The sequence below is a fragment of the Rhizobium sp. CB3090 genome, assembly GCF_029714285.1.
Classification (GTDB): domain Bacteria; phylum Pseudomonadota; class Alphaproteobacteria; order Rhizobiales; family Rhizobiaceae; genus Rhizobium.
This window is the reverse complement of sequence record NZ_CP121663.1, coordinates 807403-861934: the sequence shown is the minus strand read 5'-3', so window position 1 is coordinate 861934 and position 54532 is coordinate 807403. Positions and strand designations below refer to the sequence as shown.

Here is a 54532-nt window from a genome sequence, read left to right as displayed (position 1 = left end):
GTATTCGGCAATTTGCGATGGATCTCTTCGATCACATTCATCGCCAGCACCTTGCCGTCGGGCTTACGGGAGAACTTGTAGGCGCCATGCGAGGTGCCCATGGCGATCGCCAAGGCATCGACCTTCGTTTCCCGTACGAATTTGACCGCCTCCTCGGGGTTGGTCAGAAGCTGGTCGTGCGAGAGCTTGCCTTCGGCGCCATGGCCGTCCTCCGCTTCGCCCATGCCAGTCTCCAGCGAGCCGAGGACCCCGAGCTCTCCCTCCACCGATATGCCACCGAGATGCGCCATATCGGTGACTGTCTTCGTGACGCCGACATTGTATTCCCAATCGGCCGGTGTCTTGGCGTCGGCCTTCAGAGAACCGTCCATCATCACCGAGGTGAAACCGGCCTGAATGGCCGTCATGCAACTGGACGGATCGTTGCCATGGTCCAGATGGATGCAAAGCGGGATGTGAGGATAGATCTCGGCGACGGCATCCATCATATGTTTCAGCATGATGTCGTTGGCATAGGCTCTGGCGCCGCGCGATGCCTGCATGATGACGGGCGCGTTGACAGCATCGGCAGCCTCCATGATGGCGAGCGCCTGTTCCATATTGTTGATATTGAACGCGGGTACGCCATAACCATGTTCTGCTGCGTCATCGAGCAACTGTCTCAATGTGATGCGTGCCATTCAAGCTCTCTCCCTTTAGCATTGCGAGCGACTGCGATCATTTTGATACTTAGCGGGGTGTCATTTCGATTGCATCGGAGGGTGGTTACAAGCGTTGTAGCCGGATGCGTAGATCAAGAATGACAGGAACCTCCCGGAAACGTCATGGAAAGCCCATAACATTCCATCAAAATTCATAACAGCATAAACTAACAAGATCACATGGTTTGTGACGTTTGCTTCGTGCTTATGAGAAATCGCGAGGGAATTCAGCCTTTTCGTCTGCCCTGACACTCAGCCTCATTGGCAGAACCGCGTGGCTTAGCGATCAGCAGCGGTTGAAAGCGACCGGCGGACTGATAGATAGTGGCAGGCTTGTTGGGCGGCGGGGCGTCGCGAAGGTCCGTGCGCCCTGCTTCAGGGTAGGGACCGCCTATTCGCAGATCCCGGCGGAACAGCGGTTCTATCGAAAAAAAGAAGGGATTGGATCGACCGTCTCGGGGGATAGAGCATGATAGACCCGAACCCAAAACAGCGCTTCGCTTGTCCGTTGGCTTCGTTCGGCGATCAGAGCCCGTATCAGCGCTTCCGAGCCGGCCATATCGTGCCAGCTCGTTTTCAATCCACTGGCAGCTTGGCTCACCGCCTCCTCGGCTTCGTCCGTTTGGCCCATCTTGCTTTGGCTCATCTTCCTTCACCTAACGTAAGGATATACGACTGCCTTCGTTAACGTCATTCCCCTCATATGCGGGGATGCTCTTGTTTGTGGAACCAATCTCGCGGTAAGATAGTATGAAATCCAGGTGACGCATCATGCGGGGAACGTCAGACAACCCAAGGTTTGAGCACGCCTTCAATGAGATCAAAGCGGCGCCCAATGTCGACACCGCCATTCGATCTCTGCAGGCGGCATATCACGTCGACTATGTGACTTATCATCTCGCGCAGACGATTATGGATACGATCGACGCGCCGTTCGTTCGTACGACCTATCCCGATGCTTGGGTCTCCCGGTATCTTCTCAATGGTTACGTGAAGATCGACCCCGTTGTGAGGGAAGGCTTTCTGCGGCAACTTCCGTTCGATTGGAGCGAGGTGGAGCCGACGCCAGAAGCTTACACGCTGTTGGTCGATGCGCAGAAACATGGGCTGGGTGGCAACGGTTACTCCATTCCCGTCGTCGACAAGGCCAGACGCCGGTCGTTGCTTTCTATCAATTCAGCTTTGTCAGCCGACAGATGGCAGGAATTGGTCGCGGGTTGTCGGGAGGAATGGACAGAGCTTGCTCATCTCATCCATACCAAAGCTGTGCTGGAACTCTATGGCGAACATGATCCTGTGCCATCCCTGAGCCCAAGGGAAATCGAGTGCCTGCATTGGACGGCGCTTGGCAAGGATTACAAAGACATTGCCCTGATTCTCGACATTTCCGAGCATACGACGCGTGATTATCTAAAGACGGCGCGGTTCAAGCTGGGCTGCGCCACACTCTCGGCTGCCACGACCAAAGCCGTACAGCTCCGCATCATCACGCCCCTCGTAAATCCCCTCAAATGAGGGGCTCCATTTGCGGGATTTCCGACCGCGGCTTTCCGGCCCATTCTTGCCTTACGACAGCAACTGTTGGAGGCGAAAATGTTCATAGTTATTCAGGCACATGAATATCATAAATATGCGAACATCCTCGATCAGATGTTCCGTCTTCGTAAGAAAATCTTCGCGGATACGCTCGGCTGGGACGTAACCGTCGTCGGACCCTACGAGCGCGACAGCTACGATGCTCTCGGCCCCGCTTATCTTGTATGGTGCGACGAGCGGCGTATGCGGCTCTATGGCGGGATGCGGCTCATGCCGACGACAGGGCCGACACTTCTCTACGACGTCTTCAGGGACACGTTTCCGGCCGCAACCGATCTCGTTGCCCCGGGAATCTGGGAAGGAACGCGCATGTGCATCGACGAAGCTGCCATCGCGAACGATTTTCCCGATATCGATGCCGGCCGGGCATTCAGTCTTTTGTTGCTCGCACTTTGCGAATGCGCTCTCGACCATGGCATCCATACCATGATTTCCAATTACGAACCCTATCTCAAGCGGGTGTACAAGCGCGCCGGTGCCGAAGTGGACGAACTTGGCCGCTGCGACGGCTACGGGAAATATCCTGTTTGCTGTGGTGCATTCGAGGTCTCGGAACGTGTTCTGGCGAATATGCGGCGCATGTTGAATGTCTCGGCTCCGCTTTATGTTCGCCCCAAGCCGATACGATCCGTTACAACCCGACTGTTGGAGATCGCGGCGTGAAAAACGTGACCTTCGTGTTTCGAATGAGGAGGCGCCCATGCCCAATGACGATAGTCTGAGAGTGCGTGAATTTGTCAGAATGTTCAGGCTGATTTCCTCGGCAAAGGAGGCGGCCGAAGCGCTACAGCTTCGCAACCTGGTCCACCTGACGAATATGGCGCTGCTGCAGGTGGCACTGGACTGGGATGGTCTGGACCCGGAACATGACCCCGACATCGATCTGGGAGGGCTCGTCCGCGAGAAAGCGCGGATTGCGATGAAGAACGGCAGAGAGAACCTGCTCGTTCTACCCCATTCGTGAACTGCGAAGCTTGCCGCCGGCCCATTCAATGTATTCCATTTGGCCGGGTGGGACGTCTTCGTCGACCTGATCCGATCGAGAGCAGTACGGAGGAAGCCAGAAGGGTGTCGCGCTGCTTGGAAGATGGCGGCATCCGAACCGGTGCGAAATCGAAAAAGGCCCCGCAGAATGATCTGTTTACGCAGCGGGGCCATTACACGACCTGTCAGTGCCAGGTCTGTCGGTTATACCAGGTATCAATGTCACGCCGGACGCGATCTCTTTGCAAACCATAGCGTTCCTGGATTTTGCCTTCGAGCTGATCTAAACGCCCGTCGATCTGATTGAGGTCGTCATCCGTGAGCTTACCCCACTGCTCTTTTACCTTGCCTTTAACCTGCTTCCAGTTTCCTTCGACTCTGTTCCAATCCATGATCTGCTCCTGCTATCTTGGTGTGGATAGTGAGATAACGCAGTTTAGCTATCTTTGTTCGGCAGGGAGACTTGCTGCGCGCAATGGAAATAATAGGTCAGGTAGACTTATGAAAATCCGCGGAGGTGTGCCGCGAGTTAATTAGCTTCGGGCACGCAACGCATAAAAGTTGCCGTTAGATGGGCTTAAAATCAATCTTAAGGCGCGTCTGTCGCCGACTCTGGCTTGTTCATCCCTATTGAGCCATCATTTTTTAGGCCCGCCGCGAAGCTGGGCAAGCAAGCGACGGGCCAGGGCACCACTGCTTGGTTCATGCGATGCCCGGTGGCGCCCCTGCCACCCGCTTTCGAACCAACATGAGGTGGGAAAGTTCCCGCGCATTTTCGGAAAGCTCGGTTAAAGAAATGCGCCTTTTATACAGGCCGCATTTCTTAACCGAGCTACTATTTAAAGACGTCTTTCCTACTTCTATGGCCGCCGCACGACCCGCATAACAAGCGAGACGATAAACAGAACCAAGAAGACAAAGAATAGAAACTGGGCGATCGAAGCAGAGGCACCTGCGATTCCTCCAAATCCGAGAACACCGGCAATCAGCGCCACAACAAAAAATACCAGAGCATAGTAAAGCATCGTGGTCTCCTTTCGATTGATGTAGGAGATAACGGAGCGCTTCGGTATTGGTTCCGAGACACCATGCCCTGGCCAATCTGATCTTTCGAGTTTGGCTAGATCCCCATCATTCGGGTCAGGCAACGGGATGCTGGCGATGAACAGGGCCAAGCCCTCCAATTCGTCGGCTATCCAAATTCGAATGCATGCTGAAATGATCTGTCGCCCTCATCGGGTTCCGGCGGTTCCGCTGCCTGAAGATAGAATTTGACAGGCGCCGTCAGAACGAACCAAATGGTTGCTCCGAACAAAAAGCACGCGCCCACAGAGTCACCAGAGCCGATGAAAAACGGGAGGCTGGCGGACATGAACAAGACAGTCATTCTCACGGACCATTCTGCTTCTCGCCTTGCGACTGCATGTGTCCTGAGGCGCGCATATTCCCGCCGGCCATAGGTATCGGCTTTTCGCATCGAGCAAAGTAGCTTCCAAAGGGAGGGAAAGGCCAGCATGATGAGAGCTGAAACGCTGACGAGAAGCCCTATGCCGTGTAGAAAATGTCCAGCAGCAATCAAAAGAAGCAGGAGCACGGCCAGGTGCCAGGTCGGCTCGAGCCGCTCTGGAGGCTGACCGGAATAAATATGCCAGGTTCGAAGCCAATTGGCTGCGCCATCGAGCAGCGGCTGATCGATGTAACGATTGATCCATTCCATTGTAAGTGGTCCCATTGCCGGAGGAGAAGGGAACACCACGCAAATCAGTCATCATCGTGGCAATGCTATTCACAACCAGCGAATGGCTACCACGGCAGGCGCCTTACGGTGGCCGGAACTTCATGAATAGCCTCCCGTTTATAGCCATCTCTTATGGACGGACGGCATGCAATTCACCGATACAGGCACCGCGTTCAATGACGCGGCCGCGCCAATCGAATTCAACGGCAAAGGAGTCGAACCTTGAACACTGCCAATCTTCAACTCGAAGGTCTTCTCACGGCGGTCGCTTCGATCAATGCCCTTCTGGTCGACAGCGGCATCGTTTCTCGTAGCGATATGCAGCAGGCGTTGGAACGTGCACAGCACGGTGTCAACGGCGAGGCTCGTGGTCTTTCAGAAGCCAATCGAAAGGCCATGCTCTTCCCCATCCGCTTGCTGTTGCTCGCCAACGAAGACTCGGGTCCGGGGAAATCCAGAACTTTCGCCGAATATGCAGAGGCGGTCGGCAAATCATCCTGAAGGATGGCCTACGCCCGAGACATGGCCGAAGAGAGTGCCGCCGCGCCGAGAGAGTTTGCGGCAAGTTGGATGAGGCTCTGATGAGCGAGCCATGACGCGCGGTGAGCTACAGATGGCCGCGGGGTGTCGTCCTTCTAAGGCTGCTCCCGGGTGCCTGGCGCAGCCGTTCGTTCGTCCGCATCTTCAAGATCGCTTTTTACCAGAAACGCGTCGGTATGTTCGCTGACTGCTTCTCGCAGCGCGTCCAACTTCGGCACGTCGTCACTCTCGATCTCGGTCTTATCGAGATGAAATTCGCCGCTTATCTGTCTTTCCGCACGTTCCCAATGTTCGAGATGTCGACCTTCCGGTCTGCCTTCGTTTTCCCAGATGGCGTAGGCTCGCTCTCGGATTTCCTTTTCGACGTCTCTTGTTGCCGGTCCCCGCGCTTGCGATTGATCGGCTGTTGGCGAATTGGTTGGTCTGTCATCTGCCATCGATCATCTCCTTTTCGCCTTATCAATCGACGCGAGGAGAGTATGTTCCGTGACCAGGCTTGCCTTTTTGCCCATTCAACGCAAATTATCGACGCAGTTGTTGTCGGCTGATGCAAGCCGCTCTTAGCGATCTATTTGAGCATGATGCCTTTATCGGTAAGACCTCGTCTCAGCCGGTCGATTACAGCATGCCGTGTCTCCGACCATTCTCTGGTTTTTGCCCAATACTCGATCATCAACACCGTCTTCTCGGCAGTAAGATCGTCCGAATAGACGCGAGCAGGCGGATCCTTTCGCACTCGTTCGTCCGATCTGACGAGTTCGAGGATCGTCTGCATCACCATGTCGAGATCGACATCATTGCCGACAGCGACCGACAGTCGCTGGCGCCGGCTGACCTCACGACTGTGATTTTTGATCGGCGTATTCCAGAGCGTGGAATTTGGAGCCATCAGATAGAGGCCGTCGGCCGTCTTCATCTCGGTTGCGAACAAGCCTATTTCGAGAATACGTCCTTCGATGTTGGTCGTCTCGATATATTCACCAACGCGCAGCGGCCGGAGCACCAGAAGCATGATGCCGGCTGCAATGTTTTGAAGTGTGCCTTGCAACGCCAAGCCGATTGCCAGGCCTGCCGCGCCGAGAGCTGCAACGATTGATGCGGTCTGAATGCCGAATTGCGCCAGCACGGCGACAAAGACAAAGATGAGAATGCCGTAGTACAGGACGTTTTCGAAAAAGCGGGCGAGCGTCTCATCGATCCCATGTATTCTCGACAGACCTTGATAGGCCCACCGGCTGAAGATCCCGGAAAGAAACCAGCCGACAATGAGAAGAATGACGGCGCCGAGGATGGAGAAGCTATATTGTACAACCAGTGCCGCTGCTTGGCTGAAGGCGGCGCGCGCGGCAAGAATAAGGTTGACCGGCTGATTTTCCATAAGAAAAGCATCCTTTAAAGATAGTGGCGACTATGATTTGACCTGAAATAGTTCGTTGCAGCCGTTTTCAACCGAGATGTTGTTGTTTCTGCCGAGGCGAAGCTTACGCCCCGGCTGGTATCAAGACGGCGTGTCACGGCCGCGTTCTGATGAGATCTTCTTCCTCATCACGCTGCCTTCCGCCAAGGGCGGCTGCGGCAGAGGCGATAAACGCACCAACGATCAGCGACAAGGAGCCCAGCAAGGTCGTTGTAACCGCTGCCTTGCGAGCTTGATCTGCGGCCTTTTGTGCCGCCACCTTCGCATCGTTGATCCTCTTCAATACGGCATCAACGCGCGCTTTGGCATCTGCATCGGATAGACCCGTTCGTGATACGACGATAGTTGCCAGATAATTCTTGTCATCATCAGAAACCTGGCCTTGAGCTGCGCCATTGAGCAATATGCGTGAAATCTCCGCGGCCGAAGCGTTTTCGTCGGCCGGATTTCGCGTGCGATTTTGCTCGGCTCGAAGCAGCACATCGGTGAAATATGAGGTAGATAGGTTGTTCGCCGGCGCACCCGAAGAGACGGCGGCTGCCGTTCCGGAGACGCCTGCCATGGTCGCGGCGGTGCTGACGGACTGCGCACCGGCTCCCGCCAGAGAGGTGAGCGATGAGGCCAAAAAACCAGCGACGAAGATTGTTGCCAAAGCCCAGCTTATAAAGCCATGCGCTGTATCGCGAAAGAAGACCTCGTCGGTATGAACGGCGGTCCATTTTGTGCGAAGCCGGCCGGTGAGATAGCCGCCGAAGGCTGACGACAGCCATTGGACGACCACTAACCAGATCGCTGCGGTAATGCCTATCGAACCTGCCGACGCGCTTTGAGCCGACCAGGGAGAAACCATAGTAAGGCCAACGCCGGAGCCGAGCAGGAGTAGGATGAGACTAATTCCCGTGGCCGAAACAGCACCGCCGATAATAGGCCCCCAGGAAATTGCAGAATTGGAGGATTCGACCGGAGCCACGGAGGCTTCGGACTTGTTCAAGGAGACGGACATCATTGCCTCCTATCGCATGAAGAGGACAAGAAGGATGACGATCGGCAGAGGGATGCCAAGAAGCCAAAGAAGAATACCGCGACCCATGATGAGACCTCCGTATCGAATGACTGCTTTGATACTGCAGCTTTGAACGCAGCCTGCGGACCCATTGTTCCGTAACCAAAGAAATTCGATGGGAAAGCAACGGATTACATGAAAATCGCAATTTTTGCATTGAGGAGTTCACGCTCGTGAGCCGAACATGAAGAGTTCAAAACAGAAGGGCCCCGCCGGTCTTACGGGCAGCATCTGCGCAATGCTCTATTTTCGCAGGCGTGAGCAGGCAGACCAGCGACAGGAAAATCAAGGTCTTCTGACGATCGCCCTTTGTATTGCATAAGCGATGCACATATGAAAAAGAACTCGCAGCCCTCTGGCGGATAGCGGCGAGTTCTCTTCATTCAGTCCGCCGCAACGCAGTCATCTGTCCGCATTGCGGCTGCGCGAAATTCTTCGACTCAGCACCGCCCCGAATTCCACTAAATAATTGCCACATGCCGAGGCATCCCAATAGTCGCTAATATGTATTAGCGCTTTCGGTTCAATCGAATGGACCGGCGAACAAATCCGTTTAGCGCGGAGCTCACGCAGATTGCCGAAGGAGCAAAATTCGCTCTCTCTTTCATGGCCCCGCATCGCACCGCCGCTCGATCCATGAGGCGGTTCGAGAACAGATTTCCCCATTTCCTGGCAAGGAAAGATGGTCTTTCCTTTTTATCTATCGTTTTTATAGAGAATATTGGGCGGCCTCGGATGCTCGATAAGCTGGCAGCTCCGGCCTTTGCGTGACGAGGCGTGGATCAACGAGATGGAGGATCGCATGAAATTCGATTTCATCAGCCGCCTGAAGATGGTCTTCAGCCGTCTTGCGCTTCATCCAGCGGCCGAGCCGGGCGCGTTCAGGACTCCTGTCGAAAGAACGATCGCGTTGGATGATGGCCGTTATCCATCGGCGCGCGATTACGAGTTCTATTATTGGTGCTCTACGCCAGCACCCTGGTATTGAGAGGAAACACGCTATGGCACTGGCCTTCGATCTGCGGCGACCGGTCGCGAGACGGTTTCCGAGCGGCATTCGATCCCGGTTCATTTACGGTATCGAAGTTTGCTCCATTGTCTCGTCCTTCTTGTTTTTGTTCGCCTTCGTAGCGGGAGTATTCTGATGCTCCTTCCCCTGTATTTCAGATACCTTGCACGGGGCGGGTACACCTTCTACCGATTTCCTCAAAGTAAGATGATGGGCGTGCGATGAGCAGGGTGTTGATCTTGCCGGGTCTGTTCGGATCCGGGGAGGGGCATTGGCAGCGCTACTGGCTGCAGGATCAGCCGGACGGACGCCTGGTGGATCAGGACGATTGGGATCATCCGAATCTTCCCGATTGGATGGCAAGGCTTGACGCAGCATTGGAAGAGGCGGGGGAGGCTTACATCGTTGCCCACAGCCTCGGATGCTTGTTGGCCGCGCGGCTGGCGGGCCGACCGACAGCGCGACGGGTCAAGGGCGCGCTGCTCGTTGCGCCCTGTGATCTTCCGGCTACCGAGGCACTTCATGCGGGGCATATTTCGTTCGGAACTATGCCCACCGAGACCTTGCCTTTTCCCAGCATGACGATCGGCAGCCTGAACGACATATATATGTCTCTTGACCGCCTTACGATGTTCGGGCACCTCTGGAATTCCGATATCCGGAATATCGGCCTTGCGGGTCATATCAATGTCGCGAGCGGCTTCGGGCGCTGGCCGAGCGGATATGGTCTGCTGGAGATGCTGAAGGCGCGGGCTAAACACCGGAGACCGCGAAGGTCGATATCCGCGGCCGCCGCCACCGCCTAAAAGGAGGACTTTTCTTCGGATGCATTAGGCGGCATCCTGCGGTAGATTTTAACCCGACGTTCGTCGCCAACAACTTTGCCAAAAACGACGAGCCGCTATTTGGAGGACCCACTATGAGCCTGCGTATCAATGATATCGCTCCCGACTTTACCGCCGACACGACCCGCGGACCGATCCGGTTTCATGATTGGATTGGCGATGGCTGGGCGGTACTGTTTTCACATCCCAAGAATTTCACGCCGGTTTGCACGACCGAACTTGGGGCAATGGCGGGCCTTGAGCAGGAATTCGCCAAGCGCGGCGTCAAGATTATCGGGATTTCCGTCGATCCTGTTGAAAGCCATAGCAAGTGGAAGAGCGACATCAAGACGGCGACGGGCTTTGATGTCGAATATCCGCTGATCGGTGACAAGGATCTCAATGTCGCCAAGCTCTATGACATGCTGCCCGCTGGCGCCGGCGAAAGCTCGGAAGGCCGCACGCCCGCCGACAATGCCACCGTGCGCTCGGTCTTCGTCATCGGGCCCGACAAAAAGATCAAGCTGATCCTCACCTATCCGATGACGACGGGCCGCAACTTCAACGAAATCCTGCGCGCCATCGACTCCATTCAATTGACGGCGAAGCATCAGGTCGCCACGCCGGCGAACTGGCAGCAGGGCGAGGATGTCATCATTACAGCCGCCGTATCCAACGAGGACGCGATCACACGCTTCGGCTCGTTCGATACGGTTCTGCCCTATCTTCGCAAAACAAAGCAGCCGTCGGCCTAATCGGGCCGCTTCGGGAAACGCTGACTCGGAGCTGAGCCGCGTTCCCTTTTCCGCCACGTGATCGCTGACACGGGCTCATCTTGCATTCAGCGCGCTGGAGACAGTCAGCGCTGAATGTGTTTATCCCTGTCGGCAGGAGGCCCCGCCAAGTCAATCCGGCGGCTGTTTAAAGTTATTGTTTAACAATAATATATTTATGTATTTGATTGTTATCAAAGTACTTTTGTGACATCTTACGCGATGTGAAACCAGCGCCTTCCCGAAATATTGCGATTTCGGGTCAAGGCATTAGAAGCGATTGCGGACTCACCGATTTATGTCAGATGGGAGGGTGCCCCGGGCGGACGCTGTCCCTTTCGCCCGCCGAATCGCATCCAAAGCGATCATCGTCAACAAGGTCGCAGCCAGAATGAGAAGGTAGCCGCCGACGGCGCGATAAATGAGGACGCCTAGAATGCCGCCGGTCAGGAAGGCGACAATTGTGTAGAAATGCAGCCGGAGCTTGCTCAGATTGTGTCGCGCCTCTGCCTCGGGCTCGTGTCCACGTAGAATGTCGAAGGCGATTCCGAGTTCGATTCCGAGATCGGTGGCCATGCCGGATACATGCGTGGTGCGCACGCGGGCATCGGAGATGCGGGTAACGACGGCATTCTGCACGCCCATCAGGAATGCAAGGCCGAGAACGAGAACCGGCACACGCCAGGCGGCCAGCAACCAGAGATCCGCACAGCCGAGAAGGGCAAGCAGCGCTGCTTCGGTTAGGATACTGTAGGCGTAAATGGCATGGACGCTACGGCGACGGCCTTCATTGACGATCAGCGTCGACACCGCCGAGCCAAGTATGAACGCCACTACGATGCCGCTATAGAACAGCGCAGAGAGCCACTGGCCAACGGCCAGATGATCGGAGAGCGTGGAAACGTTGCCCGTCATGTTGGCGGAGAAGAAGCCGACGGCATAGAAAGCCGATGCGTTCAGAGCGCCGGCGATGGCAGCAAGCGAGGCCGCAAGGCCGCGATCGATCTTTTCGTTACGGTGAGTACCCTGTCTTACGAGCATATGATGCGAGCTATTGGCGTGACGGCATCGGAAGCGCCGAGAGGGGTGGGTTATGGTTCAGATGTTTTTCGTTGCTTTGCGGAAATAACTTTTTGACTTGATGACGGTGAGGCATTCTCTTGCAGCCGCGCTTGGGCGGCCTCGTTCGTCATCCTGAGCGGTAACTCCATATGATGAGCTCGTCGGCCACGAATGATTCCTTGGTGCATGAAATGACCTCAACTTACTCCGAGGCCTTGCGTCTTTACAAGCGGTGGTTTCTGTCCGTGCGCGAAAGTCTGCAAAGGGCGCGCTTATGAGGCCCTTGGAAGACCCGGTCCCTCCAAATGGCATAGGCTCTCCCTTGAACCTGCGAAGGACTAGCCAATATTCACAGTCGAGAGCGATGTGGGATGGCATTCGACTGGAGGAAGAAAATGTTGAACAACAATGTTTCCTGGATACGGCCAGTCACCATTCGATTGCAATGCGGTCTGGAGCGCAGTTTCTCCGGTGCGTACGATGCACTGGATTTCCTCGAAAATGAGTGGCCCGTCCGGCACGGAAAGCAATATGAGCGCGCAGGTAAAACTTGCCGAGGAGCGTTGAATGGGGTGATCCCCTCGATCGTCGCGCGTGAGGCGTTTCTTGCCGCCTGCCTGGAGGCAGATATGCCGGCGCTGACTTCGCCTCGCAAGGCAGTGCCGCAGCCGGCTTCCGGATTTCCCCGGGCAACGCGCTACATTGGAATTTGAGCCGGACGGCTCCGCCTGAGAGCGGAGCCCCTGGCTGCGGGTACAGGTGTCACTCTCAAACGCCCAACGAACAGAGCAAATCTCTCCGGTTGGCGATGTCCGATATCATCAACGTTACAGGTTGGAGAAGACAATGCCTCCCGAAGAGATGAACGATGTGCTGACCAAGCTGCCACTTCGGATCGGCGCCTATGTGCCCGAGGACTTGCTTGAAGATTGGTTTGCTCCGGGGACCGGGATGAACCCGGTCAGCAAGGCCGCCCTCGACAATGCCGAAGCCTATGGCCGGCGCTTCGAATGCGAATTCAAATATTATCCGGAACGCTATGAGGGCGTGTTTTGGAAGTTCGTACCGGCCATGTAGTGCCGGATCGGATGGTTCAAAATACGAGGTGTGGCGATGCAAACCAACATAATACTGGTGACTGCAACGATAATAATCGGATGCCTGATGGCCTCCTCGGCGATGGCAAAAAGTGACAAGCAATTTCTAAGTGACGCAATCAAAGGCGATAATGCGGAAATCGCACTTGGCCAGTTGGCTGCTCAAAAGGGCGGGAGCGACGGCGTGCGCTCGTTCGGCCAGACCTTGGTCGCCGATCATCGCCAAGCGAAAGACGAAGCTGCCACCCTCGCAGCGAGCCTTGAAGTGAATGTTTCCGAAGGTATCGCCGAAGAGGCGCAACAAGAACTCGGCAAGCTGCAACATTTGGCCGGCTCCGAGTTCGACAAGGAGTTCGTGAGCTTCATGGTGACGGAGCATGAGAAGGCTATCTCCGACTTTAAGGAGAAGGCCGGCGAGGGCAATAGGCAGGTCCCGGAACTTGCGGCGAAAACTTTGCCGACGCTACAGAAGCATCTGCAACTCGCGCAGTCCCTGTCAGGGCATTGAATACGCCGCTCAACGCGTAGTACCCGACTGCGGCCGGTGAACTTGCAGCTGATCCTTGACGGCGGCTATCGCTCTCCGTGGAGCATCTCGCGCAGTTCCCGGACTTGCCGATTCAATGCGTCCAACTGAGCAGGCGTCATGCCTGAGCGTTCCATCAAGGTCTCGCCAAGACAACGGCTGTGGGCGAACAAGGCGCGGCCGGCTTCCGTCAGCCAAACATGAACCTGGCGTTCGTCGACCTTGCTGCGTCGGCGTTCGACATGGCCCGCTTGTTCCAGGCGCTGCACCGGTGGCGTAATCGTGCTCGATTCCAGTGCGAGCCGATCAGCGATCGCGCCGACCGTCAGCCCATCGTTCTCACCCAACGTACATAAGACCAGGTATTGCGGATAGGTGATGCCCATTGAATCCAGCATTGGTTTGTACGTGCGGTTGATAGCAATGCTAGCCGCATACAGCGAAAAACAAAGCTGGTCGTCCAAGGGGACGGGTTTGGGTTCCGACATGGGCATATTTCCAATTGCACTCGTCATTCCTTTATCACAAAAAAGGATATCGCGATAATTTTTGTATACAGCGGCTCGAAACTGCTCTATGCGTATATATATCGCGATAATAAATAGTGCGATATTAAATTAATGGAGATTGAAATGAGCCAGTCGATCAATCAAGCTACGCGCCGAGGTGTCATGACGGCCGGACTCGGCCTGGCCGCTACGGCGGCTGTCATGCCCTTCGCTCAAACCGCACAAGCCTCTCCTGTAAAACAGTCTTCGAAAGGTAAGGACACCATGAGCAGCAGCACGATTACGACCAAGGACGGAACGCAGATCTTCTACAAGGACTGGGGCACAGGTCAGCCCATCGTCTTTCATCACGGCTGGCCGCTGAGCGCCGACGATTGGGACGCACAGATGCTGTTTTTCCTGAATCAGGGCTTCCGCGTCATCGCCCATGATCGTCGTGGCCATGGTCGGTCGAGCCAGACGGCGACCGGCAATGAGATGGACACCTATGCCGCCGATGTCGCAGCGCTTGCGGCTCACCTCGATCTGAAGGACGCCATTCATGTCGGTCACTCGACCGGCGGTGGTGAAGTTGCCCGCTATGTGGCCCAATACGGCGGTAGCGGCAGGGTCTCCAAGGCAGTGCTGATCGGTGCAGTCCCGCCGATCATGGTCAAGTCCGAGAAAAATCCTGGTGGTTTGCCGATCGAAGTGTTCGATGGTTTCCGTGCCGCGCTTGCGGCGAACCGCGCCCAGTTCTTCCACGATATTCCGGCCGGCCCCTTCTATGGCTTCAATCGTCCGGGTGCGACCGTCTCTGAAGGCATCATCGACAATTGGTGGCGCCAAGGCATGATGGGCGGCGCCAAGGCTCACTACGATTGCATCAAGGCTTTCTCGGAAACCGATTTCACCGAGGACCTGAAGAAGATCGAGGTGCCCGTACTGGTGATGCATGGCGATGATGACCAGATCGTGCCGATCGCAGATTCGGCACTTCTGTCTTCCAAGCTGCTCAAGAATGCGACATTGAAGATCTACAAGGGCTTCCCGCACGGCATGGCGACTACCCATGCGGACGTCATCAATGCCGACCTGCTTGCCTTCTTCAAGGCGTAACGTTCTTAAGAAAAATAGAGCGCTCGCCGCGACGCGAGCGCTCTACGGGCAATTGGCAACCTGTCCATACAATTCCGCGTAGCCTGCGAAAACGGCCGCCGCCGGGGCGTGAGGAACCACAGCCATTCATGTCGCCGCGACCAGGTAGGTTTGCAAAAATAAGCTGCACTGCTCCTATTGGGATCAATCAAAAATCTCAGGTCTTCGTGCCAGCAGGGAGTCGATGGTGCGGAAGACCTGCTGAAGATGTTTGGCCATATGCTTTTTGGCAGCCGACGAGTTGCCGGCTTCTATCGCCGCCACGATTGCCAGATGCTGCTCATAGAGCTCAGCCAGGTGGCCGGGCTCGGGGAGACTTAGGACGCGAACGCGATCGAGCTGGCCTTTGACATTCTGGATGACCTTCCAGGCCCTTGTCAGATTGACGGACACGGACAGGATGAAATGGAAATTTTCATCCTCCGCCAAGAATCCCTCCGGATCGCTGTTGTCGACCGCGCGCTTCTGCCGCGCCAGGCTCTCATGCAGACGCGCGATGACGGCAGGGTCGGAGATTTCGGCCACGCGTGCCACCACGGATACTTCGAGCGCTTCGCGAATGAACTGCGCCTCCAGGACTTCCGAAACACGGATCGGCGCAACGAATGTGCCGCGCTGAGGAAAGATATCGACCAGCCCATCCTCGGCGAGCTTGATCAGCGCTTCGCGAACCGGCGTGCGGCTGACGCCGAGCATGAGAGCGAGTTCTTTCTCGCTCAGGGCCTGTTTGGGCGTGAGGCGGAGATTGAGGATCGACTGGCGAATATTGCCATAGATCTGCGGCCCCATCGGCAGCTTGGGATCGATGGCAAGCAGGGATGTCGACTGTCTATCGGTCAGTGACAATGATGTCCTCCGGTATAGCGTAGAGCGCTTTTATCACAGGCGAATGGCTGCGCCCATCGCCTCGCTTAATTGACATATTACCATGGTAGTGTATTTGAATCGAGCATAATATGCCTGGTTCAATGGCGTCGGTTTTCAAAGGAAAAGTCAGGATGAGACATACGTGGAGATGGTTTGGACCGATCGACAAAGTCAGCGTCAGGGATGCCGTTCAGGCAGGCGCCGACGGCATCGTCAGCTCCCTCCACCACATTCCGACCGGCGTGGCCTGGCCGTTGGAGGAAATTCGCAAGCGGCAAGATGAGGTCCGGCAGGGTGGATTGGAATGGGAATTGGTCGAAAGCATTCCCGTTTCCGAAAGCATCAAGACCATGTCCGGGGATTGGAAAGAGCATGTGAAAGCGTGGGCGGAGACGCTTCGCCGTTTGGCTGCGGCTGGAATTTCCACGGTCTGCTACAATTTCATGCCCGTTCTCGATTGGACCCGTACGGACTTGCGCTGGACGACTCCAAGTGGAGCGAAGGCAATGCGCTTCGATTTCATCGATTTCATCGCGTTCGATCTGCATATGCTGCAGCGGCCAGATGCTGCTGCCGATTATTCCGCAGAATTGGTGGAGGCTGCCGCTCAGCGTTTTGCCGAGATGCCGGAAGAAAGACGTCAGGAGCTTTCGCGCAGCGTCGGCGCTGGACTTCCGGGGCAGGCGGAAGCCTATACCTTGCCGGAATTGCGTGCGGAACTGGCGCGCTACAGCGCCATTGATGCGGAGCGCCTTCGCGGCAATCTGGTTGATTTTCTGTCCGAGGTCGTGCCGGTCGCAGAGGAATTGGGCATGCGGCTCTGCGCCCATGGAGATGATCCGCCATGGCCGCTTCTCGGCCTGCCGCGCATTCTCTCGACGGAGGCGGACTATGTGCGCATTCTTAAAGCGGTCGACAGCCCCGCCAACGGCGTCACCTTCTGCACGGGTTCACTTGGCGCGCGAGGTGACAACGACCTGCCGGCGATGATTTCGCGGCTGGCCTCCCGCATCCATTTCGTTCACCTGCGCAATGTGCGTCGCGAAACGACGGCACAGCAGGGTTCCTTCTTCGAGGACGAACATCTCGAGGGGAATGCCGATATGGTCGCAGTGATCGCAGCGATCCTTTCGGAAGAGCGGCGGCGGAGGAATGAGGGGCGGGCGGATCATACGATCTTCATGCGGCCCGATCACGGCCAGGAAATCCTGGATGACTTGGCGCGCGGAGCCCAGCCGGGCTATCCTGCCATCGGTCGCTTGAAAGGCCTCGCAGAACTGCGTGGCATCGAGCGTGCCTTGTTGCACCCCCAATATGGATTGGCCCGCTGATGGAACGATTGACTGCCCGCACGCAATTGCAGGATTCGATTCACTCTCCTGCTTATGACAGGCAGGCGCTGAAGCCGGGGATCGTCCATATCGGTCTTGGCGCCTTCCATCGTGCGCATCAGGCGGTCTACACCGATGCGGCGCTGGCGCATGCATATGGAGACTGGGGCATTGTCGGCGTCAGCTTGCGGTCGACGGAGATCGCCTCTGACATGCGGGCGCAGGATTGCCTGTATAGCGTTGTCGCGCGTGACAGCTCCGGTGATAGCGTCAGGGTAGTCGGCTCGATCGTGGAAGCGCTCGCGGCCAGCGCAGACGGGGAGGCCGTCCTTGCGAGGCTCGCCGACCCTTCCGTGCATGTCGTTACGCTGACTGTCAGCGAAAAGGCTTACGGTATCGGTCCCGTCAACGGCGGGCTTGATCGCGCCCATCCCGCAATCGCCAAGGATCTGAAATCGCCGACCCAACCGACGGGCGTGATCGGTTATTTGACCGAAGGACTTGCGCGGCGGCGGGATATGGGTTTGCCGCCATTCACTGTCCTTTGCTGCGACAACCTGCCGAGCAATGGCCGCATCGTCCGGCGTCTTGTGACGGAGATGGCCGAAATGAGGGATACCGCGCTAGCCGCCTGGATTGCCGAAAACGTGTCCTTTCCGTGCAGTATGGTGGACCGCATCGTTCCGGCCGCAACGGCGGAAACCCGCGCCCGTGCCGAAAGGCTGCTCGGAGTGGAGGACAGGCTGTCGATCGAGGCGGAGACTTTCTCGCAATGGGTGATCGAGGATGATTTCGTTTCCGATCGCCCCGCCTGGGAAGCGGGCGGCGCACTCTTTGTTAGAGATGTCGAGCCCTATGAGAAAATGAAACTGCGGCTGCTGAACGGTTCGCATTCGCTGATCGCCTATCTCGGGCAATTGCAGAAGCTCGAATTCGTTCGCGACGTCATGGGCGTGCCGGAGAATGTCGCGCTGGTCCGACGGCACATGCAGGCGGCGGTTCGCACGCTTGATCCCGTGCCCGGTATCGACCTTGCTCACTATATGGATCAGCTTGTGGAGCGGTTCGCCAACCCGGCCATCGCGCATCGCACCCTGCAGATCGCCATGGACGGCTCGCAGAAGCTGCCGCAGCGCCTCTTCCAGCCCGCCGTCGACGCCCTTTCATTGGGAAGCGACGGAGCGGAATTCGCCTTCGCAACGGCTGTCTGGATAGCCTTTGTCAGGCAGGCCGATACCTTGGACGATCCACGCTCCGGGGAACTGTTGAAGGCTGCGGCTGACGCAAACCAGCCAGATGACGAAACGGCTTCTTTCTTTGCCGTGCCCGGGCTTTTCCCCAGGGAATTGCAGGCAAACCGGGCCTGGAGAAATCGAGTGAATTGGCTGCTGAAATCCCTTTGCTGAGGCAAGAAGCAGTTTATCGAAGGTATCTTAAAATCGGCCTTGCGCCTCCTGGCATTCTTGGATACAAGTATGCAAGCTTCACTTTCGCCGCTTCTTTAGAGGCGCGCGCGTCTGTCGGAGCAGGGAGGGTACATGGTTGCGATAGCGGTACGCGCGCCTCATCGGCTGGCGTTGGAGGACGACAATTCATCTCTCGAATTGGCACCGGGCGAAGTTTCGATCCGGGTTGGCCGTGCCGGCATCTGCGGTTCGGATATCCATATCCTGCACGGCTCGAACCCTTTCGTCGTCTATCCCCGCATCATTGGCCATGAATTTGCCGGCACGGTGGAAGCGATCGGTGCGGGCGTTTCGCGCCTGTCGGTCGGGGATCATGTGGTTGCCGATCCCGTCATTTCCTGCGGAAAGTGCCATCCCTGCCGTATCGGCCGGTCGAATGTCTGCGCCAATCTCCAGGTGATCGGTGTACATCGCGATGGCGGCTTCCGGTCAGTGGCCGTCGTTCCCGAGGAAAATGCGGTAAAGGTTTCGCCATCCCTTGGCCTCGATATCGCTGCTCTTGCCGAGCCGCTGGCGGTTGCCGCAAACGTGTTGTCGCGTACCGGCTGCAGTCCCGAAGACGTGGTGTTGATCTACGGTGCGGGCACGGTCGGTCTGACTGTGCTGCAGGTCGCAAAGATGAAGGGCGCGCGCTGCATCGTCGCCGATATCGATGATAGGAGGCTCGAGCGTGCCCGCGAATTCGGCGCCGATGTCATATTCAATTCTCTGGAAAAGTCTGTTCCGGACATGGTTGCCGGCGAGCTGGACGGGCTCGGCCCATCGGTCGTCGTTGATGGTGCGGGAATTCCGTCCTTGCTGGAAGAGGCCTGCCGCGTGGCGGCGCCGGCCGGCAGGATCGGACTGCTTGGTTTTTCCTCCGCGCCTTGCAATGTCAGCCAGCAAGAGATCGTGCGAAAGGAACTGAGCCTCGTCGGTTCTCGTCTCAATCGCCGCTTCATTCCAGAGGTGATCGGCTGGCTGGAAAGCGGCGCTCTCAAGCCGGATGCGATGATCACGCAGACCTTTGCCGCCACTGACGCCGCGGCCGCCTTCGATCTCATCGAACGGCACCCCGAGCAGACGCTCAAGGTGCAGCTCGCCTTCGATGCCTAATCACCGCCGCGCCGTTTAGCGGAAGCATTCAACCTTATGACCTTGGGAGGGTATATCCATGTTTTTGAGACGCGCATTTTTGAGTCTTGTTGGCGGTCTGGCGATCGCCGCAGCCGTTTCGGTCCCGGCCTTTGCAGAATCCGGCAGTGTTCTTCAGTCGGTTCTTTCCAACGGCAAGCTTCGTGTCGCCGTGCTGGGCAGCTTGCCGCCCTATGCTACTGTCGGTGCTGACGGCGTGCCCGTCGGCTACGACATCGAAATCGCGAAAAAACTGGCGGCATCATTGAAGGTCGATCCGGAATTCGTTGTCACCGATATTCCGAGCCGCGTCACGTCTTTGCAGACCGGCAAGGTTGACGTGACGATCGCCGATTTCACCCGCAATGTCGAGCGCTCCACATCGGTTGCTTTTTCGAACCCCTATGTGGTGACCAATATGCGGCTGCTCGTGGCGGAAAGCGCGCCCTACAAGACGATCGATGAGGCCAATGCCGCCAAGATCCGCGTCGCCATTTCGCGCGGCGGCACGGCGGAGCGCGCTGTGCCCGCCCATATGCCCAATGCCCAGCTCGTCCGTTTCAACACCCAGGCTGACGAGCTCAGCGCTCTGCTGTCCGGACAGGTCGACGCGATGGCGGAAGACGATTTCTACAACCGCAAGGCCATCAGCGACAACGCGGGCAAGCTTCGCCAGGTCGACGGCTCGCTGGCGCGTGCCGAAATTGCCATCGGTGTTCCGGCTAGTGATGCCGATTGGCTGCGGGTCGTCAACCTGTTTGTTGATCAGTTCAACGCGTCCGGCGACAACAAGGCGCTTTTCAAAACCTGGTTCGGCTTCGACCAGCCTTCGCTGCAGGCACAATATTGATCCAAGGGGAGCGGCGTAAGCCGCTCCACCGTCCCGCGGAGAGAACCTGGCGGAGGGGACCATGCACTACACGCTCCAGTTTCGCAGCATTCGCGAATATCTGCCGCTGCTCTGGGATGCCGCACAGACCACGTTGAACCTTTCGGTTCTTGCCATCATTCTCAGCGTGATCATCGGCTGCGGATTGGCAATCATGCGCCGCAGCCAAAGCCGGCTCGCCCGCATTTTGGCGATCGCCTATATCGAGGTCATGCGGAACACGCCGCTTCTGGTCATTCTCTATATCGTCTATTTCGCGCTTCCCGCGATGGGATTGCGTTTCTCCTCCTTCACCGCCGCCTTGATCGGGCTGACGCTCAACAGCGCCGGCTACATGGCCGAGATCATTCGCGCCGGGCTTGTGGCGATCGCGCATGGCCAATTCGAAGCGGCGCGAGCGCAGGGTTTCAACCCCGCCCAGACCTATCGCCATATCATTCTGCCGCAGGTCTTTCGTGTCATTTATGCCCCGCTCGGCAATCAGGTCATCGCAGTCATCCTGGCGTCGTCGCTCGCTTCGGCGGTCGCCGTGGAGGATGTGGCCTCGTGGATGCAGACGGTCGGTTCCACCTCCTTCCGCTTCTTCGAAACTTTCCTGGTGGCTGCGGGTGTTTATCTGGTTCTCTGCCAGGCGGTGAACCTCATGCGCCTTGCGATCGGCCGCATGCTCTTCAAGGATAATGGTGTGCGCCGATGAACCACGATCTGGTTTCCTTTCTGCCGCTCTTTCTGAAGGCGGCCGCGCTGACGGTTTGGCTGTCGTGGCTCGCTCTGATGATCGGCGCCGTCGCCGGCGGCTTCGTGGCGCTGGCACGGACCTCCCGTTGGCTGCCGCTACGAGTGCTAGCGCTGCTTTTCGTTGAATTCTTTCGGTCCATTCCGATCCTGATCGTGCTGTTCTTCGCCTATTTCGGTCTGCCGGTCATGTTCAAGATCGATATCTCGACCTTTACTGCGGCGACGTTAGCGTTAGCGCTCCACGCAACGGCAACAATGTCGGAGGTCATGCGCGCCGGCATCGAGAGTGTCGGGCGCGGCCAATGGGAAGCCGCACAATCCTCCGGAATGACCTTTGCACAAACCATGCGGCATGTGGTCGGCCCGGAGGCTCTGAGGGTCGTCCTGCCGCCTTCGGTCGGTGTCTATGTGGCGACGCTGAAGGAATCGTCGCTGGCCTCAATCATCGGCTATGTCGAATTGACGAAGACCGGTCTTCTGGTCCGCGAAAGCACGGGCGGCGGCTTCGCCCCGCTGCTGATGCTCGGTGTCCTCTATTTTCTCATCAACTATGGAATCTCGCTGGCGGGAGGCGTGCTTGAGCGGCGCTACAACGTCGGAACGAAGCTCATGCTCGCTGGAGGCGGACAATGACGCAGGCAGTTCTTGAATTCGATAATGTCGTGAAGCGTTTTGGAAAGCGCACCATTCTCGATGGTATTTCCATGCAGGTGCGGTCCGGCGAGATCGTCTGCTTCATCGGCCCTTCCGGTACGGGCAAATCGACGCTGCTGCGCTGTGTCAACGGATTGGAAGATGTCCAGGGCGGCGAGATCCGTTTCGAGGGGCGGCCGGTGCTCGCGCATGAGCGCGGAGCCATAACAGCCGTCCGCCGTCGGATCGGCATGATCTTTCAGCACTTCAATCTCTATCCGCATCTGACGGCGCTTGAAAATGTCGTCCTCGCTTCGGTTGTCGTGCACAAGCAGGACCGGAAGACGGTGGAAGCCCGCGCAAAAGCCTTGTTCGAAAGAGTGCGCCTGTCGCACCGGATGAATGCCTATCCGGCGCAGATGTCGGGCGGCGAGCAGCAGCGCGTGGCGATCGCCCGTGCGCTTTGCGCCGAGCCGCATATTCTGCTGTTCGATGAGCCGACCTCCGCGCTCGATCCCGAAACCGTCGGCGAGGTTCTCGGCGTTATGCGCGACCTTGCCCGTGAGGGTCGCACAATGCTAGTCGTCACGCACGAAATTCGTTTCGCTGCCGATGTCGGCACACGGATGATCTTCATGGACGAGGGAAAAATCGTGGAAGACAGGGAGCCTCGTGCACTGATCGCAAATCCGAACAGTGAGCGAGCGCGGCGTTTCCTGAGCACCATTACAGCAGAGGCGCATTGAACCGATGGCCGTATCACCAATCCGCCCACGGTTGAGCATCAAGGATCTCTATGATGTTCTCTATATGCGCATTCTGACCGGCGAACTTCGTCCAGGTGCGGCCATTTCGGAAACACGGATCGCCGATGAGGTCGGTCTGAGCCGAACGCCGGTTCGACAGGTGTTTCAAAAGCTGGCCGATGCGGGTTTTCTTGTGGTCGTGCCACAGGTCGGCACCTATGTCGCGCCCATCGAGATCAGCGCGGTTCGTGACGCGCAATTCGTCCGCGAAATGCTGGAATGCAGTGCTGTCGCAGAAGCCGCCACGTCGTCCGTCGCGGATAAGGAAGCGCGGCTGCATCGGTTTCTGGAGGATCAACGCTGGCTGATCGGCAAGGGCGATCATATCGGCTTTTTCCTGTCTGATGAGGCGATGCACCGCGCGCTGATGGAAATCGCCGGGCATCCTCACGTCTGGGGCATGATCGCCTCGGCAAAGGTTTCCCTGGATCGTCTCCGGTATCTTTCGCTCGAGCGGATCGATTGGCTGGAGATGATCTTTCGTCAACACGAGGATTTGGTCGATCGCGTGGTGAAGGGCGATCCGGATGGGGCAACCAAAGTCATGCAAGCCCATCTGCGCACCGCTTTTGCCGCGATCGAGCGCATCGCGGCTGAAAATGCGGATTTCTTCGCGGAGTAGCGTTCAGGTGCACGAAAGGGGTTCGTTGCGAAAGTAAGGTGCATGACGTAAAGACCGTTCACCCCGAATCTCCGCTCGCCGATTCTGACCATCTTCCGCCCATGGACCAAATTCCCACACTCCGAATGCTGGCCTGGGCGCGCAATTCGACGATCTACCGTCTTGAACGCAAGATGATGACTGAGAAGCAGTTGTTCGACGCCATTGCGAGAAAAGCGAAACAGAAGTTCGAAGGCATCAGCGATGTGCAGATCAAGGCCGTCGCTGACTTCGCCGTCAAGTTCGCTTACGACCAGAACGCCCTTAACGACATCACCTATGCGGAGATCAGCACGCGGTCTGCGGTGCGCTCCGGCAAGTCAAAGAAGGCCATTGCCTATAAGCTCGCTTCGAAAGGCATAGAGAGCGATACGGTGGTGGCGGCTTTGGATGCCACGAATGATTTGTTTGCTGCGATCATCTTTGCTCGTAAACGTGGCTTCGGCCCCTTTCGCAGGGGTGAACTCGATGAAAAGCGAAAGACGAAAGAACTGTCCGCATTCGCCCGCAATGGATTCGGTTTAGAGATCGGCAAGGCGATTTTCCATATGAGCCGACAGGAGGCTGAAGACCTCCTACATTCGTCATCGGCTTTCTGATCGAAACAAGTCCGTTCGAATTCCTATGGCCCGATTGAAAGCGGAACTTGCACCCGGTAGTTTGGCCGCACGGAGCATGGTTTGCGGGGATTTGCATGAAGGCAGGCGTTCGATTTTGTTTGCTGGCGGTCGGTTTTGCATCATTGCCGGTAGTTGCACATGCCCAATGGCAGGCGGTCGAGAAGGTCCAAACCTATGCTGTCGCTGGGAAATCGGGCGCAGAGCTTTACGACTCGATCGGCGAGCGAGGACCGGAGATTGGCGGCAAAGCGCGCGCCATCGCGCATACGAGCTTTACGCTGACATGGACCAGGAAATACGAACCGCGGGGGGATGCCTGCGTATTGGCCTCAGCGCAGCCGAAGCTGACCATCACTTACATGCTGCCTAAGCCCTCGGCGCAACTGTCAGCTTCCACCAGAAGAAGCTGGGACACATTCATCGCCGGCGTGCACAAACATGAGCTCGTGCATGGCGATATGATCAAGGACATGGTGAAGGAAATCGAGGCGGCGAGCATCGGCCTGACTGCTGCCAACGACCCCGATTGCCGCAAGATCAGGAGCGATCTGACGAAGCGCTTGTCCGAGATTTCGAACAAGCAGCGGCAGCGAGCCCGGGATTTCGACAAAACCGAACTCAGCGATGGGGGCAATCTCCAGCAGCTCGTCCTCAAATTGGTGAGGGAGCAGTAGACCACGGCGCGATCCTATTGTGCCGCGGCCAAATGACTGTTGCCGATCGAAAGGCCTTCGGCGGTACGGACGAGTTCTGTGCCCAGAGCCGTCTTATGATCCTCTGAAACGTCGATTGGCAGGACGAAACAGATAGTCGCTTCGACAATGCCGTCCGAGTTCCAGATGGGCGCGGCCATGCATTGCGTGAAGCTATTGATCAGTCCCGTCGTGACGATCAGTTTCTTTTTCTTGGCTTCGCTGCATTCGCGAGCGAAATCCTCAAGCTCGACCGCACGTCCGTCGGGAAGGGTCAAATCGCCTTCCTCCAGCAATCTGCCGATTTCGTCCTGAGACAGGTGTGACAGCAGCAGCCGTCCCGATGCCGTCCAAGGGATCGGCACCTGCGATCCGATCTCCGAGCTGATGCGCAGCGGACGGGAGCCTGGGGCGGCATGGACGATCGCTTGCTTGTTTCTGTGGCGCACGCAGAGCTCGCTCGTCTCGCCGGTCTGTTTCGACAGCCGCTCGACGGCCTCCCTGCCGCGAATGATGATGTCGTTTTCCTGCAGATAGCGCGTGCCGTAGAGATAGAGCAGCTTGCCGAAATAGACCCGATTGTCGCTGCCATTGGTCTCCAGAATACCCGCGTCTGAAAGAATACCGACAAGATCGTAGATGGTCGATCGCGGGGCGTCGATCGCTTTCGGCAGGTCGGCGAGCCGCACGGCTTGTCCAGCCTTGTTCAGATAAGCGAGCAATTTCAAGACTCTATCGATGCCGCGTTCGCGAGGGCCGTGGGCCTCACGAGTCTTTCGCGCGCCTTCGTCATTCGAAACCATGGCAAAAATGCTCCATTGCTGCCGCTCTGGCATTGCGCCAGCGCTAAAATCGGTATATCGTCCTAAATATAAGAAACGTGTCTTATATACAAGACAAAGGCTTGGGAAACAAGCTTGATAACGGGAACTCTATCTCAAACGCGGAGGCTAACATGAACGATATTTCGCAGCGTCGTGATTTTTTGAAGCTGGGCCTGGGTGGCCTGGCGGTCGGTACAGCGGTTGGCCTGATGGCCAGCAGCGAAGAGGCGGCAGCTCAGGCTGCCAGCGATAGTTTGTTGCGCACGGTCCTGGATCGCGGCCATCTGATTGTCGGCACCGGCAGCACCAATGCTCCCTGGCATTTCGAGAATGACGCCGGCGAACTGGTCGGTATGGACATCACCATGGGTCGGATTCTTGCCAAGGGCCTGTTCGACGACGAGACCAAGGTCGAATTCGTCAAGCAGGATGCGCAGCAGCGCATTCCGAACATCGTCACCGGCAAGGTCGACATTACCATCCAGTTCATGACGATGACGGCGCAGCGCGCGCAACTCATCAACTTCTCTCGGCCCTATTATGTCGAAGGTGTAGCTCTGCTGACCCGTCCGGACGCCGACAACAAGACTTTTGACAAGCTCCTGGCCGGCGGCAGCAACACGCGGATTTCCATCCTCCAGAACGTGGATGCGGAAAAGACCGTTCACCTCGTTCTGCCGGATGCGCAGGTCATGCAGATCGACACGCAGGCGAACGTCATTCAGGCATTGGAAGCCAAGCGTGTCGACGCGGCCGCAGTCGATCTGTCGACGGTACGCTGGCTGGCATCGCGTACGCCCGATCGGTATTTCGACGCCGGCAAGCAATGGAATGCCATGCTTTACGGCGCTGCCCTCCGTCAGGGCGATCTCGACTGGCTGTGTTTCGTCAATACGACGTTCAACACGGCGATGTTCGGGCATGAATCGGCGCTCTACGATGCCGCCTTCAAGCAATATTTCGGCCTGGATGCGCCGGTGCGCAAGCCGGGTTTCCCGACCATCTGATCTGAACGGAGCCAGCGCGGCCTCGCCTGCGCTGGCTCGGCAGCAGACATCGATCGCATAGCAGGAGACGGCGGCCGGTATGGGCTATCACCTGAATTTCAATCTTATCTGGCGACATATCGACAAGCTGTGGGGCGGGCTTCTACTCAGTCTTGAGCTTGCTGTTATTTCCATCGCTATCGGCGCCCTGATAGGGTTGGTCCTCGCCATTTGGTATGTATCGGCGGGCAAAGTCGCTCGCAGCTTCATCGCTGCCTACGTCGAGTTCATCCGCAACGTGCCGCTGATCCTGCTCGTCTATCTCGTCTTCTATGGACTTCCGACAGCAGTGAACATTGCCTACAGCGCCACAACGTCGTTCGTCATCACCCTGTCGGTCTATGCCGGCGCTTACCTGGTCGAGGTCTTCCGGTCCGGCCTGGAGGCCGTGCCGCGTGGCCAGATCGATGCCGGCAAGGCGATCGGGCTGACGCCGCTGCAGCGGCTCCTCTACGTCCGTCTGCCGACGATGACGCGCATTACCCTGCCGGCGCTTTCCAACACCTTCATCTCCTTGTTCAAGGATACGTCGGTCGCCTCGGTCATCGCCGTTCCCGAGCTCACATACGGGGCGCAATGGATCAATTTCAATACGTTCCGCATCGTCGAGGTCTACATCATCGCGACCCTGATGTATCTCGTCACGGGCTATCTCATCCTGTTCGGCCTGCGGCGGCTGGAAGGTCATTTCCGGGTGGAGCGATAGAATGGCTGCGATCCTCTATGCTCTGCCGTTCCTCCTGAAAGGCCTGCTGATAACGCTTTGGGTCTCCGCGATCGTCGTCGCGCTTTCGCTTGGCATCGGCATCGTCTTTGGCGTCGGGCTGATCTATGGCCCTTGGCCAGTCAAGCTCCTCGTACGCTTTTTCAGCGATTGCATCCGCGGCATTCCGATCCTCGTTCTCATCTTCATCGTCTATTACGGGTTTCCGGCGATCGGTCTGCATATCGTCGCCTTTTGGGCCGGTGTCGTCGCCTTGACATTGTTCAAATCGGCGCAGGTGGTCGAATATGTACGCGGCGCCGTCCTCTCCATCCCGAGGGGACAGATGGAAGCCGGCATGTCCATCGGCCTGACCTTTGTACAGCGGCTGCGCTATGTCATCTTTCCGCAGGCGACCCGCCGTTTTCTGCCGCCATGGATCAATGGCGTGACCGACGCGGTGAAAGGAAGCGCTCTGATCTCGCTGCTCGGCATCGTCGATCTTATGCAGTCGATCAACGAAGTGATCGGCCGGACCTATGAGGCCATGCCGCTCTATCTCCTCGGGGCCTTCATCTATTTCGCGATCAACTACAGTCTCTCCAGCCTGAGCCGGAGAATGGAGCGCCGCTACTCCTACATCAGGGATTGACCGTCATGAACAATACGCAATCAACCACGCCGCTCCTCAGAATACGCAATGTCGCCAAGGCGTTCGGACCCGTCCAGGTTCTGCATTCCATCGATATGGATGTCGTGAAAGGTGAGGTCGTCTCGGTCATTGGTCCTTCGGGCAGTGGCAAGACCACGCTTTTGCGCTGCGTGAACTTTCTAGAAAGCTACGACAGCGGCTCGATCCAGATCGATGGAGCGGAAGTCGGCTATCGCGACGGTGCCAATCAGCAGCGCCGCGGCGAGAGGGACCTGGCGCGCATGCGCGCCGAAACGGGCATGGTTTTTCAGAGCTTCAATCTCTTTCCGCATCTGACTGCGGCCGAAAATGTGATGCTCGGTCTTCAGAAGGTTCGGGGCAAACCGAAAAAGGAGGCGCGGGAGATCGCCGAACATTGGCTCAATCGCGTGGGCCTCGGACACCGCATCGACAATCTCCCGTCGGAACTGTCTGGTGGTCAGCAGCAGCGCGTCGGCATCGCGCGCGCCGTGGCCATGGACCCCAAGATCCTGCTGCTCGACGAAATCACTTCGGCGCTCGATCCTGAGCTGGTGAATGAAGTTCTCGATGTTGTCAGGCAGTTGGCAGACGAGGGCATGACGATGCTCATGGTCACCCATGAGATTGCCTTTGCCCGGGATGCCAGCGACCGCATCGTCTTCATGGCTGACGGAAAAGTGTCCGCCCAAGGCGCGCCGAAGGATCTTCCGGCGCTGGTAGCCGAGAATGAACGGTTGAAGGCTTTTCTGTCCCGCTTCCATGCGGCGGCCCCGGCTGTCTGAGATCGAACGGGAGTAAGGAGATGACGCCTCATGAGCGGTTAAAGGCTCTCGGCCTGGAGCTCTTCACACCGCCGACGCCAATCGGCAATTTTCGCAATGTCGTCCGCTGCGGTTCGCTGCTGTTCCTGTCGGGGCAGGGACCTTTGGACGCCGATGGTACGCTGCGAACGGGGAAGGTCGGGCAGGATGTGGATGTCGCAACCGCTTATCAGCATGCGCGGCTGACCGGGCTCAATCTCCTATCGGCGCTGTCGGCCAGCATCGGCGATCTCGGTCAGGTCAAGCAGATCGTGAAATTATTGGGCTTCGTGAACGCGACACCGGAATTTACCGAACACCCGAAGGTCATCAACGGCTGTTCGGACCTGTTCGTCGACATCTTCGGCGATATAGGCATGCATGCGCGCTCGGCAATCGGCGTCGGTTCGCTGCCGAATAATATCACCGTCGAAATCGAAGCGATTTTCGAAATTCACAGCTAAAGGTCCGATCCCATGGTTGCGACCACCAAAGGCTAAGGAAAGGCCGTCCGACGCGATGTTGGTGCCGCGGAAATCGACCGCAACGTTCGCAAATGGCCGGACTGACGGGAAGCCTCCCTTAAACGGTATCGGCTCCGATAGCAGCAAGCGCGGCGCGGGCGACTTCGAAATCCTGATCGCCCGTGCCCGATCCCACGCCGATCGCGCCGGCAAGCCGTCCGCCGAAACGGATGGGCAGGCCGCCCGGCAGATGCGTGACGCCGCCCTGCGAGGCAATGCCGGCAGCCGTGGCGGATTCGAAGGAGATGGCGCCGGTCGGCGCATTGATCGAGGCGGCGGTGCGTGCCTTGGCGCGAGCCGTGTGCATGCTCAGATATTTCGCGCCATCCATCCGGATGCTCGCGATGGTTTCGCCGCTGGCATCGACGATGAAGACGCATTGCGGAATAGCCATCTTCTCGGCATGGGCGATCGCCGCCACAAGAGCCTGCATGGCACCGGAATGGGACAGCACCAAAGTTTCGCGTGTGACGGACATGGGCTTATAGCTCCTGTGGAATCGAAGTCTGATGGCAAACATAGGCCGTGAGGCCTGAATAGACCGGGATTCTCATAGTTGGCAACGCCAAGACTGAGGGTTGGTGAAGTGCCGCCGAGTTCCTTTTCGGCTTCGGGCTGGCACGGACGCAAGCAGGGGCGGCCCAAGGCGCGGAATTCAGCCACGGCTGATGAAAGATGTTTCTGGAGCCAGATGAGCTTGTCCGGATAAACTATTAATATTCAATAATTTTTTTGGAAAACTATTCCGTCGCCGTGCTCGGCGACGGGATTTCGGTTTGGCGTATTGGCGAAGACACCGATCAGCGGCCCTTCTGTTTTCGCCACTCGGCGAACTTGACCTTCGGCGCGTCGCTGGTTGCCGGGTAAAGTCCGATGATGGTCGCACCATTCAAGACTTCCTCAGTGACGAAATCCTCGTAAGCAGTCATCTCGACAGTCTCATCGGCGATTTCATTGGCGAGGTGGGCCGGGATGACGATCACCCCCTCGTTGTCGCCGACGAGAACATCGCCGGGGAAAACCGCGACATCGCCGCAGCCGATCGGTCCATTTATTTCTATGGCCTGATGTAGCGTCAGGTTTGTCGGCGCGGACGGGCGATGATGATAGGCGGGGATATCGAGATTGGCGATTTCCGGACTATCGCGAAAGCCGCCATCGGTGACGACGCCGGCGACGCCTCGCACCTGCAGCCGCGATATCAGGATCGAGCCGGCCGAGGCCGCACGCGCATCCTTCCGGCTGTCCATGACGAGGACGGCACCGGGCGGGCACTTTTCGACTGCCGCGCGCTGCGGATGCTCAGGATTGCGGAAAACGTCGAGTGTGTTCAGGTCTTCGCGCGCGGGGATGTAGCGCAACGTGAAAGCCTGACCAACCATGTTCGCCTTCTTCGGCGACAGCGGGCGCACATCTTGGATGAATTGGTTGCGAAGGCCGCGCTTGAAGAGAGCCGTGGCGATCGTCGGCGTGGCAACGCCCATCAGCTTGTTGCGGGTCTCGCTGCTCAGCACGTAATTGCTCATGATATCGTCCTCAATAAATATCGGGTTCGCCCGGTGTGGGGCCAAATCCGGTTTCCAGGAAATCAAAATCGCAGCCCGTGTCTGCCTGCGCCACGTGGCGGGCGAACATCCAGCCATAGCCACGGCCGAATTTTTCGGCAGGCTTGACCCAGGCTTCGCGCCGGCGCTGCAATTCGTCCTCACTCACCAGCATATCGATCCGCCGTGCTTCGAGATCGAGGCGAACAATATCGCCGTTCTTTAACAGCGCCAGCGGGCCGCCGACATGTGACTCCGGAGAGACATGCAGGATGCAGGCACCATAGCTCGTGCCGCTCATGCGGGCGTCGGACAGGCGCAGCATGTCGCGATGACCCTGCTTCAGCAGCGCCTTAGGTATCGGCAGCATGCCCCATTCCGGCATGCCGGGACCGCCCTGCGGGCCGGCGCCGCGCAGCACCATGACGTGGTCGGGTGTGATGGCGAGATTTTCGTCGTCCACCGCCGCTTTCATCTCCGGATAGCTGTCGAACACCAGAGCCGGCCCCTGATGCTTGTGAAAGCGCGGATCGCAGGCGGCCGGCTTGATGACGGCTCCACTGGGCGCGAGATTGCCTTTCACGACCGCGAGGGACCCCTCGTGATAGACGGGATTGTCGAGCGAGCGGATGACGTCGTCATTGTAGCACTTTGCCCCTTCCAGGGTCTCTCCGAGGGTGACGCCTGAAACCGTCAGCGCGGAGAGATCGAGCTTGGAGGCAAGCTTTGCCATCAGTGCCCGCAGGCCGCCGGCATAGTAGAAGTCTTCCATCAGATAAGTCTTCCCGGTCGGCCGGATATTGGCCAGCACCGGCGTCGTGCGTCCAGCCTTGTCGAGATCGTCAAGCGTAAGGTCGACGCCGGCACGTCGCGCCATTGCAATCAAATGCACGACCGCATTGGTGGAGCAGCCGGTCGCCATAGCCACGGCAACGGCGTTGCCGACGGCGGCAGCCGTGACGATCTTCTCGGGGACAAGGTCCGCCCAGACCATCTCGACAATGCGGCGGCCGACAGCCGAGGACATGCGGATGTGGTTGGAATCGGCTGCCGGGATCGAACTTGCTCCAGGTAAGGTCAGGCCCAGCGCTTCGGCGATCGCCGTCATCGTGCTTGCCGTGCCCATCGTCATGCAGTGGCCATAGGAGCGGGCGATGCCGGCTTCGACTTCGACCCATTCCTTCTCCGAAATAGCGCCCACGCGGCGCTCGTCCCAGAACTTCCAGGCATCGGAACCGGAGCCCAGATATTCGCCGCGAAAATTGCCGCGCAGCATCGGGCCGGCGGGCAGGTAGATCATCGGCAGGCCCATGCTGAGCGCACCCATGACAAGGCCGGGTGTGGTCTTGTCGCAGCCGCCCATCAGCACAGCACCATCGACCGGATGTGAGCGCAGCAGTTCCTCCGCCTCCATCGCCAACATGTTGCGGTAGAGCATGGTGGTCGGTTTGACATAGCTTTCAGACAGCGACAGCGCCGGCAGTTCCAGAGGAAAGCCGCCGGCCTGAAGGATGCCGCGTTTCACGTCTTCGACCCGGTGCTTGAAATGCGCGTGGCAGGGATTGGCATCAGACCAGGTATTCAGGATGGCGATGACGGGCTTGCCCGCCCATTCTTCCGGCGCATAGCCCATCTGCATGGTGCGCGAACGATGTCCGGAACTTCTGAGGTCGTCGGGCGCGAACCATCTGGCGCTGCGCAATTCCGCCGATTTCCTTTTGGCATTCATGTCTTAGGACCTTATATTCAACTATTAGAAGAGATGAATTCGCGCAGGATAATCATTCCTTCATGCCCCACTTCTGCAGGGTTCGACGCTCGATCGTTTGGAAAACCAGGTTCTCGACGATAAGGCCGATGACGATGACCGTCAGCAGGCCGGCGAAGACCGACGGGATGTCGAGAAGATTGCGGTTTTCGAAGATGAACCATCCAAGACCGCCTTGGCCGGACGAAACGCCGAAGACGAGTTCGGCGGCGATCAATGTGCGCCAGGAGAAGGCCCAGCCGATCTTCAGACCGGTCAGGATCGATGGAAAGGCAGCAGGGATGAGAATGCGGAACACGTAGGATAGTCCGGTCAGTCCGTAGTTGGCCCCCACCATGCGCAGCGTCCGCGAAACGCCGAGAAAGCCGGCATGTGTGTTGAGGGCGACTGCCCAGAGCACGGAATGCACGAGCACGAAGACGAGGCTTGCCGGGCCCAGACCGAACCAAATGAGCGCCAGCGGCAGCAGCGAGATCGCCGGCAGCGGATTGAACATCGCCGTCATCGTCTCGAGGAAATCGGTGCCAATACGGGTGTTGATGGCGACGACGGTCAGGATGGCGGCGAGCACCGTCCCCGTCACATAGCCTGTGATCAAAATCTTCAGCGTGGTCCAGATGCGTTCGGGCAGCACGCCATCGGCAAAGCGATCATAGAGCGCCGTCAGCGTGTCGCTGAGCGTCGGGAAAAGCAGCGGATTGTCGAGATGTCGCGCATAGGTCTCCCAGACGATGGCAAGGATGACGATCAGCAGCGATTTGCGGAAGAAGCTCGATTGCCAAAGAAGTTCGGCGGCGCCGAGCTTCTGTTCGACAGCAGCGATGTGGCCTGCCGATTCGGCCCTCTCGGCCGCGAGGATGATCTGCGGTGCGCTCATGGCCTATTCCCTATGTCCTGCTTCGGCAAACAGCATGTGATGGATTTCCTGCTCCAGCTCGGCCGCGGCCGCGGCATCGTGGCGGACCGCTTCGACATTGCGGATCTCGGCCTTGACGCGGCCGGGATGCGGTGAAAGCAGCAGGATGCGGTTGGAGATCTTGATCGCCTCGGCGATCGAATGGGTGACGAAGATGACGGTGAAATGCGTATCTTCCCAAAGCTGTAGAAGCTCGTCCTGCATCTGCCGGCGGGTCAGCGCATCGAGTGCCGCAAAAGGTTCGTCCATCAGCAGGATATCGGGCTGCATGGCCATGCCACGGGCGATCGCCACACGCTGCTTCATGCCGCCTGAGAGCATGTGCGGATAGGTATCGACAGCACGCGTGAGCTTGACCTTCTCGATATAGTCGCGGGCGATAGCCTCGGCTTCCGCGCGGGGCAGGCGGCGAGCAGTCGTTAGCGGAAACATGACGTTTTCAAGGACGGTCTTCCAGGGCAGGAGCTGATCGAATTCCTGGAAAACCATCATCCGGTCGGCGCCCGGCTTCTTGACCGGATGTCCCTTGATCTCGATGCGCCCCGCCGTCGGCGTCAGATAGCCGCCGATGGCCTTCAGCAATGTCGATTTTCCGCAACCGGACGGTCCGAGAAGCACGAACCGGTCGGATTGAGCGAGCGAAAAGCTGACCTCTTCGGTGGCGGTGATCAAAAGGTTCGGCGTCTTGTAGCGAAGCGTCACCTTGTCGACGTTCAACAGTGGTTTGGCCACGGCCGTTTCGGTCGGCGGGGCATCGGTTGCAACTTTTGCCTGAAGCATGAGGTCCTCCAAGAGATAGCTAAAGGCGGCATTGGCGCCGCCAACAGGCTTCAATTGCCGTTCAGATCCGCCGCTTCGGGCAGATAGTAATCGGTCCAGGCTTTCGGCATCGTCTTCAAGGTTCCGATCTTATGGAGGTGCGCCGCGAATTTCATGGTTCCCTGCGGATCCATGCGGAATTCCATCATGTGCGGTTGATTGAGGATCGCCAGGAGATCGTCGACGCTGGTCTTGTCGCCGCTGACCGTCTTGTAAGCTTCGACGGCTGTCTTCGGGTCTTTCTTGATCACATCGATGGCGTCGGCCGTTGCTTCGCGGACGGCCTTAATGATCGTGGGGTTGGCGGTGGCGAATTGCGTCGTCGTGAAGAAGGTGCCTTGAGTCAGCTCACCGCCGATGATGTCGCGCGAATTGACGACCTCATGAACACCCGGCTGCTTGAGTTCCAGATATTGGAAAGGCGGGGCAGAGAAATGGCTCTTCACCTCATGGTTCTGGTTGGCAAGCGCTGCCATGGCGTCGGGATGACCAAGCTGCACCGTGTTGGCATCGAACTTGTGGACCTGATCGTCACCATACATGTGGGCAGCGGCCATCTGCAGCAGGATCGCCTGCGTCGAAACGCCGACCGTCGGCACGGCAATCTTGTCGCCCGGCTGGATGTCCTTCAGAGATTTGATGCGCGGATCGCGTGAGACCATGATGACCGGCTGCGCGGAATTGGTGACGATGCCTTTGACCTTGCCTCTGGTGCGGTCCCAGAGCAGCAGCAGATTGCCGGTGCCGGTGTTGACGATGTCGACGCTGCCGGCAAGCAACGCATCGGTTTGCGCGCCGCCGCCGCTAAAAGTGCGCCATTCGACCTTGACGCCCGGCAGGCCGTCAGCCTCTGCGCGTTTCTCGATAAGCTTCTGCGTCTCCATGACATGGCTGACGAGATAAAGAATGCCTGGCTGGCGGGTGATCGAAATATCGGTTTTTTCGGCAGCGCTTGCCGAAAAGGCGCCGGCCAGCATCACGGCGGCCGCGGTCATGCCGCGAAGAAATCCTCTCATTATGTCCTCCCAAATTGCGCAAACCCGTGAAATCGCGTTTACTTAAATGCACTAAAGCACTAATGTATCAGTGCATCAAGTCTTAAATTGTGCTTTATGAACTAACGCTCTCGATCAGGAAGGTTGCCAGTGAAACTAAACCCGAAAGAATTCGCTTTGGACCGATCCCGCCAGGTCGCTCCCCAGATCCTGGAAATCCTGAGATCGCGTATTCTTTCAATGAGTTTGCCGCCGACCACCGTTCTCTCGCGCATCTCGCTTCAGAGCGAATTCAACGTCAGCCAGACGCCGGTTCGCGACGCTTTGATCAGGCTGGAAGAAGAGGGGCTCGTCGAAGTCTACCCGCAGTACGCCACTGTCGTCGCGAGAATAGACATCGGCAATGCGGTCGAAGCGCACTTTCTGAGACTGTCGATCGAGCTGGAGGCCGTCCGGCGGCTGACGGCCGAATCGCCCGAAGAAACGGCGGCTGCCCTGCGGCATGTTCTGGTGCGGCAGGAGCATGTGGCGTCACCTGAGACCTACGATCTCTTCGATGCTCTCGACAAGGATTTCCACCGTGTTCTCTTCGAAAGGGCTGGTATCCTGGGACTTTGGGCGACCGTCCGGCGTCAGAGCGTTCATCTCGATCGCCTTCGCATGCTGAACCTGCCCATGCCGGGCAAACAGCAGCAGGTCATCACCGATCACCATGCCATTGTCGATGCTGTTCAGTCGGGAAAGGCGGAAGAGGCTGTGGCAGCACTTCGCAAGCACCTTTCCGGAACGCTGTCGATCATCGATCTCATTTGCGAAAAATATCCGGATTATGTCAGCCGGTAGGCAGCTATCCAGGTGCGGCTACGGCAAAATCGCGCGCAGCACATGCCCGGAGGCGTGCGTTTCATCCTCTGCGGCAGTCCGTCTCGTGGTTACGAAAATCGAGCGTGGATTGGCTCTGTTCATGATGATCTTCGTCGGGTGCGTCACCGGAAAGGGGATTGGTTCCAGCGCTTCCCCTGATGGTGCGAAGCGGAGAAGCTGTGATCCCTCAACACCGGCAATCCAGTAGATACCGTCCTCATCGATGAACGCGCCGTCGGGCCGGCCGGAGAAATCATGCGTCGTCGCAAAGACGCGGCGATTGCTTGGCGTTCCCGTGGCGAGACCATAGTCGCAGACCCAGATCGTTTGCACGCTCGGATGAGAGTCCGAGAAATACATGCGGTGGCGAACGGGATCGAAGGCAAGCCCGTTGGGCGTCCATAGGCCGTCGAAGACACGGCGATGGCCAAGGTCGGCTTCGACGCAGAAAATGGCTCCCGCAGGTTCGGTCAGATTGAGGTGCATGGTGCCTGCCCAGAAGCGGCCCGCCGGATCGATAGCGCCGTCGTTGAAGCGAACATCGCTCCGGCTTTCCGGCGAGCAGGCGAGGTCGAAACGGCCGTTTGCTGGATCGAAGAGGAAAATGCCGCTGGCGAGGCCTGCCAGCAGCATCACGTCCGGCCGCATGGCAATGCAGCCGACAGCCTCCGGCGCGTCCCAGACTTCGGTTCTGCCAGATGCGGTATCGGTCCGCAGCAGCCGGCAGCCATCGGTATCGACCCACCATAGAGACTTGCCGTCCTCCGACCAGACCGGGCTTTCGCCGAGAAAGCCCCATCGGTCGGAGAATACTTCGAATGCTGAAATCATCTTGCCTCTTATTTACGCGCTGTCGGCGGGCTTTCACCTATTGCCGGATATCGAGCTATCATTTGCGGAATTCAAGTCCTGGCATAGCAGGCGGTTTTGGAGTGTTTGCGATGTCGAGAAATGTGGAGTTGCCGAACGGCTGCATTGGCTTCGGCGGCGCTTCGTGCGAGAAAAGTAAAGCTCGAACAAGATAGGGAATTTCCTTGACCATCGGACTTGCGCACGCCGAACTGATCGCGGTTCTGACGGCCGTCACCGGCAACGATCCTCGGGTCATGACCGTGCGGTCGGGCGATGCCTTGCCGTCGGGACCGTTCGAACTCGGGCACCGTACCTTGCAGAGCGGTCTTCGCGAATGGGTGCGGGAACAGACGGCACACCCCGTCGGCTATCTTGAGCAGCTTTATACCTTTGCCGACCGTGATCGGAACAATGAGATCTTGGGCGGCCGGACGATTTCGATCAGCTATCTCGGCCTGGTACGGGAGCAAGCAGCCCCTGGCGGAGGCCGGCCGGGTTGGCATAGTTGGTACGAATATTTCCCTTGGGAAGACCATCGTCACGGCCGTCCGTCCGTACTGGACGACATCGCCGAGCGGCTGAATAGCTGGATCACGGGCGATCCAGCCAGGCGCGAGCAACGCCGGCGCCGTGCCGATTTCGCCTTTGGTCTGAATGATGCCGCCTGGAATGAGGACCTTGTTCTGCAGCGTTACGAGCTTCTCTATGAGGCCAAGCTTGTCTCGGAGGCGGGCTGCTCTCAGCAGGCCAATTCCGACCGGCCGATGTTTGCCGATCATCGGCGGATTCTTGCGACCGGCATGGCGCGGCTGCGCGCGAAGATCAAATATCGCCCCGTCGTGTTCGAACTGATGCCGGAGAGTTTTACGCTCCTTCAATTGCAGCGCACCGTCGAAGCTCTGGCAGGACTGACGCTGCATAAGCAGAATTTTCGCCGTTTGATCGAGCAGCAGGAGCTGGTGGAAGAAACGGGCGCAACCGAAAGCGAGACGGGCGGCCGCCCGGCCAAGCTCTTCCGCTTCCGTCGTGCCATTCTCGAAGAACGCGAACTCGCCGGAACAAAATTACCGCTCTCTCGCAATTGACATATGCTCACAACGAGAATATCTATTTGCGTATGATATACTCAAATTGAGTATAATAAGGAGCCGGTCATGAACCATCCCGTATCCGCATCCTCCCTTTACGATCGCGTTAGCCGAGTCATCCCCAAAGCCGAATGGCTGACGTTTCAGAATGATGTCGAGGCGATCCTCGAGCTGAAACGCCGCCGCAACGCCGTCATCCTCGCGCATAACTATCAGACGCCGGAGATTTTCCACGGCGTCGCCGATATCGTTGGCGACAGCCTAGCGCTCGCCCGCAAGGCGATCGATGTGGACGCCGATATCATCGTGCTTGCCGGCGTACATTTCATGGCCGAGACCGCCAAGCTGCTCAATCCGGAAAAGACTGTGCTGATCCCCGATATGGCCGCCGGTTGCTCGCTAGCGGAATCGATTACGCCGGAAGACATCGCGCTGCTGCGGCAGGCGCATCCTGGGGTTCCCATTGTCACCTATGTCAATACTTCCGCCGCGGTGAAGGCGGCATCCGATATCTGCTGCACATCGGGCAATGCCAAGCAGGTGGTGGAATCGCTCGGCGTTCCCAAGGTGCTCATGATCCCCGACGAGTATCTGGCGCAAAATGTTGCGCGCGAAACCAATGTAGAAATCATCGCCTGGCATGGGCATTGCGAAGTGCATGAGCTTTTCACCGCCGATGATGTGCGCCAGCTTCGCGAAAATTATTCCGGTGTGACCGTGCTCGCGCATCCGGAGTGCCCGCCTGAGGTCGTCAGGGAAGCGGATTTTGCCGGCTCCACCGCCGTTATGTCCGATTATGTCGGCAAGAAACGGCCGGCGCGTGTCGTACTGCTGACCGAATGTTCGATGAGCGACAATGTTGCCGTTCATCATCCGGATGTCGAGTTCATCCGGCCCTGTAATCTCTGCCCGCATATGAAGCGCATAACGCTCGGCAACATCCGCAAGGCACTGGAGGAAAACCAGCATGAAGTAACGATTGATCCGGCCATTGCCGTTGCCGCGCGCCGCGCGGTGGAAAGGATGCTGGCGATATGACCGAGGTTCTTCACGATCTTGCCGGCCATGTCGCCATCGTCGGCAGCGGTCTCGCCGGCCTGATGGCAGCAGTGATGCTGGCTCCGCAGCCGACCGTCATCCTTACCCGCGCAACGCTCGGCGCCGAGACATCGAGCGCCTGGGCACAGGGCGGCATCGCCGCCAGCATGGGGGCGGATGACAGCGCGGAGTTGCATCTTGCCGACACGCTTGCTGCCGGCGATGGGCTCTGCGACCCCGTGGTGGCCGCAAGCATCATTGCCGAAGCGCCGGCGGCAATTGCCGCCTTGGAGCGAGCGGGCGTACGCTTTGATCGGAATGGCGCCGGTGCCCTGTCGCTCGGCCTCGAAGCTGCCCATTCGCGCCGTCGCATCGTTCATGCCGAAGGCGACGGCTCCGGGGCTGCGATCGTCCGCGCCCTGGTGCGGGCCGTCGTCAATACGCCGTCCATTACGGTGCTTGAAGGGTATGAAGCGCGGCGGTTGCTCCTGGATGGCGAACGGATCAGCGGCCTTTTATGCGCAACAGCAAAGGGAATGGCCGTTCTGCCCACCTCCCGCGTCCTGCTTGCGACCGGTGGCATCGGCGGTCTCTTCGATGCGACGACCAATCCCATCGGCAATTTCGGCCAGGGCGTGGCACTTGCCGCGAGAGCTGGGGCGCTTCTGGCCGATATGGAGTTCGTGCAATTCCATCCGACAGCCCTCGATTCCCGCCGCCGGCCGCTGGCGCTGGTCAGTGAAGCTGTGCGCGGCGAAGGTGCATTGCTCGTCAACGAGAGAGGCGAGCGTTTCATGTCGGAGGTTTCCGGCGCGGAACTCGCCCCGCGCGATGTCGTCGCGCGGGCGATCAGCGCGGAAATCGCGCGCGGCGGCGGCGTCTTTCTCGATGCGCGCGAAGCGCTCGGCAATCGCTTTGCTGCGCGCTTCCCCGTGATCGATGCGCTCTGCCGGGAGGCGGGTTTCGATCCCGCGCGCGAGCTTATCCCGGTGCGTCCCGCCGTTCACTATCACATGGGCGGTGTGGCGACCGATGTGAGCGGCCGCAGCTCCGTCTCCGGCCTCTGGGTGGCAGGGGAGGCGGCATCATCAGGCCTTCACGGCGCCAATCGGCTCGCCAGCAACTCTTTGCTGGAGGCTGCCGTCATGGGCATGCGCGCCGCACGCGATATGGCCGACCTCTCTTGGCGCGTTGCGAACCCGCCGTCGGACCATGGGCGCTCGATAGCACCGGATTCCTCGCTTGTGCGGCCGATCGTCTCGCGTCATCTCGGCGTGCTTCGCAATGCCGGCGCCATTCACGGAGCGATTGCTGCGCTTCTGCCGCTGGTCGAAAGTGAAGGTCCGGCCGCGGATCCCGCCATCGTGGCACTGCTGATCGCCGTCTTCGCCAGCCTACGGACGGAATCGCGCGGCGCTCATGCACGCACGGATTTTCCGTTGAAACTGAAGAACGCCCAGCGCCGGTCGATGCGCCTCACTGACGCCTTGGACATCGCCCGATCCGTCATTCCCTATTCCTTCGCCCGGAGTGCCTGACATGACCCTCGTTCCCCTTCCGCGCCTCATCATCGAGCCGTTGGTGCGCAATGCCCTGCTGGAAGATCTCGGCCTTGCCGGCGATATCACGTCCGCCGCCGTTATTCCGGAAGATCATCGCTCCACCGTTGCCATGGTAGCCCGGCAACCGGGTGTAGTCGCCGGGCTCGACGCCTCGGAACTTGCCTTCCAGCTTGTCGATCCCAGAATCACCATGACGCGGCATCTTCACGACTGCGCAAAGGTTACCGCCGGCGATGTAATCGCAACGATCGAAGGTTCCTCACGTGGTTTGTTGACGGCCGAGCGCACGGCATTGAATTTCCTCGGTCACCTCTCCGGTATCGCGACCGTGACGGCCGGCATCGTCGAGGCGATCAGCGGTACGAAGGCATCAATCGTCTGCACCCGCAAGACGACGCCGGGACTGCGTGCGCTGGAGAAATATGCGGTCAAGGCCGGCGGCGGCATGAACCATCGTTTTGCGCTCTACGACGCGGTATTGATCAAGGACAATCATGTCGCAATCGCCGGCGGAGTCGCGGAAGCCATCCGCCGCGCTAAGACCGGCGTCGGCCACATGGTCAAGATCGAGGTCGAAGTGGACACGCTCGATCAGCTTCGCGAAGCCATGGCAGAGGGCGTCGATGCCGTGCTGCTCGACAATATGACACCTGATCAGTTGCGCGAAGCGGTAGGCATCGTTGCCGGGCAGGCAATCACGGAGGCGTCGGGCCGTGTTACTCCGTCAACTGCCGCGGCAATAGCGGCTTCCGGCGTCGATCTGATCTCTGTCGGCTGGGTAACGCATAGCGCGCCAACGCTCGACATTGGGCTCGATTGGAAAGCGGCAGCATAAAGCGGGGCTTGAGCGGTCGTTTCAAGCCGTGACCGGAAACGACGCTGGCCGCGCCGCGATATGCTTATGGAAATTGCGTCGCAGCATCCGGTTGGCGCTTGCACATCTCTCGCCTTGCTGATCAAAATCTGCAGGTTTCGGCATGCCAGAAAGGCGAGAGGCATTTGAGCAATCCTTGGTCCGCGGGCCAGACAATCGATGTCGCCATCATCGGCGCTGGCGCCGCAGGTGTCGCAGCGGCGCGGCGGCTGCAGTCTCTCCGTCCTGATATTTCCGTGTTGCTTCTTGAGGCGAAGGACCGCCTGGGAGGCCGCGCCTGGACGGTTCGGTTGCCGTCGTTCGAGAATGAGCCTGTCGATCTCGGCTGCGGATGGCTCCATGGCGCGAGGACGAATCGATGGACCGATATCGCCCGCCAGATCGGGCTGACGGTGGAAACGACGCCTGCCCCCTGGAGCGAGGGCGGACGGACGGTCGAGGGGGCAGGAGGCAGATCGGCTATCAACACCTTTTTTGCGCGCGCAGAACAATGGGGGGATTCTGGCGAAGACGGATCGCTTGACAACCTGCTGGAACCCGGAAACCCCTGGAACGGGCGCATCGAAGCAATCGGGACGTTTCTAAACGGTGTCGAACTCGCAGCCGCCTCCATTCACGATTATGTCCATTATGATCCCGGGCCAGGCCCGGACTGGCGCGTTCGCGAGGGTTATGGAACGCTGATTTCGGCCTATGCGCAGCCGGTCCCCACGATGCTTTCGACGGCGGTTAAAACCATCGATCATCGTGGCGCGGGGACTATCCTTTTGCAGACGGAACGCGGAACGCTGCATGCACGCATGGTCTTGGTAACGGTCGCGACAAATGTGATCGCAGAGGACCGGATCAAATTCGATCCGCCGCTGCCGAGAAAGCGGGAGGCAGCCGGTCGTTTGCCGCTGGGGCTTGCCAATAAACTGTTCCTGAGCGTGACGTCGCCGGACGATCTGCCGATCGACACAAGGCTCACGGGCTCCTTGGATCAGGTCCGTACGGGTTCCTACCAGCTACGGCCCTTCGGCACCGCCCTGATCGAGGCCTATTATGGTGGTTCGCTGGCGCGGGATTTGGAGGCTGCCGGGGAGCAGGCTGCTCTTGCATTCGCAAGAGAAGAGCTGACGCAGCATTTCGGAACCGCTTTCGCTCGTCGCATCGATGCCGTGGCCATGTCGGCCTGGGACAGCGAGCCGCATATTGGTGGATCCTATTCCTATGCCCAGCCCGGTGCCTCTGCCGAACGCATCGTACTTGGTGAAACCGTCGACGGCAGGCTCTTCTTTGCCGGCGAAGCCTGTTCGCCGACCCGTTTTTCGACAGCACATGGCGCTCTCGAAACCGGCTTAGCTGCCGCCGAAGCGATCGCCGCGGCTTTGAAATCCAAGAGCTGACGATGGACCATTCTTCTCCGTCATCGTGGGGCGATCTTCTGTCGGAGAGGGATGAAGGATAGCTGCTCTTGTATTGCGTTTCGCATTACATTGGCCTATCTTCCTTTCAAATTTGAGGACTATACGATGGCAGCGCCTGCACAAAAAAAAGAGACGCCCGTATCGATGCGGTTGCGCAATGACGATCTTGCCATCATCGACCGTGGTGCCGAACTGCTCGGCTTGTCACGCACAGAGTTCATGCGCCGGGCCGCAGTTCACGAGGCGCAAACCGCGATCTTGAACGAGACGGTCATTCGTCTTTCGCCGGGTGCTTTCGATGACTTCCTGCAGACCATCGGCGCAACACCGGCGGCTCCGCCGGCAAAGGTGAGGGAGCGGCTGCAGCGCAAGGCGCCGTGGAAACAATAGGCCATGGCGCTTTCAGGCATCGCGCTTCTATCCGATCATCATCGGTTCGACGGTTTTAACTGCGGGAAACCCGCGCTGGATGATTGGCTGGCAAATTTTGCGCGATCCAATCAGACCCGCGGATTCACCCGTGTCCTCGTCGCGCTCGACGACGATCTCGCCGTTGGCTACTACGGCCTTGCTCCGTCTGTCATCGAGCCCAATGCCACCCCACGCAAGATTCGCACCGGCCGTCCACCTGATCCCATCCCTTGCTTGCTGATCGGTCAGATCGCGGTTGACCGTCGTTACGCCGGTCGTGGTATTGGCTCGACACTGGTGAAGGACGCATTGACGCGCTGCGTCGCCGGCGCGGATATAGTGGCAGGGCGTGCCGTGGTGGTTCGTGCGATAGACACGGAGGCGGAGACGTTCTGGCAGAGCTGGGGTTTTATTCCCGCTCGTGACAACCCCTCGATCCTGATGCGCTCATTGGACGATATCAGACATTGGCTTGCAGAAAGTGCTTGATAGGCCCGGCTACGACAGTTGCTTCGCTTTCAGCACAGAGACGGCCGCTTCGCTGTTGTGAACATAATCGTTCGCATCTGGCTGCCTTTGCACGAGCAGGATGAACAGCAGATCGGTGAGCATCAGTTGCGCGTCCCGCGCGGTGATCGCCGAGGAGCGGACGCGGTCTTCATCGCCGACGGTATAAAGGCGGATATCGGCGACATGGGCGAGCGGATTGTCCTGCAGGCCGGTGACGGCAATGACGATCGCATTTCGCTGGCTGGCGAGTTCGGCGATCCTGAGGGTTTCGATGCTGGTGCCCGAATAGGAGAGGGCGAACAGCAGGTCGTCGGAACCGAGTGTAGAGGCGTTGGCCATCTGCACATGGCTGTCGCTGTCATGCAGGACATTGCGTCCGAGCTTCATCAGCTTGTAGGAAAAGTCGCGGGCGACCAGCGAGGACGCGCCGACGCCGGCAAGATGAATACGACGGGCTTCGTAGAGCGCTTTCAGCGCCTTGCCGATATCCAGTTCATTGTTGACGGCGATCGTCTGCTGCATCGCCTGCAGCTTGCTGCCAAGCAATTTTTGCAGGATGGTCAGATAGCCGTCATCGACTTCGATGGTCCCATGGATCATGCCGGCTGGGGCCTGCCACTCCTGCGCCTTAGCCTCGCTGACGGCGAGCTTCAGTTCCTGATAGCCGGCATAGCCGAGTTTCTGGCTGAACTTCACGACGCTCGACTGGCTCCGGCCGGTCTCGGCTGCGAGGGCGGCGGATGAGAGCCGCAGCATCTGGTCGGGATTTTCGACGATGAATTGCCCGATCTGGCGATCGGCTGGCGCCATGCCTTCGAGCTTTGCGCTGATTTTCTTTAAAATAGACATCCGCCCCTTTAAGGCCGTGGAGGCCGGTTCATGCGTCGACACAATCGAGCCACAGGATATCATTCGACCGATAGCGGGCAACCACGCTTTCGGCCGGTCAGCGCCGACCTTATCACAAAGAGATTGGAATAAAAAATTCCAATCTACATTGACAGGACGGAATGAACGAATAGTTTTGAGTCAAAGGCAGACGAAATAACGTCTGCTCTTTCGCCCCTCTCTTTGACGGGTTTCATATCATGGACAGACTGCGGATATCAGGCGGGAACAGGTTGCAGGGCGCTGTGACGATTTCTGGCGCCAAGAATGCCGCCTTGCCGCAGATCGCGGCGGCGCTGCTCAGTCCCCATCCGCTGGAATTGACGAACCTGCCGGCCGTGACCGATGTCGAGAACATGCTCGGCGTCGTCGCCCTTCATGGTGCGGTTGTGACCCGCGCGGCGCATGGGACCACGATTGATGCCAGCGCAATCGTCTCGAAGGAAACCTCCTACGACACTGTGCGGCGCATGCGGGCGACGGTGCTGGTACTTGCGCCGCTGCTGGCACGCTTCGGGCATGCCCGTGTCTCTCTGCCCGGCGGCTGCGCGATCGGCGCCCGGCCGGTCGACATGCACATCAAGGCGCTGGCGACGCTTGGAGCCGATATCGCGATCGAGAACGGTCTGATCGTCGCTTCGGCCCCTGGTGGGTTGAAGGGCGCGCGTATCGTCCTGAGTTCCCCATCCGTCGGTGCGACCGAGACGGCGATGATGGCGGCATGTGCCGCCAAGGGCGAGACGGAGATCTTGAATGCGGCGCGCGAGCCGGAGGTGGCCGATCTCGCCGTCTGCCTTAGTGCCATGGGCGCGCGAATCGAGGGCGCGGGTACGCATCGTATCCTGATCGAGGGCGGCACGAACTGGCAGCCTGCCAGGCATCACGGCATATCCGACCGGATCGAGGCCGGCACCTATGCCGTTGCCGCCGCCATCACTGGCGGGCAGCTTGAGCTGATCCACGCCCGGCTGGAGAATCTCGCTTCCGTCGTGCAGGCATTGGAAGCCATGGGCGTCAGCATCTGGCCCAGCGATCGGGGCCTGGTCGTTTCGAGGGACGGTCCGCTCAAGGGCGCCGACATCACCACGGAACCCTATCCTGGCTTTCCGACGGACCTGCAGGCCCAGTTCATGGCGCTTGCCTGCTGCGCGGAAGGCGCCTCGCTGATCCGTGAGGCGGTGTTCGAAAATCGCTTTATGCATGTGCCAGAATTGATGCGCCTCGGCGCCAACATCACGCTGCAGGGCACCACGGCACTGGTTCGCGGCGGGGCACCTCTTCGAGGGGCCCAGGTTATGGCGACTGATCTGCGCGCCTCGGTCTCGCTGGTATTGGCGGCGCTGGTGTCGAAAGGCGAAACGATCGTCAACCGCGTTTATCACCTCGATCGCGGTTACGAGCAGTTGGATCGCAAGCTCTGCCTTTGTGGTGCCGATATCGAGCGACTGATGTCATGAACGGCGAAACGGACAGCGCATGCTATTTTCTCGGCATCGATGGCGGCGGCACCGGCTGTCGCGCCAGGATCGAGGATGCCGCCGGCACCGTATTCGGCCAGGGACTATCCGGTCCCGCGACCACGCGGCTCGGCATTGACGAAGCCTGGGCATCCATTGCCAGGGCCTTCGGTCCGGCGATTGAAGAGGCAGGCCTCGACCCTTCCGAAATCGCGCACGTCCATACGGGTGTCGGCCTTGCCGGAATCGGGCGGAAGGGCGCCCTTGAGGCATTGCGCGCCATAAAGCATCCCTTTGCCAGCATCGATTTCGTCAGCGACGGCGAGGGCGCCTGCCTTGGCGCCCATTCCGGCCGCGACGGTGCGATCGTCATTGCCGGAACAGGATCGATCGGCCTCGGTTTCGTCGAGGGTCGCCACTTGCGGGTCGGAGGATACGGATTCCCGATCTCGGATGAAGGCAGCGGCGCGGATCTCGGGCTGAAAGCCGTGCAGCTTGCGCTGCGCGCGCATGACGGCCGCTATGAGAAGACCGCGCTGTTAGTCGAGATTTTGCAGCGGTTTCAAAACGATCCCATGGAGGCGGTCGCCTGGATGGATCGCGCCTCGGCAACCGACTATGCCGCTCTCGCGCCGATGGTGATGCGCCATGCGGATCAGGGAGATGCCGCCGGGCGACGCATCGTCCAGAGCGCGGCCGAACATATAGATACGTTGATTCGCTCGCTGTTTGATAAAGGTGCTCCGCGCGTCTCCTTGCTCGGTGGCCTTTCCAGCCCGCTTGAGCCATGGCTTGCGCCGGATGTCCGCCGCCGCCTCAAACCCATCGACGGCGATGCCGTTTCCGGCGCCATCATTCTTGCCAGAAAGTCAGCCTGCGGCCGTTGAAACGACCGCTCGATAACTCCCTCATTTTGCGCGCCAATATTGGAATATTTTATTCCTTATGTGATTGACGATCGGAATAAATGGACATAATGTTAACGAAGGTAAACAGGGAAACGGCGGCGAACGAAGCCATAAAGGCCGGCTGCTTATGCTATGATTAGCTTTCTGTTGCGTTGAAAATCTAAGGCTGCTGTTGCGGCTCGCCCGATCCTTGCCGATCGAGCCCGCCATCTCTGATCCGTTGATATCGAAGAGCATTCTTTCGAGAGCTGGCACATGACAGAACAAAGATTGATATCCGAACTGGAACAGTTGGTTTCCGAGGGTCGCAATCCGAACACGATGCATATCGATCTGTTGTCGACCTTCGATATCCTGCGCGAAATCAATTACGAGGACCAAACCGTCCCCGCTGCAGTCGAAAAGGTCATTCCCGCGATCGCAGCGGCGGTAAACCAGATCGTTGCGGCTTTCCAGAAGGGCGGGCGGCTGATCTACATGGGTGCCGGCACCAGCGGCCGGCTTGGCGTTCTCGACGCATCCGAATGTCCGCCGACTTTCAGCGTGCCGCAGAGCATGGTGATCGGTCTGATCGCCGGCGGCCCCGACGCGCTGCAACGCTCGATCGAAGGCGCCGAGGACGATCCTGAGCAGGGGCGGCAAGCCTTGCGGGACATCGGCCTGACCGCGGCAGACGTCGTCGTCGGCATCGCCGTCAGCGGCCGCACGCCCTACGTCATCGGCGGGCTGAACTACGCAAAGAGCGTCGGCGCGGCCACTGTCGCCCTGTCCTGCAATCCCAATTCCGTCATTGCCGGCATTGCCGATCTCGCTATTTCTCCTGTGGTCGGTCCGGAAATCCTGACCGGATCGACCCGGCTGAAGTCGGGAACGGCACAGAAGCTCATTCTCAACATGCTGACGACGGCGAGCATGATCCGGATCGGCAAGAGCTATCAGAACCTGATGGTCGACGTGAATGCGAGCAACAAGAAGCTGGTCGCTCGCGCCTCCCGCATCGTCATGCAGGCGACCGGCTGCACCCAGGAGGAAGCCCGCCGCGTGCTCGACCAGACTGGCAATGATGTCAAACTCGCCATTCTCATGGAAATTACGGGAATGGGCATTGAAGAAGCCCGTGTGGCATTGCAAAACGCTGGTGGATTCCTGCGAAAGGCCATCAGCGCGAAGACAGTATGAACTGAAATCGCAGCAGCGGTAGCCTTTAACGAAGTGGCCAAAATCGGCTGGGAGCGAAAAAAACGCTCAGAGGGAGAACAGAATGAAAAGACATTTTGCAAGGAAGCTGATTTCGTGCGTCGCCGTTGCGGCAGCTCTTGGTATGGCGGCAGTTTCGACCGAAGCGCATGCGGCGACGCTGCGCATGGCATGGTCGCAGGATGCGACCGGCCTTGACCCGCACAAACAAACCGCCTTTTCCTCGATCCGCCTGCTGGAGCTGATCTATGAGCCGCTCGTCCGGCTCGACAGCAATCTGCAGATCGTTCCCGCCATTGCCGAAAGCTGGCAGTTTTCGTCCGACGGCAAGGAGTTGACCTTCAAGCTCAATCCGAATTCGAAGTTCCAGAACGGCGCTGCCGTCACGTCGGCTGACGTGAAGGCGTCGTTCCAGCGCATTCTCGATCAGGCGACAGGTGCGGCCGCCCGCGCGAATTTCCTGTCGATCGCCAGCATCGATACCCCGGATGCGACGACCGTCATTTTCCACCTGTCGCAGCCCGATGTTCCAATTCTGACCTCGATGACCAGCCTCAACGCCGCCGTCGTTCCGGCAAGCGAAATCGCCGCCGGCTCCGTCGGCACCAAGGCGATCGGTTCCGGCCCCTTCAAGCTCGAAAATTGGGTTCCGAATTCCAAGGAAGTCCTGAGCGCCAACAAGGCCTGGGCCGGCGGCACGGTCGGCGTCGACGGCATCGATATCAGCGTCCTTCCCGATGAGACGGCTATCCTGGCATCGCTTCGCACGGGCCAGATCGATTTTGCGCTTCTAAACGATCCGCTGGTCGCGACGCTCGTTCCCAAGGAGCCGAAGCTGCAACTGACCCGCACGCCGGTACTTTCCTACAACGTCCTGCAGCTCACCCCCTCACACAAGCCTATGGATCAATTGGCCGTGCGCCAGGCGATCTCCTGCGCGATCGACCGGAAGGATGTGCTCGATACCGCAGCGCTTGGCGAAGGCAAGGTGACGGGACCGTTGACCATGCCTCTCTATGCAACCGATCCGAGCCAGCTCTTCTGCTACAAGCGCGATGTCGAAAAGGCGAAGAAGCTGATGGCCGATGCGGGCCTCGCCAACGGCTTCTCCGCGACCGTGATCGCCGCCACCGGCGAGCCACCGACGGCCACCGCCGAAGCCCAGGTCATCCAATCGCAGCTCGCCGAAATCGGCATCAAGCTCGACATCAAGGTGATGGAACTCAACGTCTATGTCGATGCCTGGCTGAAGGGCAATTTCGACATGGCGGTTGCGCTGAACGGCGGCAGTGCCGATCCCTATTCGATGTATAATCGTTACTGGACGAAGACCGGCAATCTGCAGAAGGTCGCGAACTATATCGATGATACGCTGGATAGCCTGATGCAGAAGGGCCGTATCGAAACCGATCCGGCCAAGCGTAAAGTAATTTTCGGCGACTTCGAAAAGCACATCGCCGAAGTCTCGCCCTGGATCTGGCTCTATACATCCAACGGCTACACGGCCGAGCAAAAGAACGTTCAGGGTTTCGTGCCGACGCCGACGGGTTCTCTCTTCGGTCTCAGCAAGGTATCCATCAAATGATGGATACCGGGTTCTAGAGCGGTTCAGCGCTTCACGGAATCGCTTCCCCGCTCTATCCCTTTGTTTTACGCATTCCGGACGGAAAACCGCTTCGCACTTTTCCTGGAATTGCTCTGGAGGACGTTCCATGGGCTACCTGACGCGCCGGCTGATGACATTCCCGCTGATCATGTTGGGAGTGTCCATGCTCGTGTTCGTCGCCATCCGACTGGTGCCGGGCGACGCGATCACGGCGATGCTCGGAACCAATGCCGGTCTGCTGACGCCCGAGCAGCGGCAGGCCCTGGCGGCTTATTTCGGCATCGACCAATCATGGTTCGTGCAGTACTGGCATTGGCTGTTCGGCGTACTGCAGGGCAACCTCGGCATATCCGTCACCTACGGAAAACCCGTGCTCGACATCATCCTTGAACGGTTTCCGCTGACGCTCGAGCTTGCGCTGCTGTCCATGCTGATCGCGCTGCTGATCGGCCTGCCGGCGGGCGTCTTCGCGGCGACGCGAAACGAAAAACTATCCGATCTCACGGTCCGCATCGTTGCCATGGTCGGGCAGTCCACCCCGAATTTCGTTCTCGGCCTTCTTATCATCTATGCGCTTTCGGCCGGCTTCGGTGTCCTGCCGGCCATGGGTGCGTTCACGCCGTTCTGGCAGGATCCGCTTGGCAATCTCGGCCAGATGATTCTGCCGGCGCTGACGCTCGGCTTTGCCTTTGCCGCCTCGGTCACGCGCGTCGTGCGCTCCGCCATGCTCGACGTTCTGAGTGACGATTATGTTCGCACCGCCCGCAGCCGCGGCGTGCCGGCCAGGGGTGTCATCTGGCGTCATGCGCTGCCCAATGCGCTCATTCCAGTGGTGACGCTGAGCGGCGTGGAATTCGGCTATCTCCTCGGCGGCGCCGTGCTTGTCGAGCAGATTTACGCGCTGCCCGGCCTGGGGCGGTTGGTGCTCGATGCCATCCAGCAACGTGATTACGCGCTTGTGCAAGGCTGCGTCCTGTTCATTGCCTTCAACTTCATGATCGTCAATCTGCTTGTCGACCTTGCCTATGTCGCGCTCGATCCACGTGTTCGCCTGGGAGAAGGCTGATGCGTTTTATCAAAGCCATTTTTGGGCACACGAGCGGCCGCATCGGCGGCACCATTGTCTTCGTCTATCTCATCCTCGCCATTTTCGGCACGCTGGGGCTCACCCCCTATGATCCGGTGACGCGGAGCCCGTTGAATCGGCTGCATGCTCCAAGTGGCGCCTTTTGGATGGGGACGGACCTGCTCGGGCGCGACGTGGCTAGCCGACTGATGGATGGCATTGGCGAGTCCTTCACAGTCGCCTTCCTCTCGGTCGCGCTTGCAAGCCTGATCGGCACTGTGCTCGGCCTGACCGCCGCCTGGTTCGGCAAGCGCTGGGACGGGGTAATCATGCGCACGATGGATGTGCTGCTGGCATTTCCGGCCATCCTCCTCGCGCTGCTGATCATCGCCATTGTAGGCCCCGGCACCTGGACCAGCGTCGCAGCGATCGCCATCGTCTATACGCCGATCTTCACCCGCGTTGTGCGCGGGCCGGCGCTCTCACTGAAATCGCGCGATTTCGTCGATGCCGCCCGCACCTTCGGCAGCAGCAAACCCTATATACTGACGCGGCATCTGCTCTTGAACCTCGTCGCGCCGTTGACGGTGCAAATCACGCTGGCGCTCGCATGGTCGCTCCTGACTGAAGCCGGCTTGAGTTTCCTCGGCCTCGGTACACAGCCACCTGCCTCTTCTCTCGGATTGATGCTGAGCGACAGCCGCAAACTGATGGAAACGGCACCCTGGCTGCTGATCTTCCCCGGCCTCACCATCATGATCAGCATCCTCGGCTTCAATCTGCTTGGCGATGCCTTGCGTGATATTCTTGATCCGAAAATGCGGAGGTCCGCTCCGTGAGTCCTCTGCTTTCCGTCTCCGATCTGCAAGTGGGCTTTGGTCGGACTCCCGAGGCGAACAAGATCGTCCGCGGCGTCAGCTTCGATATCGCAGCCGGTGAGACGCTGGCGATTGTCGGCGAGAGTGGGTCGGGAAAATCCGTGACTGCACTCTCGATCAATCGTCTGGTCGATTTCGGCGGTGGCCGCATCATCGGCGGCTCGATCAAGTTGACGCGGCCCGACAACAGCATTCTCGACCTGACGACGGCGACGGAGGCCGAACTCACAAAAATCCGCGGCGCCGAGATCGGCATGATCTTCCAGGAGCCGATGACCTCGCTCAATCCCGTGCTGACCATCGGCACGCAGATCGAAGAGTCTTTTCGTCTGCATCGCGGCTTGACCGGTCGCCAGGCAACCGCCGCCGCAAAGGATGCGCTGGACCGCGTCCGCATCCCCGATGCTGCCCGGCGGCTGAAATATTGCCCGAACCAGCTCTCCGGCGGCATGCTGCAGCGTGTGATGATCGCAACGGCGCTCGCCTGCAATCCGCGCCTCCTAATTGCCGACGAGCCGACGACGGCGCTGGACGTGACAGTGCAGGCGCAGATCATGGCGCTCCTCGCCGAACTGAAGCGCGAGACCGGCTTGGCGATGATCTTCATCACCCATGATATCGGCCTCGTTGCCGGCATCGCCGACAAGGTGATGGTGATGCAGGCTGGCCAGGCGGTCGAACAGGGCGAGTTGAACCAGATCCTCGACAAACCCAGCCATCCCTATACACAGCATCTTCTTCATTCCGTGCCGCATTTTTCGGCCGGCCGTGCGACCCGGTCGGATTTCAGCCGTGACGCCGCCGCAAAAGCTCCGCCGGCGTTAAAGGTGGATGGGCTGACGGTTCGCTTTCCAGTATCGAGCAGCTTCTTTCGCCGTCCGACCGGCGCTGTGCACGCGGTCGAAGGCGTTGGTTTCGACCTGCTGCCCGGCGAAACGCTGGCGATCGTCGGCGAAAGCGGTTCGGGCAAATCCACCACGGCGCGGGCAATCCTCGGTTTGGTGAAGTCGACGCGGGGCACATTCGCGACGACTGCCGGCAAGGTGGCAGATCGGACGAGTGCCGTGCAGATGGTGTTTCAAAATCCCTATGCCTCGCTCAACCCAAGGCTTCGCGTCGATAGCATCCTGGCCGAACCCGTTATTGCCGCCGGTGGCCGTGCCTCGGGGGAAACGCGCAACAGGATGGTTACGCTGCTGAAGCGGGTCGGCCTGCCCGAAAACAGTCTCGAACGCTATCCGCATGAATTTTCGGGCGGGCAGCGCCAGAGATTGTGTATCGCCCGGGCGCTTATGTTGAACCCTTCGGTTCTGGTGCTGGACGAGGCCGTCTCGGCTTTGGATGTGTCCGTCCAGGCGCAGGTTCTGAACCTGTTGATCGAATTGCAGCGCGAGTATGGCCTTGCCTACCTTTTCATCTCGCACGACATGGCAGTCGTCGAGCGGATCGCGCACAGGATCGCGGTGATCTATGCCGGCCAGATCGTCGAGATCGGGGATGCCGTATCGGTGCTGTCGCAGCCGAAGCATTCCTATACCAAGCGGCTGATCTCGGCAGTTCCTGCTGTCGACCGCCGGCGGGAGAATTTTGCGCTGGATACGCGCCAAGTCCCCTCGCTGGTGCGCCCGCTCGGTTTCGAGCCGGCTGCACCCGAATGGCGACAGTTCGCTCCGGATCATATAGCACAGGCAGAAGCCTGACGGAGAGGCGAGGGGCGGCGTGACGGCAACAGGGAATACGGAACTTGCGCAGCGCTTCGATCGGGCATTCCAGCCCGTTGAAGCCGCCGTTGCTGCCGGGCGCATTCCTGGAGGTGTGCTCGGCATTGTCGATCGCGACGGCAATAGGATGGTCCGCGCAGTCGGCTCCGCGCAGAAGATTCCCGTCACGCGGCCGATGTTTGCCGATACCTGGTTCGATCTGGCCTCGCTGACCAAGGTCATTTTCACCACGCCGCGCATCCTGGCTTTGGCGGAAGCCGGTACGATCGATCTCGATGCGCCGCTGATTACGCTGCTGCCGGATCTGCGCCAATATGATGCGGCCGCCTGGGAACGGAAGGTAACTTTTCGCCAATGCCTTGGCCATGAGACACCCTTTCCGGCTGTCGAGCCGCTTTATACCTACGGCCGCGATCCCGACCTGCTGCGCGCTTTCGTTCTGCAGCGCGAATGGCGGGCCGGTCCGCCTGTCTATTCCGATATCAACTTCATTTTGCTTGGGCTTGCACTGGAGCGCCTGACGGGACAGACGATCCGCGATATGGATGCCGGGCCGGGCTTCGCTTTTTCCGTCGCACCCGATGAAGCCGCAGCGACGGAGGATTGCACCTGGCGCCACCGCATTCTCTCGGGCGAGGTCCATGATGACAATTGCTCCGCCCTGCAGGGCGCCGGCCATGCCGGCCTGTTTGGCACGGCAGCCTCGGTCCTCGATTTTGCCATGGGTCTGCTCACCGGCTCCGGCGCATCCGAGCGCTCCATTGCATTGATGCGCACGCCGTTATCCGCCACACGCACC

Annotated in this window: 61 protein-coding genes and 1 pseudogene (2 of these 62 running past the window's edge); 42 read left to right on the top strand and 20 right to left on the bottom strand. The window is 58.9% G+C overall.

What is annotated here, in order from left to right:
- A protein-coding gene (gene fba, locus QA646_RS22645; protein WP_283060483.1) for a class II fructose-bisphosphate aldolase crosses the window boundary here: on the bottom strand, positions 1 to 680 show its 5' portion. The gene continues 385 nt to the left of window position 1, outside the view; the window shows 680 of its 1065 coding nt (coding positions 1-680); it begins with the start codon at positions 678 to 680; its stop codon lies off the left edge, out of view.
- A gap of 442 nt (positions 681 to 1122) precedes the next feature.
- The gene (locus QA646_RS22640) at positions 1123 to 1332 is read right to left on the bottom strand and encodes a hypothetical protein (protein ID WP_283060536.1); all 210 of its coding nucleotides are present in this window, start codon (positions 1330 to 1332) and stop codon (positions 1123 to 1125) included.
- A 140-nt stretch (positions 1333 to 1472) separates the two neighbouring features.
- Between QA646_RS22640 and QA646_RS22635 the strand changes: the two genes are divergently transcribed.
- The 3 genes from QA646_RS22635 (at position 1473) to QA646_RS22625 (ending at position 3261) form a co-directional block, all read left to right on the top strand.
- Complete coding sequence (locus QA646_RS22635) at positions 1473 to 2216, top strand: LuxR family transcriptional regulator (protein WP_283060482.1); 744 nt, start codon at positions 1473 to 1475, stop codon at positions 2214 to 2216.
- Positions 2217 to 2294: 78 nt separating this feature from the next.
- A complete protein-coding gene (locus tag QA646_RS22630; protein WP_283060481.1) occupies positions 2295 to 2960 on the top strand; it encodes an acyl-homoserine-lactone synthase in 666 nt (221 codons plus the stop codon).
- A gap of 37 nt (positions 2961 to 2997) precedes the next feature.
- Positions 2998 to 3261, top strand: a complete 264-nt coding sequence (locus tag QA646_RS22625) for a hypothetical protein (protein ID WP_283060480.1) — start codon at positions 2998 to 3000, stop codon at positions 3259 to 3261.
- A 205-nt stretch (positions 3262 to 3466) separates the two neighbouring features.
- Here the strand turns inward: QA646_RS22625 and QA646_RS22620 are convergent, their stop codons facing one another.
- From QA646_RS22620 to QA646_RS22610, 3 genes and pseudogenes are all read right to left on the bottom strand, one after another.
- Positions 3467 to 3673, bottom strand: a complete 207-nt coding sequence (locus tag QA646_RS22620; RefSeq protein ID WP_283060479.1) for a CsbD family protein — start codon at positions 3671 to 3673, stop codon at positions 3467 to 3469.
- Between the two features lie 468 nt (positions 3674 to 4141).
- A complete protein-coding gene (locus QA646_RS22615; RefSeq protein WP_283060535.1) occupies positions 4142 to 4306 on the bottom strand; it encodes a DUF1328 domain-containing protein in 165 nt (54 codons plus the stop codon).
- 167 nt (positions 4307 to 4473) lie between these two features.
- Positions 4474 to 5053 (bottom strand): annotated as a pseudogene (locus tag QA646_RS22610) (hypothetical protein).
- A 188-nt stretch (positions 5054 to 5241) separates the two neighbouring features.
- Between QA646_RS22610 and QA646_RS22605 the strand changes: the two are divergent.
- Positions 5242 to 5520 carry a hypothetical protein gene (locus QA646_RS22605; RefSeq protein ID WP_283060478.1) on the top strand — a complete coding sequence of 93 codons (279 nt, stop codon included), beginning with the start codon at positions 5242 to 5244 and terminating at the stop codon, positions 5518 to 5520.
- Positions 5521 to 5654: 134 nt separating this feature from the next.
- Here QA646_RS22605 and QA646_RS22600 read toward each other — a convergent pair whose 3' ends face one another.
- From QA646_RS22600 to QA646_RS22590, 3 genes are all read right to left on the bottom strand, one after another.
- The gene (locus QA646_RS22600; protein WP_283060477.1) at positions 5655 to 5996 is read right to left on the bottom strand and encodes a DUF2934 domain-containing protein; all 342 of its coding nucleotides are present in this window, start codon (positions 5994 to 5996) and stop codon (positions 5655 to 5657) included.
- A 131-nt stretch (positions 5997 to 6127) separates the two neighbouring features.
- Positions 6128 to 6937 carry a mechanosensitive ion channel domain-containing protein gene (locus QA646_RS22595; RefSeq protein WP_283060476.1) on the bottom strand — a complete coding sequence of 270 codons (810 nt, stop codon included), beginning with the start codon at positions 6935 to 6937 and terminating at the stop codon, positions 6128 to 6130.
- A 133-nt stretch (positions 6938 to 7070) separates the two neighbouring features.
- Positions 7071 to 7979, bottom strand: a complete 909-nt coding sequence (locus tag QA646_RS22590; protein ID WP_283060475.1) for a hypothetical protein — start codon at positions 7977 to 7979, stop codon at positions 7071 to 7073.
- A gap of 862 nt (positions 7980 to 8841) precedes the next feature.
- Between QA646_RS22590 and QA646_RS22585 the strand changes: the two genes are divergently transcribed.
- The 3 genes from QA646_RS22585 (at position 8842) to QA646_RS22575 (ending at position 10627) form a co-directional block, all read left to right on the top strand.
- Positions 8842 to 9027: a hypothetical protein gene (locus tag QA646_RS22585; RefSeq protein ID WP_283060474.1), complete on the top strand. Its 186-nt coding sequence runs from the start codon at positions 8842 to 8844 to the stop codon at positions 9025 to 9027.
- A gap of 242 nt (positions 9028 to 9269) precedes the next feature.
- Positions 9270 to 9854 carry an alpha/beta hydrolase gene (locus QA646_RS22580; protein ID WP_283060473.1) on the top strand — a complete coding sequence of 195 codons (585 nt, stop codon included), beginning with the start codon at positions 9270 to 9272 and terminating at the stop codon, positions 9852 to 9854.
- Between the two features lie 113 nt (positions 9855 to 9967).
- Positions 9968 to 10627: a peroxiredoxin gene (locus QA646_RS22575; RefSeq protein ID WP_283060472.1), complete on the top strand. Its 660-nt coding sequence runs from the start codon at positions 9968 to 9970 to the stop codon at positions 10625 to 10627.
- Between the two features lie 306 nt (positions 10628 to 10933).
- Here the strand turns inward: QA646_RS22575 and QA646_RS22570 are convergent, their stop codons facing one another.
- A complete protein-coding gene (locus QA646_RS22570; RefSeq protein ID WP_283060471.1) occupies positions 10934 to 11686 on the bottom strand; it encodes a YoaK family protein in 753 nt (250 codons plus the stop codon).
- Between the two features lie 416 nt (positions 11687 to 12102).
- Between QA646_RS22570 and QA646_RS22565 the strand changes: the two genes are divergently transcribed.
- The 3 genes from QA646_RS22565 to QA646_RS22555 all read left to right on the top strand — a co-directional run bounded on the left by QA646_RS22565 (position 12103) and on the right by QA646_RS22555 (position 13312).
- Positions 12103 to 12420: a DUF982 domain-containing protein gene (locus tag QA646_RS22565; RefSeq protein ID WP_283060470.1), complete on the top strand. Its 318-nt coding sequence runs from the start codon at positions 12103 to 12105 to the stop codon at positions 12418 to 12420.
- Positions 12421 to 12553: 133 nt separating this feature from the next.
- Positions 12554 to 12784, top strand: a complete 231-nt coding sequence (locus QA646_RS22560; RefSeq protein WP_183937891.1) for a hypothetical protein — start codon at positions 12554 to 12556, stop codon at positions 12782 to 12784.
- Between the two features lie 87 nt (positions 12785 to 12871).
- Positions 12872 to 13312, top strand: coding sequence for a DUF4142 domain-containing protein (locus tag QA646_RS22555; protein WP_283060469.1), 441 nt, complete (start codon positions 12872 to 12874; stop codon positions 13310 to 13312).
- A 65-nt stretch (positions 13313 to 13377) separates the two neighbouring features.
- On the opposite strand, the gene QA646_RS22550 is transcribed toward QA646_RS22555, so the two are convergent.
- Entirely contained in the window at positions 13378 to 13818 is a 441-nt protein-coding gene (locus QA646_RS22550) for a MarR family transcriptional regulator (protein WP_283060468.1), read from the bottom strand.
- 144 nt (positions 13819 to 13962) lie between these two features.
- On the opposite strand from QA646_RS22550, the gene QA646_RS22545 reads away from it, so the two are divergent.
- Positions 13963 to 14937 (top strand): alpha/beta hydrolase, encoded by a 975-nt coding sequence (locus QA646_RS22545; RefSeq protein ID WP_283060467.1) that lies wholly within the window; start codon positions 13963 to 13965, stop codon positions 14935 to 14937.
- A gap of 183 nt (positions 14938 to 15120) precedes the next feature.
- On the opposite strand, the gene QA646_RS22540 is transcribed toward QA646_RS22545, so the two are convergent.
- Entirely contained in the window at positions 15121 to 15822 is a 702-nt protein-coding gene (locus QA646_RS22540; RefSeq protein ID WP_283060466.1) for a GntR family transcriptional regulator, read from the bottom strand.
- A 152-nt stretch (positions 15823 to 15974) separates the two neighbouring features.
- On the opposite strand from QA646_RS22540, the gene uxuA reads away from it, so the two are divergent.
- The 10 genes from uxuA (at position 15975) to QA646_RS22490 (ending at position 24774) form a co-directional block, all read left to right on the top strand.
- Positions 15975 to 17174 (top strand): mannonate dehydratase, encoded by a 1200-nt coding sequence (uxuA, locus tag QA646_RS22535; protein WP_283060465.1) that lies wholly within the window; start codon positions 15975 to 15977, stop codon positions 17172 to 17174.
- Positions 17174 to 18580, top strand: coding sequence for a mannitol dehydrogenase family protein (locus tag QA646_RS22530; protein WP_283060464.1), 1407 nt, complete (start codon positions 17174 to 17176; stop codon positions 18578 to 18580). The genes uxuA and QA646_RS22530 overlap by 1 nt, the downstream gene beginning before the upstream one ends.
- Positions 18581 to 18712: 132 nt before the next feature.
- A complete protein-coding gene (locus QA646_RS22525) occupies positions 18713 to 19735 on the top strand; it encodes a Zn-dependent oxidoreductase (RefSeq protein ID WP_283060463.1) in 1023 nt (340 codons plus the stop codon).
- A 58-nt stretch (positions 19736 to 19793) separates the two neighbouring features.
- Entirely contained in the window at positions 19794 to 20603 is an 810-nt protein-coding gene (locus tag QA646_RS22520) for a transporter substrate-binding domain-containing protein (RefSeq protein ID WP_283060462.1), read from the top strand.
- Between the two features lie 61 nt (positions 20604 to 20664).
- Complete coding sequence (locus QA646_RS22515; protein ID WP_283060461.1) at positions 20665 to 21339, top strand: amino acid ABC transporter permease; 675 nt, start codon at positions 20665 to 20667, stop codon at positions 21337 to 21339.
- A complete protein-coding gene (locus tag QA646_RS22510) occupies positions 21336 to 22013 on the top strand; it encodes an amino acid ABC transporter permease (RefSeq protein WP_283060460.1) in 678 nt (225 codons plus the stop codon). Before QA646_RS22515 ends, QA646_RS22510 begins: the two co-directional genes overlap by 4 nt.
- On the top strand, positions 22010 to 22759 hold the full coding sequence (locus QA646_RS22505) for an amino acid ABC transporter ATP-binding protein (RefSeq protein WP_283060459.1): 750 nt from the start codon (positions 22010 to 22012) through the stop codon (positions 22757 to 22759). Before QA646_RS22510 ends, QA646_RS22505 begins: the two co-directional genes overlap by 4 nt.
- Before the next feature lie 4 nt (positions 22760 to 22763).
- Complete coding sequence (locus tag QA646_RS22500) at positions 22764 to 23441, top strand: GntR family transcriptional regulator (RefSeq protein WP_283060458.1); 678 nt, start codon at positions 22764 to 22766, stop codon at positions 23439 to 23441.
- A 101-nt stretch (positions 23442 to 23542) separates the two neighbouring features.
- Complete coding sequence (recX, locus tag QA646_RS22495) at positions 23543 to 24079, top strand: recombination regulator RecX (protein WP_283060457.1); 537 nt, start codon at positions 23543 to 23545, stop codon at positions 24077 to 24079.
- A 95-nt stretch (positions 24080 to 24174) separates the two neighbouring features.
- The gene (locus tag QA646_RS22490; protein ID WP_283060456.1) at positions 24175 to 24774 is read left to right on the top strand and encodes a DUF922 domain-containing protein; all 600 of its coding nucleotides are present in this window, start codon (positions 24175 to 24177) and stop codon (positions 24772 to 24774) included.
- Positions 24775 to 24788: 14 nt separating this feature from the next.
- Here QA646_RS22490 and QA646_RS22485 read toward each other — a convergent pair whose 3' ends face one another.
- On the bottom strand, positions 24789 to 25595 hold the full coding sequence (locus QA646_RS22485) for an IclR family transcriptional regulator (RefSeq protein ID WP_283060455.1): 807 nt from the start codon (positions 25593 to 25595) through the stop codon (positions 24789 to 24791).
- Positions 25596 to 25747: 152 nt separating this feature from the next.
- Here QA646_RS22485 and QA646_RS22480 point away from each other — a divergent pair, with 152 nt between their 5' ends.
- The 5 genes from QA646_RS22480 (at position 25748) to QA646_RS22460 (ending at position 29302) form a co-directional block, all read left to right on the top strand.
- Positions 25748 to 26623, top strand: coding sequence for a transporter substrate-binding domain-containing protein (locus QA646_RS22480; protein WP_283060454.1), 876 nt, complete (start codon positions 25748 to 25750; stop codon positions 26621 to 26623).
- A 79-nt stretch (positions 26624 to 26702) separates the two neighbouring features.
- Positions 26703 to 27368 (top strand): amino acid ABC transporter permease, encoded by a 666-nt coding sequence (locus QA646_RS22475; RefSeq protein ID WP_283060453.1) that lies wholly within the window; start codon positions 26703 to 26705, stop codon positions 27366 to 27368.
- 1 nt (position 27369) lies between these two features.
- A complete protein-coding gene (locus tag QA646_RS22470; RefSeq protein ID WP_283060452.1) occupies positions 27370 to 28017 on the top strand; it encodes an amino acid ABC transporter permease in 648 nt (215 codons plus the stop codon).
- 5 nt (positions 28018 to 28022) lie between these two features.
- Entirely contained in the window at positions 28023 to 28820 is a 798-nt protein-coding gene (locus QA646_RS22465) for an amino acid ABC transporter ATP-binding protein (RefSeq protein WP_283060451.1), read from the top strand.
- Between the two features lie 20 nt (positions 28821 to 28840).
- Positions 28841 to 29302 carry a RidA family protein gene (locus QA646_RS22460; RefSeq protein ID WP_283060450.1) on the top strand — a complete coding sequence of 154 codons (462 nt, stop codon included), beginning with the start codon at positions 28841 to 28843 and terminating at the stop codon, positions 29300 to 29302.
- Between the two features lie 118 nt (positions 29303 to 29420).
- Here QA646_RS22460 and QA646_RS22455 read toward each other — a convergent pair whose 3' ends face one another.
- The 6 genes from QA646_RS22455 to QA646_RS22430 form a co-directional block, all read right to left on the bottom strand.
- A complete protein-coding gene (locus tag QA646_RS22455) occupies positions 29421 to 29840 on the bottom strand; it encodes a heme-binding protein (protein WP_283060449.1) in 420 nt (139 codons plus the stop codon).
- A 322-nt stretch (positions 29841 to 30162) separates the two neighbouring features.
- Positions 30163 to 30888, bottom strand: a complete 726-nt coding sequence (locus QA646_RS22450; RefSeq protein WP_283060448.1) for a ribonuclease activity regulator RraA — start codon at positions 30886 to 30888, stop codon at positions 30163 to 30165.
- A gap of 10 nt (positions 30889 to 30898) precedes the next feature.
- Positions 30899 to 32635 (bottom strand): L-arabinonate dehydratase, encoded by a 1737-nt coding sequence (gene araD, locus QA646_RS22445; RefSeq protein ID WP_283060447.1) that lies wholly within the window; start codon positions 32633 to 32635, stop codon positions 30899 to 30901.
- 52 nt (positions 32636 to 32687) lie between these two features.
- Positions 32688 to 33551, bottom strand: coding sequence for an ABC transporter permease (locus QA646_RS22440; RefSeq protein WP_283060446.1), 864 nt, complete (start codon positions 33549 to 33551; stop codon positions 32688 to 32690).
- Positions 33552 to 33554: 3 nt separating this feature from the next.
- Positions 33555 to 34370, bottom strand: a complete 816-nt coding sequence (locus QA646_RS22435) for an ABC transporter ATP-binding protein (RefSeq protein ID WP_283060445.1) — start codon at positions 34368 to 34370, stop codon at positions 33555 to 33557.
- A 50-nt stretch (positions 34371 to 34420) separates the two neighbouring features.
- A complete protein-coding gene (locus QA646_RS22430) occupies positions 34421 to 35425 on the bottom strand; it encodes an ABC transporter substrate-binding protein (protein ID WP_283060444.1) in 1005 nt (334 codons plus the stop codon).
- A gap of 129 nt (positions 35426 to 35554) precedes the next feature.
- On the opposite strand from QA646_RS22430, the gene QA646_RS22425 reads away from it, so the two are divergent.
- The gene (locus QA646_RS22425) at positions 35555 to 36247 is read left to right on the top strand and encodes a GntR family transcriptional regulator (RefSeq protein WP_283060443.1); all 693 of its coding nucleotides are present in this window, start codon (positions 35555 to 35557) and stop codon (positions 36245 to 36247) included.
- Between the two features lie 18 nt (positions 36248 to 36265).
- Here the strand turns inward: QA646_RS22425 and QA646_RS22420 are convergent, their stop codons facing one another.
- The gene (locus QA646_RS22420) at positions 36266 to 37099 is read right to left on the bottom strand and encodes an SMP-30/gluconolactonase/LRE family protein (RefSeq protein ID WP_283060442.1); all 834 of its coding nucleotides are present in this window, start codon (positions 37097 to 37099) and stop codon (positions 36266 to 36268) included.
- A 203-nt stretch (positions 37100 to 37302) separates the two neighbouring features.
- On the opposite strand from QA646_RS22420, the gene QA646_RS22415 reads away from it, so the two are divergent.
- The 7 genes from QA646_RS22415 (at position 37303) to QA646_RS22385 (ending at position 43991) form a co-directional block, all read left to right on the top strand.
- Positions 37303 to 38205, top strand: coding sequence for a hypothetical protein (locus tag QA646_RS22415; RefSeq protein ID WP_283060441.1), 903 nt, complete (start codon positions 37303 to 37305; stop codon positions 38203 to 38205).
- A 69-nt stretch (positions 38206 to 38274) separates the two neighbouring features.
- A complete protein-coding gene (gene nadA, locus QA646_RS22410; protein WP_283060440.1) occupies positions 38275 to 39246 on the top strand; it encodes a quinolinate synthase NadA in 972 nt (323 codons plus the stop codon).
- Positions 39243 to 40784, top strand: coding sequence for an L-aspartate oxidase (locus QA646_RS22405; RefSeq protein ID WP_283060439.1), 1542 nt, complete (start codon positions 39243 to 39245; stop codon positions 40782 to 40784). Before nadA ends, QA646_RS22405 begins: the two co-directional genes overlap by 4 nt.
- A gap of 1 nt (position 40785) precedes the next feature.
- Complete coding sequence (gene nadC / locus QA646_RS22400) at positions 40786 to 41643, top strand: carboxylating nicotinate-nucleotide diphosphorylase (protein WP_283060438.1); 858 nt, start codon at positions 40786 to 40788, stop codon at positions 41641 to 41643.
- A 164-nt stretch (positions 41644 to 41807) separates the two neighbouring features.
- Positions 41808 to 43070 (top strand): NAD(P)/FAD-dependent oxidoreductase, encoded by a 1263-nt coding sequence (locus QA646_RS22395; RefSeq protein WP_283060437.1) that lies wholly within the window; start codon positions 41808 to 41810, stop codon positions 43068 to 43070.
- 126 nt (positions 43071 to 43196) lie between these two features.
- On the top strand, positions 43197 to 43481 hold the full coding sequence (locus tag QA646_RS22390; RefSeq protein WP_283060436.1) for a DUF1778 domain-containing protein: 285 nt from the start codon (positions 43197 to 43199) through the stop codon (positions 43479 to 43481).
- A 3-nt stretch (positions 43482 to 43484) separates the two neighbouring features.
- A complete protein-coding gene (locus tag QA646_RS22385) occupies positions 43485 to 43991 on the top strand; it encodes a GNAT family N-acetyltransferase (protein ID WP_283060435.1) in 507 nt (168 codons plus the stop codon).
- Positions 43992 to 44000: 9 nt separating this feature from the next.
- Here QA646_RS22385 and QA646_RS22380 read toward each other — a convergent pair whose 3' ends face one another.
- Positions 44001 to 44861: a MurR/RpiR family transcriptional regulator gene (locus tag QA646_RS22380; RefSeq protein WP_283060434.1), complete on the bottom strand. Its 861-nt coding sequence runs from the start codon at positions 44859 to 44861 to the stop codon at positions 44001 to 44003.
- Positions 44862 to 45100: 239 nt separating this feature from the next.
- On the opposite strand from QA646_RS22380, the gene murA reads away from it, so the two are divergent.
- The 8 genes from murA to QA646_RS22340 form a co-directional block, all read left to right on the top strand.
- Positions 45101 to 46357 carry a UDP-N-acetylglucosamine 1-carboxyvinyltransferase gene (gene murA / locus QA646_RS22375; protein ID WP_283060433.1) on the top strand — a complete coding sequence of 419 codons (1257 nt, stop codon included), beginning with the start codon at positions 45101 to 45103 and terminating at the stop codon, positions 46355 to 46357.
- Entirely contained in the window at positions 46354 to 47244 is an 891-nt protein-coding gene (locus tag QA646_RS22370; RefSeq protein ID WP_283060432.1) for an N-acetylglucosamine kinase, read from the top strand. The genes murA and QA646_RS22370 overlap by 4 nt, the downstream gene beginning before the upstream one ends.
- A gap of 276 nt (positions 47245 to 47520) precedes the next feature.
- A complete protein-coding gene (murQ, locus tag QA646_RS22365; protein ID WP_283060431.1) occupies positions 47521 to 48444 on the top strand; it encodes an N-acetylmuramic acid 6-phosphate etherase in 924 nt (307 codons plus the stop codon).
- Positions 48445 to 48526: 82 nt separating this feature from the next.
- Positions 48527 to 50047 (top strand): ABC transporter substrate-binding protein, encoded by a 1521-nt coding sequence (locus QA646_RS22360; RefSeq protein ID WP_283060430.1) that lies wholly within the window; start codon positions 48527 to 48529, stop codon positions 50045 to 50047.
- 127 nt (positions 50048 to 50174) lie between these two features.
- On the top strand, positions 50175 to 51134 hold the full coding sequence (locus QA646_RS22355; RefSeq protein WP_283060429.1) for an ABC transporter permease: 960 nt from the start codon (positions 50175 to 50177) through the stop codon (positions 51132 to 51134).
- Complete coding sequence (locus QA646_RS22350) at positions 51134 to 51973, top strand: ABC transporter permease (protein ID WP_283060428.1); 840 nt, start codon at positions 51134 to 51136, stop codon at positions 51971 to 51973. Before QA646_RS22355 ends, QA646_RS22350 begins: the two co-directional genes overlap by 1 nt.
- A complete protein-coding gene (locus QA646_RS22345) occupies positions 51970 to 53712 on the top strand; it encodes an ABC transporter ATP-binding protein (RefSeq protein ID WP_283060427.1) in 1743 nt (580 codons plus the stop codon). Before QA646_RS22350 ends, QA646_RS22345 begins: the two co-directional genes overlap by 4 nt.
- 19 nt (positions 53713 to 53731) lie before the next feature.
- A protein-coding gene (locus QA646_RS22340; RefSeq protein WP_283060426.1) for a serine hydrolase crosses the window boundary here: on the top strand, positions 53732 to 54532 show its 5' portion. Its footprint extends 219 nt past the window's final position; 801 of the gene's 1020 nt are visible here — the first part of the coding sequence; the start codon lies at positions 53732 to 53734; its stop codon lies beyond the right edge, outside the window.

What these genes read in the sequence shown, in the direction of transcription:
- QA646_RS22585 (WP_283060474.1), top strand. Translation starts at nt 8,842, where the DNA reads ATGAAATTCGATTTCATCAGCCGCCTGAAGATGGTCTTCAGCCGTCTT.
- QA646_RS22595 (WP_283060476.1), bottom strand. Translation starts at nt 6,937, where the DNA reads ATGGAAAATCAGCCGGTCAACCTTATTCTTGCCGCGCGCGCCGCCTTC.
- QA646_RS22565 (WP_283060470.1), top strand. Translation starts at nt 12,103, where the DNA reads ATGTTGAACAACAATGTTTCCTGGATACGGCCAGTCACCATTCGATTG.
- QA646_RS22640 (WP_283060536.1), bottom strand. Translation starts at nt 1,332, where the DNA reads ATGGGCCAAACGGACGAAGCCGAGGAGGCGGTGAGCCAAGCTGCCAGT.
- QA646_RS22580 (WP_283060473.1), top strand. Translation starts at nt 9,270, where the DNA reads ATGAGCAGGGTGTTGATCTTGCCGGGTCTGTTCGGATCCGGGGAGGGG.
- QA646_RS22460 (WP_283060450.1), top strand. Translation starts at nt 28,841, where the DNA reads ATGACGCCTCATGAGCGGTTAAAGGCTCTCGGCCTGGAGCTCTTCACA.
- QA646_RS22615 (WP_283060535.1), bottom strand. Translation starts at nt 4,306, where the DNA reads ATGCTTTACTATGCTCTGGTATTTTTTGTTGTGGCGCTGATTGCCGGT.
- QA646_RS22385 (WP_283060435.1), top strand. Translation starts at nt 43,485, where the DNA reads ATGGCGCTTTCAGGCATCGCGCTTCTATCCGATCATCATCGGTTCGAC.
- QA646_RS22530 (WP_283060464.1), top strand. Translation starts at nt 17,174, where the DNA reads ATGGAACGATTGACTGCCCGCACGCAATTGCAGGATTCGATTCACTCT.
- araD (WP_283060447.1), bottom strand. Translation starts at nt 32,635, where the DNA reads ATGAATGCCAAAAGGAAATCGGCGGAATTGCGCAGCGCCAGATGGTTC.
- QA646_RS22560 (WP_183937891.1), top strand. Translation starts at nt 12,554, where the DNA reads ATGCCTCCCGAAGAGATGAACGATGTGCTGACCAAGCTGCCACTTCGG.
- QA646_RS22635 (WP_283060482.1), top strand. Translation starts at nt 1,473, where the DNA reads ATGCGGGGAACGTCAGACAACCCAAGGTTTGAGCACGCCTTCAATGAG.
- QA646_RS22355 (WP_283060429.1), top strand. Translation starts at nt 50,175, where the DNA reads ATGGGCTACCTGACGCGCCGGCTGATGACATTCCCGCTGATCATGTTG.
- nadA (WP_283060440.1), top strand. Translation starts at nt 38,275, where the DNA reads ATGAACCATCCCGTATCCGCATCCTCCCTTTACGATCGCGTTAGCCGA.
- QA646_RS22520 (WP_283060462.1), top strand. Translation starts at nt 19,794, where the DNA reads ATGTTTTTGAGACGCGCATTTTTGAGTCTTGTTGGCGGTCTGGCGATC.
- QA646_RS22405 (WP_283060439.1), top strand. Translation starts at nt 39,243, where the DNA reads ATGACCGAGGTTCTTCACGATCTTGCCGGCCATGTCGCCATCGTCGGC.
- QA646_RS22575 (WP_283060472.1), top strand. Translation starts at nt 9,968, where the DNA reads ATGAGCCTGCGTATCAATGATATCGCTCCCGACTTTACCGCCGACACG.
- murA (WP_283060433.1), top strand. Translation starts at nt 45,101, where the DNA reads ATGGACAGACTGCGGATATCAGGCGGGAACAGGTTGCAGGGCGCTGTG.
- QA646_RS22475 (WP_283060453.1), top strand. Translation starts at nt 26,703, where the DNA reads ATGGGCTATCACCTGAATTTCAATCTTATCTGGCGACATATCGACAAG.
- QA646_RS22590 (WP_283060475.1), bottom strand. Translation starts at nt 7,979, where the DNA reads ATGTCCGTCTCCTTGAACAAGTCCGAAGCCTCCGTGGCTCCGGTCGAA.
- QA646_RS22360 (WP_283060430.1), top strand. Translation starts at nt 48,527, where the DNA reads ATGAAAAGACATTTTGCAAGGAAGCTGATTTCGTGCGTCGCCGTTGCG.
- QA646_RS22620 (WP_283060479.1), bottom strand. Translation starts at nt 3,673, where the DNA reads ATGGATTGGAACAGAGTCGAAGGAAACTGGAAGCAGGTTAAAGGCAAG.
- QA646_RS22600 (WP_283060477.1), bottom strand. Translation starts at nt 5,996, where the DNA reads ATGGCAGATGACAGACCAACCAATTCGCCAACAGCCGATCAATCGCAA.
- QA646_RS22390 (WP_283060436.1), top strand. Translation starts at nt 43,197, where the DNA reads ATGGCAGCGCCTGCACAAAAAAAAGAGACGCCCGTATCGATGCGGTTG.
- murQ (WP_283060431.1), top strand. Translation starts at nt 47,521, where the DNA reads ATGACAGAACAAAGATTGATATCCGAACTGGAACAGTTGGTTTCCGAG.
- QA646_RS22500 (WP_283060458.1), top strand. Translation starts at nt 22,764, where the DNA reads ATGGCCGTATCACCAATCCGCCCACGGTTGAGCATCAAGGATCTCTAT.
- QA646_RS22550 (WP_283060468.1), bottom strand. Translation starts at nt 13,818, where the DNA reads ATGTCGGAACCCAAACCCGTCCCCTTGGACGACCAGCTTTGTTTTTCG.
- QA646_RS22510 (WP_283060460.1), top strand. Translation starts at nt 21,336, where the DNA reads ATGAACCACGATCTGGTTTCCTTTCTGCCGCTCTTTCTGAAGGCGGCC.
- QA646_RS22505 (WP_283060459.1), top strand. Translation starts at nt 22,010, where the DNA reads ATGACGCAGGCAGTTCTTGAATTCGATAATGTCGTGAAGCGTTTTGGA.
- QA646_RS22480 (WP_283060454.1), top strand. Translation starts at nt 25,748, where the DNA reads ATGAACGATATTTCGCAGCGTCGTGATTTTTTGAAGCTGGGCCTGGGT.
- QA646_RS22545 (WP_283060467.1), top strand. Translation starts at nt 13,963, where the DNA reads ATGAGCCAGTCGATCAATCAAGCTACGCGCCGAGGTGTCATGACGGCC.
- QA646_RS22570 (WP_283060471.1), bottom strand. Translation starts at nt 11,686, where the DNA reads ATGCTCGTAAGACAGGGTACTCACCGTAACGAAAAGATCGATCGCGGC.
- QA646_RS22465 (WP_283060451.1), top strand. Translation starts at nt 28,023, where the DNA reads ATGAACAATACGCAATCAACCACGCCGCTCCTCAGAATACGCAATGTC.
- QA646_RS22515 (WP_283060461.1), top strand. Translation starts at nt 20,665, where the DNA reads ATGCACTACACGCTCCAGTTTCGCAGCATTCGCGAATATCTGCCGCTG.
- recX (WP_283060457.1), top strand. Translation starts at nt 23,543, where the DNA reads ATGGACCAAATTCCCACACTCCGAATGCTGGCCTGGGCGCGCAATTCG.
- QA646_RS22555 (WP_283060469.1), top strand. Translation starts at nt 12,872, where the DNA reads ATGGCCTCCTCGGCGATGGCAAAAAGTGACAAGCAATTTCTAAGTGAC.
- QA646_RS22455 (WP_283060449.1), bottom strand. Translation starts at nt 29,840, where the DNA reads ATGTCCGTCACACGCGAAACTTTGGTGCTGTCCCATTCCGGTGCCATG.
- QA646_RS22350 (WP_283060428.1), top strand. Translation starts at nt 51,134, where the DNA reads ATGCGTTTTATCAAAGCCATTTTTGGGCACACGAGCGGCCGCATCGGC.
- uxuA (WP_283060465.1), top strand. Translation starts at nt 15,975, where the DNA reads ATGAGACATACGTGGAGATGGTTTGGACCGATCGACAAAGTCAGCGTC.
- QA646_RS22625 (WP_283060480.1), top strand. Translation starts at nt 2,998, where the DNA reads ATGCCCAATGACGATAGTCTGAGAGTGCGTGAATTTGTCAGAATGTTC.
- QA646_RS22420 (WP_283060442.1), bottom strand. Translation starts at nt 37,099, where the DNA reads ATGATTTCAGCATTCGAAGTATTCTCCGACCGATGGGGCTTTCTCGGC.
- nadC (WP_283060438.1), top strand. Translation starts at nt 40,786, where the DNA reads ATGACCCTCGTTCCCCTTCCGCGCCTCATCATCGAGCCGTTGGTGCGC.
- QA646_RS22370 (WP_283060432.1), top strand. Translation starts at nt 46,354, where the DNA reads ATGAACGGCGAAACGGACAGCGCATGCTATTTTCTCGGCATCGATGGC.
- QA646_RS22450 (WP_283060448.1), bottom strand. Translation starts at nt 30,888, where the DNA reads ATGAGCAATTACGTGCTGAGCAGCGAGACCCGCAACAAGCTGATGGGC.
- QA646_RS22440 (WP_283060446.1), bottom strand. Translation starts at nt 33,551, where the DNA reads ATGAGCGCACCGCAGATCATCCTCGCGGCCGAGAGGGCCGAATCGGCA.
- QA646_RS22380 (WP_283060434.1), bottom strand. Translation starts at nt 44,861, where the DNA reads ATGTCTATTTTAAAGAAAATCAGCGCAAAGCTCGAAGGCATGGCGCCA.
- QA646_RS22490 (WP_283060456.1), top strand. Translation starts at nt 24,175, where the DNA reads ATGAAGGCAGGCGTTCGATTTTGTTTGCTGGCGGTCGGTTTTGCATCA.
- QA646_RS22430 (WP_283060444.1), bottom strand. Translation starts at nt 35,425, where the DNA reads ATGAGAGGATTTCTTCGCGGCATGACCGCGGCCGCCGTGATGCTGGCC.
- QA646_RS22435 (WP_283060445.1), bottom strand. Translation starts at nt 34,370, where the DNA reads ATGCTTCAGGCAAAAGTTGCAACCGATGCCCCGCCGACCGAAACGGCC.
- QA646_RS22525 (WP_283060463.1), top strand. Translation starts at nt 18,713, where the DNA reads ATGGTTGCGATAGCGGTACGCGCGCCTCATCGGCTGGCGTTGGAGGAC.
- QA646_RS22485 (WP_283060455.1), bottom strand. Translation starts at nt 25,595, where the DNA reads ATGGTTTCGAATGACGAAGGCGCGCGAAAGACTCGTGAGGCCCACGGC.
- QA646_RS22630 (WP_283060481.1), top strand. Translation starts at nt 2,295, where the DNA reads ATGTTCATAGTTATTCAGGCACATGAATATCATAAATATGCGAACATC.
- QA646_RS22470 (WP_283060452.1), top strand. Translation starts at nt 27,370, where the DNA reads ATGGCTGCGATCCTCTATGCTCTGCCGTTCCTCCTGAAAGGCCTGCTG.